53 protein-coding genes (2 of these 53 cut by a window edge) are annotated in these 57035 nt (G+C 70.3%); 39 read left to right on the top strand and 14 right to left on the bottom strand.

The window, feature by feature from the left end; genetic code table 11:
- The 4 genes in view from mraY to AC1Q49_RS01090 are tightly spaced (at most 27 nt apart) and all read left to right on the top strand, a layout consistent with a single transcriptional unit that may run on beyond the window.
- Positions 1-655: the 3' portion of a phospho-N-acetylmuramoyl-pentapeptide-transferase gene (gene mraY, locus AC1Q49_RS01105; RefSeq protein ID WP_191008701.1), read on the top strand. It extends 455 nt beyond the left edge of the window; the window shows 655 of its 1110 coding nt (coding positions 456-1110); the start codon falls outside the window, past its left edge; its stop codon occupies positions 653-655.
- The gene (gene murD / locus AC1Q49_RS01100; protein ID WP_492490691.1) at positions 637-2241 is read left to right on the top strand and encodes a UDP-N-acetylmuramoyl-L-alanine--D-glutamate ligase; all 1605 of its coding nucleotides are present in this window, start codon (positions 637-639) and stop codon (positions 2239-2241) included. The genes mraY and murD overlap by 19 nt, the downstream gene beginning before the upstream one ends.
- Positions 2204-3454 carry a putative lipid II flippase FtsW gene (gene ftsW, locus AC1Q49_RS01095; protein WP_101306482.1) on the top strand — a complete coding sequence of 417 codons (1251 nt, stop codon included), beginning with the start codon at positions 2204-2206 and terminating at the stop codon, positions 3452-3454. Before murD ends, ftsW begins: the two co-directional genes overlap by 38 nt.
- A gap of 27 nt (positions 3455-3481) precedes the next feature.
- Complete coding sequence (locus AC1Q49_RS01090) at positions 3482-4576, top strand: UDP-N-acetylglucosamine--N-acetylmuramyl-(pentapeptide) pyrophosphoryl-undecaprenol N-acetylglucosamine transferase (protein WP_492490689.1); 1095 nt, start codon at positions 3482-3484, stop codon at positions 4574-4576.
- Positions 4577-4647: 71 nt separating this feature from the next.
- Here the strand turns inward: AC1Q49_RS01090 and AC1Q49_RS01085 are convergent, their stop codons facing one another.
- The gene (locus tag AC1Q49_RS01085; protein WP_060958750.1) at positions 4648-5019 is read right to left on the bottom strand and encodes a GntR family transcriptional regulator; all 372 of its coding nucleotides are present in this window, start codon (positions 5017-5019) and stop codon (positions 4648-4650) included.
- 103 nt (positions 5020-5122) lie between these two features.
- Between AC1Q49_RS01085 and murC the strand changes: the two genes are divergently transcribed.
- The 10 genes from murC to AC1Q49_RS01035 all read left to right on the top strand — a co-directional run bounded on the left by murC (position 5123) and on the right by AC1Q49_RS01035 (position 14367).
- Positions 5123-6529, top strand: a complete 1407-nt coding sequence (gene murC / locus AC1Q49_RS01080; protein WP_492490688.1) for a UDP-N-acetylmuramate--L-alanine ligase — start codon at positions 5123-5125, stop codon at positions 6527-6529.
- A gap of 3 nt (positions 6530-6532) precedes the next feature.
- A complete protein-coding gene (locus AC1Q49_RS01075) occupies positions 6533-7564 on the top strand; it encodes an FtsQ-type POTRA domain-containing protein (RefSeq protein WP_101306479.1) in 1032 nt (343 codons plus the stop codon).
- Between the two features lie 165 nt (positions 7565-7729).
- Positions 7730-8881: a cell division protein FtsZ gene (gene ftsZ, locus AC1Q49_RS01070; RefSeq protein WP_060958862.1), complete on the top strand. Its 1152-nt coding sequence runs from the start codon at positions 7730-7732 to the stop codon at positions 8879-8881.
- Positions 8878-9570 carry a YggS family pyridoxal phosphate-dependent enzyme gene (locus tag AC1Q49_RS01065; RefSeq protein ID WP_492490687.1) on the top strand — a complete coding sequence of 231 codons (693 nt, stop codon included), beginning with the start codon at positions 8878-8880 and terminating at the stop codon, positions 9568-9570. Before ftsZ ends, AC1Q49_RS01065 begins: the two co-directional genes overlap by 4 nt.
- Positions 9571-9602: 32 nt before the next feature.
- Positions 9603-10070 carry a cell division protein SepF gene (locus AC1Q49_RS01060; RefSeq protein ID WP_060958746.1) on the top strand — a complete coding sequence of 156 codons (468 nt, stop codon included), beginning with the start codon at positions 9603-9605 and terminating at the stop codon, positions 10068-10070.
- A gap of 2 nt (positions 10071-10072) precedes the next feature.
- The gene (locus AC1Q49_RS01055; protein WP_060958745.1) at positions 10073-10375 is read left to right on the top strand and encodes a YggT family protein; all 303 of its coding nucleotides are present in this window, start codon (positions 10073-10075) and stop codon (positions 10373-10375) included.
- A 108-nt stretch (positions 10376-10483) separates the two neighbouring features.
- Positions 10484-11080, top strand: coding sequence for a DivIVA domain-containing protein (locus AC1Q49_RS01050; protein WP_492490686.1), 597 nt, complete (start codon positions 10484-10486; stop codon positions 11078-11080).
- 5 nt (positions 11081-11085) lie between these two features.
- The gene (locus AC1Q49_RS01045; protein ID WP_198553623.1) at positions 11086-11691 is read left to right on the top strand and encodes a signal peptidase II; all 606 of its coding nucleotides are present in this window, start codon (positions 11086-11088) and stop codon (positions 11689-11691) included.
- The gene (locus tag AC1Q49_RS01040) at positions 11691-12608 is read left to right on the top strand and encodes an RluA family pseudouridine synthase (protein WP_061781712.1); all 918 of its coding nucleotides are present in this window, start codon (positions 11691-11693) and stop codon (positions 12606-12608) included. Before AC1Q49_RS01045 ends, AC1Q49_RS01040 begins: the two co-directional genes overlap by 1 nt.
- Before the next feature lie 61 nt (positions 12609-12669).
- On the top strand, positions 12670-14367 hold the full coding sequence (locus AC1Q49_RS01035) for a long-chain-fatty-acid--CoA ligase (protein WP_061781713.1): 1698 nt from the start codon (positions 12670-12672) through the stop codon (positions 14365-14367).
- A gap of 3 nt (positions 14368-14370) precedes the next feature.
- On the opposite strand, the gene AC1Q49_RS01030 is transcribed toward AC1Q49_RS01035, so the two are convergent.
- Positions 14371-14844, bottom strand: a complete 474-nt coding sequence (locus AC1Q49_RS01030; protein ID WP_060958740.1) for an NUDIX hydrolase — start codon at positions 14842-14844, stop codon at positions 14371-14373.
- A 152-nt stretch (positions 14845-14996) separates the two neighbouring features.
- Between AC1Q49_RS01030 and dnaE the strand changes: the two genes are divergently transcribed.
- From dnaE to AC1Q49_RS01005, 5 genes are read left to right on the top strand one after another with little or no spacing between them, the layout of a single operon-like run.
- A complete protein-coding gene (dnaE, locus tag AC1Q49_RS01025) occupies positions 14997-18467 on the top strand; it encodes a DNA polymerase III subunit alpha (RefSeq protein WP_231734929.1) in 3471 nt (1156 codons plus the stop codon).
- Positions 18468-18524: 57 nt separating this feature from the next.
- Positions 18525-19640: a hypothetical protein gene (locus AC1Q49_RS01020; RefSeq protein WP_492490685.1), complete on the top strand. Its 1116-nt coding sequence runs from the start codon at positions 18525-18527 to the stop codon at positions 19638-19640.
- Positions 19641-19649: 9 nt separating this feature from the next.
- Positions 19650-20966 (top strand): histidinol dehydrogenase, encoded by a 1317-nt coding sequence (hisD, locus tag AC1Q49_RS01015; RefSeq protein ID WP_060958738.1) that lies wholly within the window; start codon positions 19650-19652, stop codon positions 20964-20966.
- A 3-nt stretch (positions 20967-20969) separates the two neighbouring features.
- Positions 20970-21434, top strand: coding sequence for a transcriptional regulator NrdR (gene nrdR / locus AC1Q49_RS01010; RefSeq protein ID WP_101306475.1), 465 nt, complete (start codon positions 20970-20972; stop codon positions 21432-21434).
- 52 nt (positions 21435-21486) lie between these two features.
- Positions 21487-22518 (top strand): quinone-dependent dihydroorotate dehydrogenase, encoded by a 1032-nt coding sequence (locus AC1Q49_RS01005; protein ID WP_492490684.1) that lies wholly within the window; start codon positions 21487-21489, stop codon positions 22516-22518.
- On the opposite strand, the gene AC1Q49_RS01000 is transcribed toward AC1Q49_RS01005, so the two are convergent.
- Both AC1Q49_RS01000 and AC1Q49_RS00995 read right to left on the bottom strand, forming a co-directional pair.
- Positions 22484-23509, bottom strand: a complete 1026-nt coding sequence (locus tag AC1Q49_RS01000; RefSeq protein ID WP_492490683.1) for a hypothetical protein — start codon at positions 23507-23509, stop codon at positions 22484-22486. The two genes, AC1Q49_RS01005 and AC1Q49_RS01000, sit on opposite strands and share 35 nt — an antisense overlap.
- A gap of 1 nt (position 23510) precedes the next feature.
- Complete coding sequence (locus AC1Q49_RS00995) at positions 23511-24071, bottom strand: DUF3043 domain-containing protein (RefSeq protein ID WP_060958735.1); 561 nt, start codon at positions 24069-24071, stop codon at positions 23511-23513.
- 77 nt (positions 24072-24148) lie between these two features.
- Between AC1Q49_RS00995 and AC1Q49_RS00990 the strand changes: the two genes are divergently transcribed.
- The 6 genes from AC1Q49_RS00990 to AC1Q49_RS00965 all read left to right on the top strand — a co-directional run bounded on the left by AC1Q49_RS00990 (position 24149) and on the right by AC1Q49_RS00965 (position 30075).
- On the top strand, positions 24149-25552 hold the full coding sequence (locus AC1Q49_RS00990) for a dipeptidase (protein ID WP_492490682.1): 1404 nt from the start codon (positions 24149-24151) through the stop codon (positions 25550-25552).
- A gap of 93 nt (positions 25553-25645) precedes the next feature.
- On the top strand, positions 25646-26017 hold the full coding sequence (gene erpA, locus AC1Q49_RS00985; RefSeq protein ID WP_060958733.1) for an iron-sulfur cluster insertion protein ErpA: 372 nt from the start codon (positions 25646-25648) through the stop codon (positions 26015-26017).
- Between the two features lie 136 nt (positions 26018-26153).
- The gene (gene ctaC, locus AC1Q49_RS00980; protein ID WP_060958732.1) at positions 26154-27059 is read left to right on the top strand and encodes an aa3-type cytochrome oxidase subunit II; all 906 of its coding nucleotides are present in this window, start codon (positions 26154-26156) and stop codon (positions 27057-27059) included.
- The gene (gene ctaD, locus AC1Q49_RS00975; protein ID WP_060958731.1) at positions 27059-28822 is read left to right on the top strand and encodes an aa3-type cytochrome oxidase subunit I; all 1764 of its coding nucleotides are present in this window, start codon (positions 27059-27061) and stop codon (positions 28820-28822) included. Before ctaC ends, ctaD begins: the two co-directional genes overlap by 1 nt.
- Positions 28823-29257 (top strand): cytochrome c oxidase subunit 4, encoded by a 435-nt coding sequence (locus AC1Q49_RS00970; RefSeq protein WP_060958730.1) that lies wholly within the window; start codon positions 28823-28825, stop codon positions 29255-29257.
- Positions 29258-29277: 20 nt separating this feature from the next.
- Positions 29278-30075, top strand: coding sequence for a PP2C family protein-serine/threonine phosphatase (locus AC1Q49_RS00965; RefSeq protein ID WP_061781716.1), 798 nt, complete (start codon positions 29278-29280; stop codon positions 30073-30075).
- Between the two features lie 16 nt (positions 30076-30091).
- Here the strand turns inward: AC1Q49_RS00965 and AC1Q49_RS00960 are convergent, their stop codons facing one another.
- From AC1Q49_RS00960 to ctaE, 5 genes are all read right to left on the bottom strand, one after another.
- A complete protein-coding gene (locus AC1Q49_RS00960) occupies positions 30092-30511 on the bottom strand; it encodes a rhodanese-like domain-containing protein (RefSeq protein ID WP_191008688.1) in 420 nt (139 codons plus the stop codon).
- A gap of 86 nt (positions 30512-30597) precedes the next feature.
- On the bottom strand, positions 30598-32421 hold the full coding sequence (qcrB, locus tag AC1Q49_RS00955) for a cytochrome bc1 complex cytochrome b subunit (RefSeq protein ID WP_101306471.1): 1824 nt from the start codon (positions 32419-32421) through the stop codon (positions 30598-30600).
- Entirely contained in the window at positions 32418-33497 is a 1080-nt protein-coding gene (gene qcrA / locus AC1Q49_RS00950; protein ID WP_060958726.1) for a cytochrome bc1 complex Rieske iron-sulfur subunit, read from the bottom strand. Before qcrA ends, qcrB begins: the two co-directional genes overlap by 4 nt.
- 46 nt (positions 33498-33543) lie before the next feature.
- Positions 33544-34344 (bottom strand): cytochrome bc1 complex diheme cytochrome c subunit, encoded by an 801-nt coding sequence (gene qcrC / locus AC1Q49_RS00945; RefSeq protein WP_060958725.1) that lies wholly within the window; start codon positions 34342-34344, stop codon positions 33544-33546.
- Positions 34345-34364: 20 nt separating this feature from the next.
- Complete coding sequence (gene ctaE / locus AC1Q49_RS00940) at positions 34365-35009, bottom strand: aa3-type cytochrome oxidase subunit III (RefSeq protein WP_060958724.1); 645 nt, start codon at positions 35007-35009, stop codon at positions 34365-34367.
- A gap of 121 nt (positions 35010-35130) precedes the next feature.
- Here ctaE and trpD point away from each other — a divergent pair, with 121 nt between their 5' ends.
- From trpD to AC1Q49_RS00925, 3 genes are all read left to right on the top strand, one after another.
- Positions 35131-36192: an anthranilate phosphoribosyltransferase gene (gene trpD, locus AC1Q49_RS00935; RefSeq protein WP_101306469.1), complete on the top strand. Its 1062-nt coding sequence runs from the start codon at positions 35131-35133 to the stop codon at positions 36190-36192.
- A gap of 95 nt (positions 36193-36287) precedes the next feature.
- The gene (locus AC1Q49_RS00930) at positions 36288-36779 is read left to right on the top strand and encodes a hypothetical protein (RefSeq protein WP_060958722.1); all 492 of its coding nucleotides are present in this window, start codon (positions 36288-36290) and stop codon (positions 36777-36779) included.
- Between the two features lie 71 nt (positions 36780-36850).
- The gene (locus AC1Q49_RS00925) at positions 36851-37837 is read left to right on the top strand and encodes a PHP domain-containing protein (RefSeq protein ID WP_492490681.1); all 987 of its coding nucleotides are present in this window, start codon (positions 36851-36853) and stop codon (positions 37835-37837) included.
- A 400-nt stretch (positions 37838-38237) separates the two neighbouring features.
- Here the strand turns inward: AC1Q49_RS00925 and AC1Q49_RS00920 are convergent, their stop codons facing one another.
- From AC1Q49_RS00920 to AC1Q49_RS00910, 3 genes are all read right to left on the bottom strand, one after another.
- A complete protein-coding gene (locus AC1Q49_RS00920; protein ID WP_492490680.1) occupies positions 38238-39155 on the bottom strand; it encodes a 5'-3' exonuclease in 918 nt (305 codons plus the stop codon).
- A gap of 37 nt (positions 39156-39192) precedes the next feature.
- A complete protein-coding gene (locus AC1Q49_RS00915) occupies positions 39193-39855 on the bottom strand; it encodes a hypothetical protein (protein ID WP_492490678.1) in 663 nt (220 codons plus the stop codon).
- Positions 39856-39920: 65 nt separating this feature from the next.
- A complete protein-coding gene (locus AC1Q49_RS00910) occupies positions 39921-40442 on the bottom strand; it encodes a hypothetical protein (protein WP_492490677.1) in 522 nt (173 codons plus the stop codon).
- A gap of 68 nt (positions 40443-40510) precedes the next feature.
- Here AC1Q49_RS00910 and AC1Q49_RS00905 point away from each other — a divergent pair, with 68 nt between their 5' ends.
- The 6 genes from AC1Q49_RS00905 (at position 40511) to coaE (ending at position 47216) form a co-directional block, all read left to right on the top strand.
- Positions 40511-40951, top strand: coding sequence for a YchJ family protein (locus AC1Q49_RS00905; RefSeq protein WP_492490676.1), 441 nt, complete (start codon positions 40511-40513; stop codon positions 40949-40951).
- Positions 40952-40953: 2 nt separating this feature from the next.
- Positions 40954-41967 (top strand): cation diffusion facilitator family transporter, encoded by a 1014-nt coding sequence (locus AC1Q49_RS00900; protein WP_492490675.1) that lies wholly within the window; start codon positions 40954-40956, stop codon positions 41965-41967.
- Positions 41968-42161: 194 nt separating this feature from the next.
- Positions 42162-43613 (top strand): 30S ribosomal protein S1, encoded by a 1452-nt coding sequence (rpsA, locus tag AC1Q49_RS00895; protein WP_060958718.1) that lies wholly within the window; start codon positions 42162-42164, stop codon positions 43611-43613.
- A 104-nt stretch (positions 43614-43717) separates the two neighbouring features.
- Positions 43718-45403 (top strand): sensor histidine kinase, encoded by a 1686-nt coding sequence (locus AC1Q49_RS00890; RefSeq protein WP_492490674.1) that lies wholly within the window; start codon positions 43718-43720, stop codon positions 45401-45403.
- Positions 45400-46599, top strand: coding sequence for a diguanylate cyclase (locus AC1Q49_RS00885; RefSeq protein ID WP_205283061.1), 1200 nt, complete (start codon positions 45400-45402; stop codon positions 46597-46599). Before AC1Q49_RS00890 ends, AC1Q49_RS00885 begins: the two co-directional genes overlap by 4 nt.
- Positions 46600-46601: 2 nt before the next feature.
- Positions 46602-47216, top strand: a complete 615-nt coding sequence (gene coaE, locus AC1Q49_RS00880) for a dephospho-CoA kinase (protein ID WP_492490673.1) — start codon at positions 46602-46604, stop codon at positions 47214-47216.
- A gap of 10 nt (positions 47217-47226) precedes the next feature.
- Here coaE and AC1Q49_RS00875 read toward each other — a convergent pair whose 3' ends face one another.
- Entirely contained in the window at positions 47227-47841 is a 615-nt protein-coding gene (locus AC1Q49_RS00875; RefSeq protein ID WP_492490672.1) for a DUF4126 domain-containing protein, read from the bottom strand.
- Between the two features lie 85 nt (positions 47842-47926).
- On the opposite strand from AC1Q49_RS00875, the gene uvrB reads away from it, so the two are divergent.
- Both uvrB and AC1Q49_RS00865 read left to right on the top strand, forming a co-directional pair.
- A complete protein-coding gene (uvrB, locus tag AC1Q49_RS00870) occupies positions 47927-49996 on the top strand; it encodes an excinuclease ABC subunit UvrB (protein WP_060958714.1) in 2070 nt (689 codons plus the stop codon).
- A 67-nt stretch (positions 49997-50063) separates the two neighbouring features.
- The gene (locus AC1Q49_RS00865) at positions 50064-51674 is read left to right on the top strand and encodes a UDP-N-acetylmuramoyl-L-alanyl-D-glutamate--2,6-diaminopimelate ligase (RefSeq protein WP_492490671.1); all 1611 of its coding nucleotides are present in this window, start codon (positions 50064-50066) and stop codon (positions 51672-51674) included.
- Between the two features lie 34 nt (positions 51675-51708).
- Here AC1Q49_RS00865 and AC1Q49_RS00860 read toward each other — a convergent pair whose 3' ends face one another.
- On the bottom strand, positions 51709-51945 hold the full coding sequence (locus tag AC1Q49_RS00860; protein WP_060958713.1) for a hypothetical protein: 237 nt from the start codon (positions 51943-51945) through the stop codon (positions 51709-51711).
- A 38-nt stretch (positions 51946-51983) separates the two neighbouring features.
- Here AC1Q49_RS00860 and AC1Q49_RS00855 point away from each other — a divergent pair, with 38 nt between their 5' ends.
- The 3 genes from AC1Q49_RS00855 to uvrC all read left to right on the top strand — a co-directional run.
- Positions 51984-52421 carry a MarR family winged helix-turn-helix transcriptional regulator gene (locus AC1Q49_RS00855; RefSeq protein WP_101306459.1) on the top strand — a complete coding sequence of 146 codons (438 nt, stop codon included), beginning with the start codon at positions 51984-51986 and terminating at the stop codon, positions 52419-52421.
- Between the two features lie 61 nt (positions 52422-52482).
- Positions 52483-55401, top strand: coding sequence for an excinuclease ABC subunit UvrA (gene uvrA / locus AC1Q49_RS00850; RefSeq protein WP_101306458.1), 2919 nt, complete (start codon positions 52483-52485; stop codon positions 55399-55401).
- A 1-nt stretch (position 55402) separates the two neighbouring features.
- Positions 55403-57035 carry the 5' portion of an excinuclease ABC subunit UvrC gene (gene uvrC, locus AC1Q49_RS00845; RefSeq protein ID WP_492490670.1) on the top strand. Its footprint extends 287 nt past the window's final position, so only the first 1633 of its 1920 coding nucleotides appear in the window; its start codon is at positions 55403-55405; the stop codon falls past the right edge of the window.

The following is a 57035-nucleotide window of genomic DNA, read 5'->3' as shown; positions in this document are numbered from 1 at the left end:
CCGCGACATCCCGATGCTGTCCTTCCTCGCGCTCGGCGCCGTCGTCGGATGGATCGCCTACCTCGTGTGGATCACCTTCATCTCGGTGGCCTGGTCGAACTCGACCAACCTGACCGACGGCCTGGACGGCCTCGCGACCGGATCCGGGATCTTCACGGTGTCGGCCCTCAGCCTCGTCACGTTCTGGCAGTTCCAGCAGCGGTGCGCGAGCGGGGCGCTCGTCACGGCGTATGTCAACGGCTGCTACCCGACGCCCGACCCGATGGATCTCACGATCATCGCGGCATCCTTCGTGGGCGCTCTCGTGGGCTTCCTGTGGTGGAACGCACCGAAGGCCAAGATCTTCATGGGTGACGTGGGCTCGATGGCGATCGGCGGCGTGATCGCCGCGATGGCGATCCTCTCGCGCACCGAGCTGCTGTCGGTCATCATCGCCGGCGTCTTCATCATCGGCCCGGGCTCGGTCATCCTGCAGCGCATGTACTTCAAGGCCACGGGCGGCAAACGCCTCTTCCTGATGAGTCCGTTCCACCACCACCTCGAGATGCGCGGCTGGCCCGAGATCACGATCGTCGTGCGGATGTGGATCATCGCCGGCATGCTCGCCGTCACCGGCGTCGCGCTCTTCTACGTCGAATGGCTCTCGGCGCTGTGAGCGGGGTGCGCGACCTGGATGCGCTGCGCAGCTGGCACGCGGACTGGCGCGGGCTGCGCATCGCCGTGCTCGGCCTTTCGGTGACCGGTTTCTCCGTCGCCGACACGCTCGCCGAGCTCGGCGCCGACGTGCTCGTGCTGAGCGAGACCGCCGCGGAGGAGTACGCACGGCTGCTGCCCGTCATCGGCGCACGCCTGCACCTCGGATCGCTGGGCTCCGTGCCGGATGCCCTCGTCGAGTTCGCACCCGAGGTCGTCATCGCCTCGCCCGGCTTCGCGCCCCACCACCCGATCGTCGCGTGGACCCGCGCGAACGGCATCGCGCTGTGGGGCGACATCGAGCTGGCCTGGCGCGTGCGCGACAAGGTCGTGCGGCCCGACGGCACCCCCGCCGAGTGGCTGCTCATCACGGGGACCAACGGCAAGACGACGACCACGCAGCTCACGGCATCGATGCTCATCGCGGGAGGGCTGCGCGCCGCCCCGTGCGGCAACATCGGCGTCCCGATCCTCGATGCGGTGCGCGATCCCGGCGGGTTCGACACGCTGGTCGTCGAGCTGTCGAGCCATCAGCTCTGGTACCTCTCGCTGCAGGAGGGCACGCAGCCCGTCTCCCCGCACGCGAGCGTGTGCCTCAACCTCGCCGACGACCACCTGCAGTGGCACGGGTCGTTCGCCGCGTACCGCGACGCGAAGGCGGTCGTCTACCAGCACACGCGCGTGGCCTGCGTCTACAACAAGTCCGACGTCGCGACGCGCGTCATGGTCGAGGAGGCCGACGTCGTCGACGGATGCCGCGCCATCGGTTTCGACCTCGGTGTGCCCGGCCCGAGCGATCTGGGCATCGTCGACGGCATCCTGGTCGACCGCGCGTTCCTCGACGACCGTCGCACGAGCGCGCTGGAGCTGACCACGGTCGGCGAACTCGCCGCGCACGGGCTGGCGGCGCCGCACGTCGTCGCCAACATCCTGGCCGCGGCGGCGCTGGCACGGTCGCTCGACGTCGCCCCCGCAGACATCGCCTCCGCACTGCGCGCCTTCCGCCTGGACGCGCACCGCATCGAAGTGGTCGCGACGATCGGCGGCATCACCTGGATCGACGACTCGAAGGCGACCAACCCCCACGCCGCCGCGTCGTCGCTCGCGGCGTTCCCCGGCGCCGTGTGGATCGTCGGCGGCGACATGAAGGGCGTCGACATCGGCGAGCTGATCGCGGCGCACGGCCCGGGCGTCAAGGCGGTCATCGTGATCGGGGTCGAGCGGTCGCCGATCACCGAGGCGTTCGCGCGACACGCGCCGACCATTCCCGTCTTCGAAGTGGACCACGCACAGACTGAAGACGTCATGGCGGACGTCGTCGCAGCGGCGGCGGAGATCGCCCGTGACGGAGACGTGGTCCTCCTCGCCCCCGCCGCGGCATCCTTCGACCAATTCGACTCGTACGCCGACCGTGGACACCGGTTCGCCCGCGCCGTACAGGCCTGGACGCCACCCGACGCGGCGACGCAGACACCGACCGAGACCGGCACGACAGACGCAGGGGGAGCCGATGACCACGACGACCCCGCCGACCCGTCCGGCCGCTGACGGCGCCGACGACGCGGCCTCCACCGGGTTCGCCGCGCGCGTCTCGTTGGGGAGGGTCTTCGCGCCCGTCCCCAGCGAGTTCCTGCTGATCGCCTCGACGGCGCTGCTGCTGACCGGATTCGGCCTGACGATGGTCCTCTCCGCGACGATGGCGACCGCCTTGGCCGGCGGCCAGAGCCCGTTCGAGGTCGTGATGAAGCAGGCGGTGTTCGCCGTCATCGGCATCCCGCTGATGTTCGTCGCGAGCCGGCTGCCGGTGACCTTCTGGAAACGGGTCGCCTGGCCGGGGCTCATCCTCGCGACGCTGTTCCAGCTGCTCGTGTTCGTTCCGGGACTCGGCGTGGCCAACGACGGAAACCAGAACTGGATCCAGATCGCGGGCTTCCAGGCGCAGCCGTCCGAGTTCCTCAAGGTGACCCTCGCGCTGTGGCTGGGGTACGTCCTCTATCGCAAGCAGACGCTCCTGGGTCTGTGGCGGCACGTCTTCATCCCGGTGGTGCCGGTGGGCGCTCTCGTGATCGGGACGGTCATGGCCGGCCACGACCTCGGCACGGCGATGATCCTCATGGTGATCCTGCTCGCGTGTCTGTTCTTCTCCGGCGTCAAGCTCCGGATCTTCCTGATCCCGCTGATCCTCGTCGTCGGGGCGGCCGGCGTGTTCGCCGTGACCAGCCCGAACCGCATGGCGCGGATCATGAGCTTCCTCGACGTCGACACGCTCTCCTGCTACGACACCACGTGCTACCAGCCGCTGCACGGCGTGTGGGGCCTCGCCAACGGGGGGATCTTCGGGCTCGGACTGGGCAACTCCCGCGAGAAGTACGGGTGGCTGCCGGCCCAGTCCAACGACTACATCTTCGCGATCCTCGGCGAAGAGCTGGGGCTCATCGGATGCCTCGTCGTGCTCGCCCTGTTCACCCTCTTCGCCGTCGGCGCGTTCCACATCATCCGCAAGACGCACGATCCGTTCATCCGCATCGTCGCCGGCGGCATCACGGTCTGGATCGTCGGCCAGGCGCTGCTGAACATCGCGGTGGTGCTGCGGCTGGCGCCCGTGCTCGGCGTGCCGCTTCCGTTCATGTCGCAGGGCGGAACGTCGCTGCTGTCCGTCCTGATCGGATGCGGCGTGCTGCTCTCGTTCGCCCGGACGCTCCCGGTCGCTCCGGCGCCCTCGGTCGCGCTGCCCGCCGAGCGCCGTCCCGGCCGCCGCTGACAGGGGCTCGACGGTAGGCTCGATCGGGTGACGACCGCCCCGGAATCGACGACGTACCTGCTCGCCGGCGGGGGCACCGCCGGCCACGTCAACCCGCTCCTGGCCGTCGCCGACGGCCTGCGCGAGCGCGACCCCGCGGCCCGTGTCCTCGTCCTCGGCACGAGGGAGGGGCTGGAGGCCCGCCTCGTGCCCCAGCGCGGCTACGAGCTGCTGTTCGTCGACAAGGTGCCCTTCCCGCGCCGTCCCGACCTCGCCGCCGTGCGCTTCCCCGCCGCGTGGACGCGCGCCGTCCGCCAGGTGCGCGCGCACCTGCGGACGCGACGGGTCGATGTCGTCGCGGGCTTCGGCGGGTACGCGTCGGCGCCGGCGTACGTGGCGGCGCGGCGGGAGGGCATCCCGTACGTGGTCCACGAGGCGAACGCCCGCCCCGGCCTCGCCAACATCCTCGGCGCCCGGCGCGCCGCCGCGGTGGGCGCCGTCTTCCCCGGGACGCCGCTGCGCGGCGCGCAGACGGTGGGGATGCCGTTGCGGCGCGAGATCGTCGAGCTCGATCGTGCCGCGGCACGGGCGGAGGCCGCCGCGGCCTTCGGGCTCGACCCGGCGCGGCCCGTGCTCCTCGTCTTCGGCGGCTCGCTCGGCGCCCGCCGACTCAACCAGGCCTTCGCCCAGGCGTGGTCCTCGATCGTCGACGCGGGCTGGCAGCTGCTGCACGCGGCGGGGGAGCGCGACGAGATCGTCGACCCGCAGCATCCCGACTACCGCGTCGTCCCGTACCTGGACCGGATGGATCTGGCGCTCGCGCTGGCCGATCTCGTCGTGTCGCGCGCCGGTGCCGCGACGGTCAGCGAGCTGTCGGCGCTCGGCGTTCCTGCCGTGTACGTGCCCTACGCGGTCGGCAACGGCGAGCAGGCGCTCAACGCCGCCGACGCGGTGGCAGCGGGCGCCGCACGGATCATCCCGGATGCCGAGTTCACCGCCGACCGGGTGCGCACCGAGATCGTGCCCCTGCTGGGCGACGCGGCCGCGCTCGGCGCGATGCGCGCGGCGGCCGCCTCACGCTCCGCGGCGGCGCGGGCGGGCACGGCCAACGTCATGGCCATGCTCGACGGCGCGCTGCGCTGACCCCCGCTCATCCGTCCCCTCGTGCCGGTATCGCGTCGGCGATGCGGCAGGACGGGACGGACGAACGCGTGTCAGGAGGTCGACGGCGCGTCGCGGAGGGCGGCGCGGGCGAGGGCGAGGGCCTGCTCGGGATCGAGGCGGAGCGCGCGGATCTGCGCGGCGAACGCGGATGCCGCGCGTTGCGCCTCCTTCAGCGCCGCATCGCCCTGCGGAGCGACGAACGTGCCGTTGCGCCCCCGGGTCTCGATCACATCGGCGGCCTCCAGCTCACGGTAGGCGCGTGCCACGGTGCCGGGCGCCAGGCCGAGGTCCTCCGCCAGCCGTCGCACCGTGGGCAGTCGGGCCCCGGGAGCGAGCTCGCCGGTGTCGATCGCGTCGATGAGCCGGCGGCGCAGCTGCTCGAAGGGCGGGACGGGGGATGCCGGGTCGATGACCATCTGCATCCCGCTTTTGTATCATGCAATGTATCAAGAAGTCAAGACCCCGGACCGCCGCGCAGCGCGCCGCAGCATCCCCCCAGGAGAGCCGACCTAGACTTGTCGAGCCATGATTCGACCCGATCTCAGCCTGCCCATTCCCGAGGACATCTCCGCCGCGCACTTCATCGGCATCGGCGGATCGGGCATGTCCGGGCTCGCCGGCATGTTCCTCGACCGCGGCATCCGCGTGTCGGGCTCGGACCGCGCCGACGGCGCCGCCCTGCGCGCCCTCGCGGAGCGCGGTGCCGACGTGCACGTCGGCCACGACGCGGCGCACCTGCCCGACGACGCCGACACCGTCATCCACACCGGGGCGATCTGGCCCGAGAACCCGGAGTTCCTGCTCGCGAAGGAGCGCGGCCTCCACGTCATCCACCGCTCGCAGGCCCTGCACTGGCTCATCGGCGGCCGCCGCCTCGTGAGCGTCGCGGGCGCGCACGGGAAGACGACGTCCACGGGCATGATCGTCACCGCGCTGCGTGCGCTCGGCACGGCGCCGACGTTCGTCAACGGGGGAGTGATCGCCGACCTCGGCGTGTCCAGTGCGACGGGATCCGACGAGCTGTTCGTCATCGAGGCCGACGAGTCGGACGGCACGTTCCTCCTCTACGACACCTCCGTCGCCCTCATCACCAACGTCGACCCCGATCACCTCGACCACTGGGAGTCGCGCGACGCGTTCTACGACGGCTTCGTGCGCTTCGGCGACGCGGCCCGCGAGGCGGTCGTCATCTCCGCCGACGACGCCGGCGCCCGCCGCGTGACGGCCGCGCTCGATCACCCCACGGTGGTGACGTTCGGCGAGGATGCCGCGGCCCACGTGCGCGTCAGCGACATCGTGACCGACGGCCCCGTCTCGTTCACCCTCACGCACGACGGCGTCAGCGTTCCGGGCCGGCTGGCGGTGCCGGGCGCCCACAACGCCATCAACGCGGCGGGCGCGGTCGCCGTGCTCCTCACGCTCGGATACGCCCTCGAGCCGGCGCTGCGCGCGGTGGAGGGATTCGGCGGTACCGTCCGGAGGTTCGAGCTGCACGGCGTGGAGCGCGGGGTGAGCGTCTACGACGACTACGCCCACCATCCGACCGAGGTCGCCGCGGCGCTCGCGGCCGCGCGCACCGTCGTCGGCGAGGGGCGCATCATCGCGATCCAGCAGCCGCACACGTATTCGCGCACGCAGGAGATGTATCGCGAGTTCGCCGAGGTCCTCGAGCAGTACGCCGATCACACGGTCATGCTCGATGTGTACGGTGCCCGTGAGGACCCCGTGCCCGGCGTGACCGGCGAGCTCGTCAGCGGCGCGTTCCGCGACCCCGCGAAGGTGCACTTCGTCCCCGACTGGCAGGCGGCGGCCGACTACACCGCGACGGTGGCGCGCGCCGGCGACTACGTCATCACCCTCGGCTGCGGCAACGTGTACCAGATCATCCCTCAGGTGCTCGGGGCGCTGTCCGCGACGAAGGCCGAGGCATAGCCGATGCGCCGGCCGACGCCGCTGCCGGCGCCGGAGCAGGACCCGGCCGCCGCGAAGGCGACCGCGGATGAGGTCGACGCGTCGACCGTGCGCCGTGTCGATCCGCCGCGTCGGGGCGAGGACGCCGGTGCCGCTGCCGACCCCGTGGAGGACGCCGATGCGACGGCCCCGCTGACCCCGCTGTGGGTGGGATCGTCCGAGCGTGCGCCGATGTCGACGGTGACCGAGGCGACGCCCGGGTCGACACCCGAGGCCGCCGAGGATGCCGATGCGATCGGCGTCCGCGACGTGTGGTCGGCGGCACGCGCCCGGCGGCGCGCCCTGCGCGCGGAGGTGCGGCGCTTCACGGCGCGTCAGCGCCGCCGTCGGATGATCTGGCTCGGGGTCGGCGCCGCCGTCCTCCTGCTGGTGCTCGGCACGCTGGGCGCCGCATACAGCCCGCTCTTCGCGGTCGAGAAGGTGAGCGTCGTGGGCGCCTCGACCCTCGACGCCGGAGCCGTCGAGCAGGCGCTGGCCGGCCAGATCGGCACGCCTCTGCCCCTCGTCGACTCCTCGGCCGTCAAAGCGGCGCTCGTGACCTTCCCCCTCGTCGAGTCCTACACGCTCGAGGCCCGGCCGCCGCACGAGCTCGTCGTCCGCATCGTCGAGCGCACGCCGATCGGCTCGATCCCGTCGTCGGCCGGCTACACCCTCGTCGACGCCGCCGGGGTGGCGCTCTCCACGACCCCGCAACCTGCCGCCGGTCATCCCGTGCTCTCGGTGGAGGGAGGGCTCTCCTCGCCCGCCTTCACCGCCGTGGGGACCGTCTTCCGCACGCTGCCCACCGACATCCGCGACCAGGTCACCGCGATGAGCGCGACCTCGGCGAACGACGTCACGCTCACCCTGGGCGGCACCGGCACGACCGTCGTCTGGGGCAACGCCGACGATTCCGTGCTGAAGGCCAAGAGCCTCGCGGCGATCATGGCCGCCCGGCCGCCGTCCGAGGTGTCGAGCTACGACGTCTCGTCGGCCACGGCCGTCGTCGTGCGCTGACACGCGGTCACGACGCGTTTCTGCGCGACACGCCCCGTGCCTGGCGGGCGCGGGCCTCGCTGCCGCATACCTTCAATCAAGGAATTGCATACTGAGCAATTCTTTAAACCTCAACTAGAGGTTCAAGGTTTAGCAGTCAGGGTTCGGGACACAATGGAGGCCGGCATGAGCCAGAACCAGAACTACCTCGCGGTGATCAAGGTCGTGGGTGTGGGCGGCGGCGGCGTGAACGCCGTCAATCGGATGATCGAGCTCGGGCTGCGGGGTGTCGAGTTCATCGCGGTGAACACCGACGCCCAGGCGCTGCTGATGAGTGACGCCGACGTCAAGCTCGACGTGGGCCGCGAGCTCACGCGCGGGCTCGGCGCCGGGGCCGACCCCGAGGTCGGCCGCCGCGCCGCCGAGGATCACGCCGAGGAGATCGAGGAGGCTCTCGCGGGAGCCGACATGGTCTTCGTGACGGCCGGCGAGGGCGGTGGGACGGGAACCGGCGGTGCCCCCGTGGTCGCCCGCATCGCCAAGTCGATCGGCGCGCTGACGATCGGTGTCGTCACCAAGCCGTTCAGCTTCGAGGGTCGGCGCCGCCAGAGCCAGGCCGAGGCCGGCGTCGCGAAGCTCAAGGAAGAGGTCGACACCCTCATCGTCGTGCCGAACGACCGTCTGCTGGAGATCAGCGACCGCGGCATCTCGATGATCGAGGCGTTCGCCACCGCCGACCAGGTGCTCCTCGCCGGTGTGCAGGGCATCACCGACCTCATCACCACGCCGGGTCTGATCAACCTCGACTTCGCCGACGTGAAGAGCGTCATGCAGGGCGCCGGCTCCGCTCTCATGGGCATCGGCTCCGCGCGCGGAGCCGACCGTGCGATCAAGGCCGCCGAGCTGGCCGTCGAATCGCCTCTGCTGGAGGCGTCGATCGAGGGTGCGCACGGTGTGCTGCTCTCGATCCAGGGTGGATCGAACCTCGGCATCTTCGAGATCAACGACGCGGCCCAGCTGGTCAAGGAAGCCGCCCACCCCGAGGCGAACATCATCTTCGGCACGGTCATCGACGACACGCTCGGCGACGAGGTCCGTGTCACGGTCATCGCCGCCGGTTTCGACGGGGGCGAACCGCAGACGCGCATCGAGCCGATCACGGCGGCGCGCCCGGCGGCCGCGGCGCCCGTGCTGCCGTCCGTGCCCGCGGAGGATGCCGCGCGCGAGATCGCCGCCGTCGAGGAGAAGCAGCCGGTCACGGTGTCGGCACCGGTCGCCGAGTCGTACGACTCGGTCTACGGCGACGACGACCTGGACATCCCCGACTTCCTGAAGTGACCTCTCTCGCCGAACGCCTGACCGCCCTGGACGCCCGCCTCGCGGGCGCGGCCAGGGCGGTCGGGCGCGACCCCAGCGAGATCACGCGGATCGTCGTCACGAAGTTCCACCCGGCGCGCCTCGTGACCGATCTCGCCGCGCTCGGCGTGCGCGACGTGGGGGAGAACCGCCAGCAGGAGCTCACCGCGAAGCGCGCAGAACTCGAGGGCTCCGCGCTGGACGGGCTGCGCTGGCATTTCATCGGGCAGCTGCAGACCAAGAAGGCCCGCGCGGTGCGCGTGGCCTCCGACTGCGTCCACTCCGTCGACCGCGACCGCGTCGCCGACGCGCTGCACGCCGCCGATCCCGAGGGGGCGCCGCTCGACGTGTTCCTCCAGGTCAACCTCACCGCCGACCCCGGCCGCGGAGGCGTGTCGCCGTCGGAGGTCGAGGCCCTCGCCGCGCACACCGCCGATCGCTGTCCGTCGCTGCGCGTGCGCGGCGTCATGGGCGTCGCACCCCTCGACGAGGCGCCGGGCGCGGCGTTCGCGCGTCTCGCGGCGGCGGGCGAGACCGTACGGCGCGTCGTCCCGGACGCGTCGTGGATGTCCGCCGGGATGTCGGGCGACTTCGCCGAGGCGATCGCTGCCGGCGCGACACACCTGCGGATCGGCACGGCAATCACGGGACCGCGACCGGACCGCGGCTAGCCTCAGACCAGACGAGCAAACGGAGGAATGCGATGTCGAACCCGCTCAAGAAGACCATGGTGTACCTGGGCCTCGCCGACGAGGAAGAGGTCTACGAAGAGCCCGCCGCCGAGACGCCTGCGCGCCGTGAGCGCACGAGCGACCGCCCGATCGAGAAGGCGGCTCCCGTGACGCCCCTGCACCGTCCCGCCGTCGTCCGCCAGCCGACCGCCGGCACCGTCAGCGAGATCCTCACGGTGCACCCCAAGCAGTACCGCGACGCGCAGATCATCGCGGAGAACTTCCGCGACGGCATCCCGGTGATCATCAACCTGTCGCAGATGAGCGACGCCGACGCGCGTCGACTGATCGACTTCGCGAGCGGACTCTCCCTCGGCCTGTACGGGCGTATCGAGCGCGTGACCAGCAAGGTCTTCCTGCTGTCGCCCGAGAACGTCGCGATCTCCGGTGACGGGTCGGTGGCCAACGCCGACCCCGAGTCCGCACCCTTCTCGCAGTAGTCGTGGAGATCGTGCGCCTGGCGGCCTTCGTCGTCGACGTCCTTCTCCTCATCTACATCCTCGTGCTGTTGGCGAGGCTGGTTCTCGAGTACATCCCGATGTTCAACCGTCAGTGGCGGCCGCGGGGCTTCGGGCTCGTTCTCGCCGAGGCCGTCTTCACGCTGACCGATCCGCCGCTGCGGTTCTTCCGTCGGCTGATCCCTCCGTTGCGGCTCGGACCCATCGCTCTCGACCTCGGATTCCCGGTGACGATGCTCAGCTGCTTCGTGCTGCTCACGATCGTCCGGGTGATCGAGCGCCTGTAGCCCCCCGTCGCACGCCCCACGAGCGCCGACTATGCTTGATCAGTACGGTTCGCCGATGGCGGGCCGACCGAATCGGCCCGCGTCGTGAGCCCCGAAAGAGGAAACACCATGGCTTTGACCCCGGAAGACGTCGTCACCAAGCAGTTCCAGCACGTGCGGTTCAAGGAGGGCTTCGACCCCGACGAGGTGGATGACTTCCTCGACGAGATCGTCGTCGAGTGGCGCAAGACCATCGCCGAGAACGAAGAGCTGAAGACCAAGCTCGCCGCGTACGAGTCCGGTGAAGCCGCTCCCGCCGAGGTCGTCGAGGCTGCGGTCGTCGAGGAGCCGGCTCCCGCCGTCGTGGAGGCCGTGCCCGCTTCGGAGGCTCCCGCCGCCGGTGGCGTCGCGGCATCCGCCGGCATCATCGAGCTCGCTCAGCGCCTGCACGACGAGCACGTCGCCGAAGGCCAGGCCCAGCGCGACAAGCTCATCTCCGAGGCCCAGTCCAAGGCCGCGTCCATCCTGGCCGAGGCCGAGGCCAAGGGTCGCGACGAGATGGCCCGCCTCGAGGCGGAGCGCGTCACGCTGGAGAGCCGCATCAGCGAGCTGCGCCAGTTCGAGCGCGACTACCGCTCGCAGCTGCGCGGCTTCATCGAGGACAAGCTGCGCGACCTCGACGTCGCCGGCACCACCTCGGGCGCCTCGCCGGTCTCGGCTTCCTGAGCCCGGTGACGGACCCGTCCCCTCAGCACAAGACCCTGAACAGGGCGGCGGCCGGTGCCCTCGTCGCGATCCTCGCGGCGCTGGTGCTGGCCGCCGACCAGTTCACCAAGCATCTGGCTCTCACGTCGCTGCCGTATCAGGAACCGGTGGCGGTGTGGGGCGATGTCCTGCAGTTCTATCTGACAAGGAATCCGGGCGCGGCGTTCTCGCTCCTCGAGGGTCAGACGTGGATCTTCACCGTCGTGATGACCGTCGCCGCGCTGGTCATCGTCTCGCTCACGGTGATGCGCGTGCGCTCCCGTGTCTGGGCGATCGTCCTCGGCCTGCTGCTCGGCGGCATCCTGGGCAACCTCACCGATCGCGTGCTGCGCGACCCGGGGTTCCTGGTCGGTCACGTCGTCGACTTCATCAACACGCCCTGGATGTGGCTCGGCATGAACCCGGCCATCTACAACGTGGCCGACATGTTCATCGTGACGATGATGATCGGTGTCGCCCTGCTCGTGGTCGTCGGCGTGCGCCTCGACGGCACGCGTGAGCGCCGCGGCGACGCGACCGCGCCAGCGGCGTCCGACGCGGATGACGCGCCCACCGGGCTGCGCGAGGACTGATGCCGTCACGCACCCTTCCCATCCCCGACGGTCTCGACGGCGTCCGGGTGGATGCCGCCCTCGCCAAGATGCTGGGGTTCTCGCGCACCTTCGCGGCCGAGGTCGCCGAAGCCGGCGGCGTGCGGATGGACGGGCGCCCGCTCGGTAAATCGGATCGTCTGCGCGCCGGGGGATGGCTCGAGCTCGAGTGGGAAGACCGCCGCGAGCCGGAGATCGTCCCCCTCGCGGTGCCCGACCTCGGGATCGTCTACGACGACGACGAGATCGTGGTCGTCGACAAGCCCGCCGGTGTCGCGGCGCATCCGTCGCTCGGCTGGGAGGGGCCCACGGTCCTGGGCGCGCTGGCCGCGGCGGGCTTCCGGGTCGCCACGACGGGCGCCGCCGAACGCCAGGGCGTGGTGCATCGCCTCGACGTCGGTACGAGCGGCCTCATGGTCGTCGCCAAGACGGAGCGCGCGTACACCGCGCTCAAGCGGGCCTTCAAGGAGCGCGAGGTCGACAAGATCTACCACGCCGTCGTCCAGGGCCACCCCGACCCCCTCGCGGGCACGATCGATGCGCCGATCGGCCGCCATCCCTCCCACTCGTGGAAGTTCGCCGTGACCCCCGACGGCAAGGACTCGATCACCCACTACGAGACGCTCGAGGCGTTCCCGTCGGCCGCGCTGCTGGAGATCCACCTCGAGACGGGACGCACCCACCAGATCCGCGTGCACATGGCGGCGCACCGGCATCCCTGCGTCGGCGATCCGCTGTACGGGGCCGACCCCACCCTCTCGGCGCGGCTCGGCCTGTCGCGGCAGTGGCTGCACGCGCACGAGCTGTCGTTCTCGCACCCCGCCACGACGGAGTGGGTCACGTTCTCGAGCGACTACCCGGCCGACCTGGCCCACGCGCTCGACGTGCTGCGCGGCTGACGCGGGGTCGGACGCCGGTCCCATGCCGACCGGCGTACATGCCGGTGCCTAGCCTGGAGGAGTGACTCTCTCCGAACGTCCCTGGTTGTCCTCCTATGCGCCGGGGGTGCCGTCGGAGATCGAGCCCGTCACGCAGACCCTTCCGGACATGCTCGACGAGGCGGTCCGCACGCATCCGAGCCGGCCCGCGCTCGAGTTCTTCGGGGCCGTGACGACGTACCGCGACCTGGGGCGTGAGGTCGCGCGTGCGGCGGAGGGCCTGCGCAGACTCGGCGTGGTCGCCGGCGACCGCGTGGCGCTGATCCTGCCCAACTGCCCTCAGCACATCGTCGCGTTCTACGCGGTGCAGCGCCTCGGGGCGATCGTCGTCGAGCACAATCCGCGCTACACGGCACCGGAGCTGCGGCACCAGTTCGAGGTGCACCACGCGCGCGTGGCGGTCGTGTGGGATGCCGTGGCGGACACCGTCGCCGACTTCCCCGCGGACATCCGTCCGAACCACATCGTCGCCGTGCGCATGATCGACGCGATGCCGCGCCGCACCCGCCTGGCGCTGCGGCTGCCGGTGAAGAAGGCGCGCGACGCGCGGAACGCACTCTCGGCGCGTCCCCGGGCGAAGGGGGTGCGCACGTGGGCGGAGCTCGCCTCGTCGCGTCCGCTCGCGCGGCGACACCCCCGTCCCGCCGTGGACGACGTCGCCGCGCTCCAGTTCACCAGCGGCACCACGGGGACTCCGAAGGCCGCGATCCTCACCCACCGCAATCTGCGCTCGAACGCGGCGCAGTCCGCCGCGTGGGTGCCCGACCTCGTGCCGGGGCGCGAGGTGTTCTACGCGGTCCTCCCGCTCTTCCACGCCTACGGGCTCACGCTGTGCCTCACGACGGCGCTGTCGGTCGGCGCCCGCATCGTGCTGTTCCCGACCTTCGATGTGGGGATGACGCTGGACGCGATCCGACGGACGCCGCCGACCTTCCTCGCCGCCGTCCCGCCGATCTACGACGCCCTCGCCCGGGCGACGGCGCGCGAGGGCGTCGACCTCTCGAGCCTGCGCAACGCGATCTCGGGGGCGATGTCGCTGCCGCCGTCCACGGTGCTGCGGTGGGAGGAGGCCACGGGCGGTCTCATCGTCGAGGGCTACGGGATGACGGAGTCGTCGCCGATCAGTCTCGGCAACCCGATGGGGCCGCGGCGTCGGCCCGGAACGGTCGGCGTCCCGTTCCCGAGCACCGAGATCCGCGTGGTCGACCCCGCCGATCCGGCACGCGACCTCCAGGTCGGTGAGGAGGGGGAGCTGCTCGTGCGCGGTCCGCAGGTGTTCCAGGGGTACTGGAACCAGCCCGGCGAGACGGCGACCGCGCTCCTGGCGGGCGGATGGCTGCGCACCGGTGACATCGTGGCCGTGGATGCCGACGGATTCGTGACCGTCGTCGACCGGCTCAAGGAGCTGATCATCAGCGGTGGCTTCAACATCAGCCCGAGCGAGGTGGAGAACGCGCTGCTGCTGCATCCGGATGTGGCGGACGCGGCCGCCGTGGGGATCCCCCGTTCGGACGGCTCGGAGACGGTCACGGCGGCCGTCGTGATGCGGGAGGGGTCGGTGTTCGACGCCGACGAGATCCGCGCGTTCACGCGGGCGCATCTGGCGGCGTACAAGGTGCCGCGGGCGGTCGTGGAGTTCGACGCACTGCCGCGCTCGCTCGTCGGCAAGGTGATCCGCCGCGAGGTGCGCGAGGAGGTCCTCCGGCGCCGGCGGCCGTGACGGTCAGCGGCCGCCCGCGAAGGCGGCCGGATCGTCCTCGGCCAGGGCGAGGGCGATCTTGCGGACGTGGGCCTGCTCCACGTCGGTGAGCTCGCCCAGCCCGTACCATCCGACCTCGGTGAGCTCCCCGTCGGCGGGATGGGGCTCGCCCGAGACCCAGTCGCAGCGGAACACGAGGTCGAGGTAGTCGACCTGGTCGCCGTTGGCGTACGTGATGCGGGGCAGCTGCTGCACGAGCGCGAGCCGCGTCGCGCGCACCGTGACACCGGCCTCTTCGCGGCACTCCCGGACGGCGGCGTCCGCGGGCTCCTCGCCGGGGTCGACGATGCCCGAGACGCTCTGCCAGGCACCGTTGTCGGCGCGTCTTCCGAGCAGCACCTTCTCGTCCTTGAAGACGACCGCCGTCACTCCCACCAGCGGCAGCGGGGCGCCGCCGATCTTCTCGCGGAGGGACAGGACGAACTCGGGGGTGGCCATACGCTCAGCCTAGGTCTCTCACCCTCAGGTTGAGGGTGAGGTGAGCTGACGCGCAGCCCCGAGCGTCCCGCCGGCGATGTCGGCGGTGTTCGTAGACTCGATGGGTGGCCACCGACTCCTTCGTTCATCTGCACGTGCACAGCGAATACTCGATGCTCGACGGGGCGGCGAAGATCGGCGCCATGACCCAGGCGGCGGCCGAGTACGGGATGCCGGCGATCGCGGTGACCGACCACGGCAACACCTTCGCCGCGTTCGAGTTCTACAACGCCGCCAAGGCGGCGGGGGTCAAGCCCATCATCGGCCTGGAGGCCTACGTCACGCCCGGCACCCACCGCAGCGACAAGTCGCGCGTCGCGTGGGGCTCGCCCGACCAGAAGAGCGATGACGTGTCGGGCTCGGGCGCCTACACGCACATGACGATGTGGAGCCAGAGCACGGAGGGCATGCACAACCTCTTCCGGCTCAGCTCGCTCTCGAGCATGGAGGGCTACTACTTCAAGCCGCGGATGGACCGCGAGCTGCTCCAGACCTACGGCAAGGGGCTCATCGCCACGACGGGGTGCCCCTCCGGCGAGGTGCAGACCCGGCTGCGACTCGGGCAGTACGACGCCGCGCGCGCGGCGGCGGCGGAGTTCCAGGACATCTTCGGCAAGGAGAACTACTTCGCCGAGATCATGGACCACGGCCTCTCGATCGAGCGCCGCGTGATGACCGACCTCATCCGGCTGGCGAAGGACCTCGACATCCCGCTCGTCGCGACGAACGACTCGCACTACACACACCAGCACGAGGCCGACGCGCACGAGGCCCTGCTCTGCGTCCAGTCCGGCTCGACGCTCGACGACCCGAACCGGTTCAAGTTCGACGGCGACGGCTACTACATCAAGACCGCCGCCGAGATGCGACAGCTGTTCCGCGATCACCCCGAGGCGTGCGACAACACGCTCCTGATCGCCGAGCGCTGCGAGGTCGAGTTCAACACCTCTGCCAACTACATGCCGCGCTTCCCGGTCCCCGCCGGCGAGACCGAGGACAGCTGGCTCATCAAGGAGGTCGAGGCGGGGCTGCACTACCGCTATCCCGGCGGCATTCCCGACAAGGTGCGCAAACAGGCCGAGTACGAGACCGGCATCATCCTGCAGATGGGCTTCCCGGGCTACTTCCTCGTCGTCGCCGACTTCATCAACTGGGCCAAGGACAACGGCATCCGCGTGGGTCCGGGGCGCGGCTCGGGCGCCGGGTCGATGGTCGCGTACGCCATGCGCATCACCGACCTCGACCCGCTCGAGCACGGCCTCATCTTCGAGCGCTTCCTCAACCCCGACCGCGTCTCCATGCCCGACTTCGACGTCGACTTCGATGACCGTCGCCGCGGCGAGGTGATCGACTACGTGACCGCGAAGTACGGCTCCGAACGCGTCGCGCAGATCGTCACCTACGGCACCATCAAGTCGAAGCAGGCCCTCAAGGATGCCGGCCGCGTGCTCGGCTTCCCGTTCAGCATGGGGGAGCGGCTGACCAAGGCCATGCCTCCGGCGGTGATGGGCAAGGACATGCCGCTGTCGGGCATGTACGACAGCGCCCACCCGCGTTTCAAGGAGGCGAGCGAGTTCCGCTCGCTCATCGACACCGACCCCGAGGCCAAGACGGTGTTCGATCGCGCGCTGGGTCTGGAGGGTCTGAAACGTCAGTGGGGCGTGCACGCCGCGGGCGTCATCATGTCCAGCGAGCCGCTGCTGGACATCATCCCGATCATGCGCCGCGAGCAGGACGGCCAGATCGTCACCCAGTTCGACTATCCGTCGTGCGAGGCCCTCGGGCTGATCAAGATGGACTTCCTGGGCCTTCGCAACCTGACGATCATCTCCGACGCGCTCGACAACATCCGCCTGAACCGCGGGGAGGAGCTCGACCTCGAGCACCTGACCCTGGACGACCGCGACGCCTACGATCTGCTCACCCGCGGTGACACGCTCGGCGTCTTCCAGCTCGACGGCGGACCGATGCGGGCGCTGCTGCGGCTGATGAAGCCCGACAACTTCGAGGACATCTCGGCCGTCATCGCGCTGTACCGCCCCGGTCCCATGGGCGCGAACTCGCACACCAACTACGCGCTGCGCAAGAACGGCCAGCAGCCCATCACTCCGATCCACCCGGAGCTCGAGGAGCCGCTGCGCGACATCCTCGACACCACCTACGGCCTGATCATCTATCAGGAGCAGGTCATGGCGATCGCGCAGAAGGTGGCGGGGTTCTCGCTCGGACAGGCCGACATCCTGCGTCGCGCCATGGGCAAGAAGAAGAAGTCCGAGCTCGACAAGCAGTACGAGGGCTTCTCCGGAGGCATGAAGGAGCGCGGGTACGGCGAGGCGGCCGTCCAGGCGCTGTGGGACATCCTCCTGCCGTTCTCCGACTACGCGTTCAACAAGGCGCACTCCGCGGCCTACGGACTCGTCTCGTACTGGACGGCGTATCTCAAGGCCCACTACCCGGCCGAGTACATGGCCGCCCTGCTGACCAGCGTCGGCGACTCCAAGGACAAGATGGCGGTGTACCTCAACGAGTGCCGCCGCATGGGCATCCGGGTGCTCCCGCCCGACGTGAGCGAGTCGATCCGCTACTTCGCGGCCGTCGGCGAGGACATCCGCTTCGGCCTCGGTGCCGTCCGCAACGTCGGCGCCAACGTCGTCGACGGCATCGTCGAGGCGCGCGGTGAGGAGGGCTTCTCGAGCTTCCACCACTTCCTCGACACGGTGCCGATGCACGTCGCCAACAAGCGCACCGTCGAGTCGCTCATCAAGGCGGGCGCCTTCGACTCGATGGGCGACACGCGTCGCGCGCTGCTCGAGGTGCACGAGGATGCCGTCGAGGCCGCCGTCGACCGCAAACGCAACGAGGCCCAGGGCGCCATCGGGTTCGACTTCGACAGTCTCTACGACGCCGCCGAGGAAGTCGTCCCGCCGAAGGTGCCGCCGCGGCCCGAGTGGACGAAGAAGGACAAGCTGGCCTTCGAGCGCGAGATGCTCGGCCTGTACGTCTCCGATCACCCGCTGGCCGGCCTGGAGATCCCGCTCGCGAAGCACGCGTCGCTCTCGATCCACGATCTGCTCTCCTCCGACGACATCAACGACGGCGACATCGTGACGGTGGCCGGGCTCGTGACGAGCGTGCAGCACCGCGTCGCGAAGCAGAGCGGCAACCCGTACGGCATGATCACCGTCGAAGACTTCGACGGTGAGGTCACCGTGATGTTCATGGGGAAGACCTACACGGAGTTCCAGTCGATGCTCGTGGCGGACAGCATCCTCGTCGTGCGGGGGCGCGTGTCGCGGCGCGACGACGGCCTCAACCTGCACGGTCAGTCCGCGTTCTCGCCCGATCTCGGCTCCGTGGACGCCACCGGCTCGCTCGTGCTCCTCATGCCGGAACATCGCGCCACCGAGCGGATCGTCACCGAACTGGCCCAGGTGTTCTCGCGGCATCCGGGCGACACCGAGGTGACGCTCAAGCTCCACAAGAGCGGCGTGGCGAAGGTGTTCGAGGTGCCCGCCCAGGTGCGCGTGACCGTCGATCTCTACGGTGAGCTGAAGGGCCTTCTCGGACCGCAATGTCTCGGCTGACGCCGCGACGGTCCGAGTAGGATCGCAGTCGAGTTCTGATCCGGAAGGATGCGTCACGTGACCGACGAGAAGCCCACCCCCGACCCCGCCGACGACAGCGCGACGGAGGACGCCACCGTCTCCGTCCCTGCGGCGGCCGGCCCGGACGACGAGCCGACGGCCGCGCACGCGGAGCAGCCGGCCACGGAGCCCGCAGAGCAGCCCGCCGCGCAGTCCGACGAGCAGCCCGCTGCCCGGCCCGCGGCGTCGGACGACGACCCCGACGTGTCTTACGCGACCTTCTCCGAGGCGTTCCAGGCGATCACCGACGGGCCCGACGGCGTCGACGAGGCCGCGTCGCCGCAGTACGGCGTCGGTCCCTTCTCGGTGCGGGAGGTCTCGCTGGGCGCGATCTGGCTGGTGGCGTTCGTCGTCTCGTTCTTCCCGATCTACAGCTACGGCAACCGCGGCTGGGGCCCCTCGGTCTGGACGGGCATCGACTGGGTGCTGACGATCGGCGTGCCCACCGTGGCCGTCTTCCTGATCGGTCTGCGCCGGCTCTCGCCGCAGGGCATCCGTCGCGTCGGCTCGCTCGGCATCGACCAGTTCGCCTCGGTGGCCTTCACCGTCTCGTCCGTCGTCTGGCTCGGCATCCTGTGGAGCTCGTTCGTCTCGCTCGGCGGCGGAAGCGTCTTCCTGGCCACCTGGGTCGTCTGGGTGGAGTTCATCCTCATGCTCGCCGGGGTCGTACTCACCGTGTTCGCGCCGTTGCTGCCCACGGTCGGGGAGGACTTCCGTTACCGGACCGAGGTTCCGGCCCACCGCTACGCGCGCCCGGCGCGTCCCGTCGTCGCGCGGCCCGCGGCCGCCCGTCCCGCCTTCGCCGCCGCACCGACCACCGCCGCGGAGACCGGCGCCGACGCGGCGGCGGGCACCGCCACCGGTGTCGTCGAGCCCGTCACCGAGACGACCGTCCTCGACGAGACCGTCGTCGCCCCCGCCGCGTCGCAGGCGTTCTGGGCTCTCGCCCCCGTCGAGCGCGACGTCGTCGATGAGAACGGCGCCCCGCTGTTCCGCATCGGACCGACGGCGTGGGCGCTCGTCATCGAGGATCGCGGCGACACGTACGTCGTGCGCCACGAAGACGGACGCATCGGCTACCTCACCGACGTCTCCGGCGTCACACGCGGGTAGCCTGGACGGATGCTCCGCACCATCGATCTGCGCGGTCGTGACCTGACCACCGCGCAGCTGCTCTCGGCCGTGCCGCGTGCACAGGCCGCCCGCGCCGAGGCGCTGCAGGCCGCCTCCGACATCGTCGCGGACGTGCGCGAGCGCGGGGAGGCGTCGCTGCGCGACCAGGCTGCCCGCTTCGACCGCGTCACCGACCACGACATCCGGGTGCCCGCCGCGCACCTCGACGAGGCGCTCGAGCACCTCGACCCGACCGTCCGGCGTGCGCTCGAGGAGGCGATCCGCCGCGTGCGCATCGCCTCCGCCGCGCAGGTGCCGCCCCCCACGACGACGGATCTGGGGCCGGGAGCACGCGTCGAGCAGCGCTGGCAACCGGTGCGGCGCGCCGGCGTGTACGTGCCCGGCGGGAAGGCGGTCTACCCGTCGAGCGTCGTGATGAACGTCGTCCCGGCGCAGGTGGCCGGCGTCGGCGAGGTGGCGCTGGCGTCGCCGCCGCAGGCCGAGTTCGGCGGGCGGGTGCACCCCGACATCCTGGCGGCGGCACGGCTGCTGGGCGTCACGGAGGTGTACGCGATCGGCGGTGCCGGGGCCGTCGGGGCCTACGCGTACGGCGTGGAGAGCATCGGACTCGATCCCGTGGATGTCGTGACGGGCCCGGGCAACAACTTCGTCGCCGCCGCGAAGCGCGCCGTCGGCGGCCTGGTCGGCACCGACTCCGAGGCCGGCGCGACGGAGATCCTCATCGTCGCGGACGAGTCGGCGGATGCCGCGCTCGTCGCCGTCGACCTGATCAGCCAGGCCGAGCACGACGAGCAGGCGTCCGCGGTGCTCGTGACCTGGTCGCCCGAGCTCGCCGAGAGCGTGCGGGCGCAGGTCGCCGAGCGCGTCGAGCGCACGCGCAACGGAGCCCGCGCGCGCGTGGCGCTGAACGGCCCCCAGTCCGCCGTCGTCCTCGTCGACGACCTCGCGGTGGCGACCGCGTTCAGCAACGCCTACGCCCCCGAGCACCTCGAGCTGCACCTGCGCGCCCCGCGGCCCGAGGACTTCGTCAACGCGGGAGCGGTCTTCGTCGGCGAGAACTCGCCGGTGAGCCTCGGCGACTATCTCGCGGGCAGTAACCACGTGCTTCCCACCGGTGGTCAGGCGCGGTACGCCGCCGGGCTGTCGGCATCCACGTTCCTGCGGCCGCAGCAGGTGATCGCGTACGACCGTGAGGCCCTGCGCGCCGTGCACGACGGGATCGTGGCCCTCGCAGTCGCCGAGGAGCTGCCGGCGCACGGCGAAGCCGTGACGGCCCGATTCGCCGACGTGCGGGCGGGGGAGTAGCTCGTGCACTGTCCCTTCTGCCGACACGCCGACTCGCGCGTCATCGACTCCCGCACGAGCGACGACGGACTCAGCATCCGCCGCCGCCGGCAGTGCCCGCAATGCGGCGGTCGGTTCACGACCATCGAGACCGCGAGCCTCAACGTCATCAAGCGCTCCGGGGTCATCGAGCCGTTCAGTCGTGAGAAGGTCATGTCGGGCGTGCGCAAGGCCTGCCAGGGTCGCCCCGTGACCGAGGCCGACCTCGCGGTGCTCGCTCAGGCGGTCGAGGAGGCGGTTCGCCAGACCGGCGCGTCGCAGATCGACACGAACGAGATCGGGCTGACCATCCTCGGTCCCCTCCGCGATCTCGACGAGGTCGCCTACCTGCGATTCGCCAGCGTCTACCAGGCGTTCGACTCGCTGGAGGACTTCGAAGCCTCGATCGCCCAGCTGCGCGCCGACCACGCGCGCGACGCCGCCGACTAGACACGGCGCCCGCGCGCGGCACGCCGGGACGCGAGCCCTAGGCTGGGAGCCGATGTACCCCTTCATCTTCCGCACCGTGTTCGCCCACATGGATCCCGAGCGTGCCCACCACCTCGTGATCCCCGTCATCCGCGCGTTCGGCGTGTGGCCGTTGCGGCCGATCGTCCGGGCGCTGACGGCGCCCGACCCCGTGCTGCGGACGCCCGCGCTGGGGCGCGTCTTCGATTCGCCGTTCGGTGTCGCGGCCGGCTTCGACAAGAACGCCGTCATGAGCGAGGGGCTCTACGCGCTCGGCTTCGGGCACGTCGAGGTGGGCACCGTCACGACGGTCCCGCAGGCCGGCAACCCGCGCCCGCGACTGTTCCGCCTCATCCCCGACCGCGCGCTGATCAACCGCATGGGCTTCAACAACGCCGGGGCCGCGGCGGCCGCCGCGCGTCTGGAGCGTTCGCGGCGCCGGGCTCGGCGCACCGTCCTCGGCGCCAACATCGGCAAGAGCCGCATCGTCGACGTCGAGCACGCCACCGCCGACTACGTCACCAGCACGAAGCTCGTCGCGGGGGAGGCGGACTACCTCGTGGTCAACGTGTCGTCGCCGAACACGCCGGGTCTGCGCGGCCTACAGGCCGTCGAGACGCTCCGCCCGCTGCTCGAGGCGGTGCGGGATGCCGCGGGCTCCACGCCGCTGCTGGTGAAGATCGCGCCCGACCTCGAGGACGACGAGGTCGCCGCGGTGGCCCGTCTCGCGGTCGATCTCGGCCTGGCGGGACTGGTCGCCACGAACACGACCATCTCGCGGGACGGACTGACCGTGGATGCCCGCACCGTCGCGGCGATGGGCGCCGGAGGACTGTCCGGGGCCCCGCTGCGCCGCCGATCCCTCGAGGTGCTGCGGATCGTCCGTGCCGCGGTTCCCGACGATTTCTGCATCATCGCGGCGGGCGGCGTCGAGACCGCGGACGACGTGCAGGAGCGGCTGGATGCCGGTGCGAACCTCGTGCAGGGCTACACGGGCTTCATCTATCGCGGGCCGCTCTGGGCGCGTCAGATCAACCGGGGGTTGGCCGCGCGTCGGCGGCGCTGACGCTCGGCCGGCCTTCGGGCGCCCGATCGAAGCGCACCGTCTCCCGCCGGGTACGCGGGCGCAGTCCCGCCTGCTCGAGCGCACGGGTCATGCGGTGCTGCAACGGCGGCAGCTCGGACGCCGCACCGGCATCCTGGCGCACCATCCCGACGAGGAAGGTCTCGCTCCGGCTCGCCGTGTGGATCTCGAGCCGCGCCATGTCGCCGCGTGGGCACCATACGAGCCGTCGGATCATCGCGAACGGGACCACCCAGGGCGGTCCGGCGGCCGTGTGCACCTCGATCGCGCCCGTGCTCCAGCGGACGGTCAGGCGTGAGCGGCGGCGGTTGACGAGGGCGCGCACCGCGGCGTAGAGGGGGAGGGCGATGAGCCCGCCGAACAGGACGACCAGCATCAGCGGCGGCAGGCGCAGCACCCACCGCTCGGCGAGGATCACGATCGTCAGCGCGAGTGCGCCGCCCAGCGCGACAGCCCCCACGATGAGGGCGGTCAGCCGCCGCGGGGAGAGGCGGGATGCCGTGACCGTGAGCTCCGGACGGCTGTCGGCTCCGCCCCAGGCGGGCGTCGCCATCGCCCGCGCCCGACGGGATGCGCTGCGGTCGATCTGACTCGACACCCGTCCCAGCAGCGTCACGAGCACCCAGCCGGCGGCCGGGGGGACGCCGAGCGCCGCCTGGAAGATTGGACGACGCCACGGCTCGGGAAGGCCTCGGATCGCGTCGAGCACGGCCATGCTCGTGGGCAGCAGCGCGATCGCGCACACGGCCAGGATCACGTGAAGCGTCCACTGCCGGCGAGGGGGGAGTGCGCTCAGGGAGTTGACGGCGGCGAAGGCGAGCGCCCATCCGCCGACGATGACGCTGAGGTAGGCCGGGAAGCCGTCGACATCCCGCGCGGCCAGCGTCATGCCGACGATGACGAGCGCGAGCCCGGCCAGCGCCGGAGCGACGACGAACCAGCGACGCCAGCTGCGGTCCGGGCGCACCGCCACGTCAGGCGGGACGGCCGCCGCGCTTGACCTGCGGCTTCGGCAGACGCATGAAGCGCATCTGGATGGTGCGCATCGCCGCGTACCAGCCGAGGCCCTTCTCGATGCGGTCGCCGAACTTCGCGCGCGCGAGCTTCTTCACCCGGATGCTGGTGATCACCATGTCGATGACGACGAAGAGGATGTAGAGCCACAGGGCCGCGAACCCGTAGTACACGATCGCCGTGTTCGGGATGAGACTGAGCAGGATCACGATGAGCATCAGGGGCATCAGCAGCTCGCCCGCGTGCCAGCCGCCGTCCACGACGTCGCGGACGAACCGGCGCTGCGGGCCCTTGTCGCGGGCCGGGAGATAGCGGTCCTCCCCGTTGGCCATGCCGATCCGCGCCTTCTCCCGCTGCGTGGCGAGCTCGGCCTTCGCACGGGCGCGCGCTTCCTTCGTGTCGGCGACGAGAGGGCGCTTGCGGGCCGCCTCCCGCTCGGCGCGCGACGGCGTCGGGCGGTTCTTGCCGGGACCGGTGGGGACGTCTGCGGCGGCGTCGGGGGCGGCGGGGTTCTTGGCCACGATGTGGATCCTCGTTGTCTTCACGGGTGGTGCGCACGCACGTGGATGCGCGAGAGCTGCCCCCTAAGATTACCCGCATGAGTTCGGACCTGTCCCGCCGTCACGCCGTCCGCGACGCCGCCGAAGCGGCCGTCCCCGCCGCCCTCGCCGATCTGGGGCGCCTCGTGCGGATCCCCTCCGTCGCCTTCCCGGGTTTCGATCGTGCGGAGGTGGCGCGCAGCGCGGAGGCCGTCAAGGAGCTCCTCGACGACCTGGGCATCTTCGACCGCGTCGAGGTCAAGACCGCCGTGGTCCCCGAGACGGGCATCGAGGGGATGCCGGCCGTGCTCGCCTCCCGCGCGGCGCGCAACGGCCGCCCCACGATCCTGCTCTACGCCCACCACGACGTGCAGCCCGTGGGCGACGAGACGCTGTGGGAGACGGCGCCGTTCGAGCCGACGGTGCGCGGCGGACGCCTTTACGGGCGCGGCGCCGCCGACGACAAGGCCGGGATCATGGCCCACGTCGGTGCGCTCCGCGCGCTCGTGGAGGTCCTGGGCGATGACGTCGACCTCGGCGTCAACCTGTTCATCGAAGGCGAGGAGGAGGCCGGCTCCGCGTCGTTCGCGGCGTTCCTCCGCGAGAACGCCGACGCGCTGCGCGCCGACGTCATCGTCGTCGCCGATTCCGGCAACTGGGACGCCGTCACACCGGCGCTCACCGTCTCGTTGCGCGGCAACGCCCGCTTCACCCTCACGGTGCGTGCCCTCGAGCACGCCTCGCACTCGGGCATGTTCGGCGGAGCCGTGCCCGATGCGATGCTCGCGACGATCACGCTGCTGTCGACCCTCTGGGACGGGGACGGCGCCGTCGCCGTGGCGGGCCTGGCGGAGAGGGATGCCGCGACGCCGGAGTACACGGAGGAGACGCTCCGCGACGAGGCCGGCCTGCCCGACGGCGTGAGCCCGATCGGGCGGGGGACGATCCTCAGCCGGATCTGGAACAAGCCGTCCATCACGGTGACCGGCATCGACGCGCCGAGCGTGAAGAACGCGTCGAACACGCTGGCGCCGGAGGTCTCGGTGGTCATCAGCATGCGCGTCGCCCCCGGCCAGCCCGCGCGGGAGGCGTACGCCGCGCTGGAGGCCCATCTGCGCGCGCACGCGCCGTTCGGCGCGGAGCTCACGTTCCGCGACGTCGACTGCGGCGACGCCTTCCTCGTCGACACGAGCGGCTCCGCGGTCACCGCGGCGCGCACCGCCCTGCGCGAGGGCTACGGCGTCGAGCCGGTCGACATCGGTATCGGCGGGTCGATCCCGTTCATCGCCGACCTGGTGCGCGAGTTCCCCGGCGCCGAGATCCTGGTGACCGGCGTCGAGGACCCCCACGCGCGTGCGCACAGCCCCAACGAGTCGTTGCACCTGGACACGTTCCGCCACGCGCTCGTGTCGGAGGCGCTGCTGCTGGAGGAACTGGACGGCCGGACGGCGGCGAAGGGCTGAGCCGGACCGGGCCCCGGTCGGCTCCCGCGGCGTAGAATCGAGCAGACCCGCCGTCTCATCACGGCTTCGATCACCGAGGTTCCGGAGAGTGCCATGACCGACATCGCCACGAACGCCCCCGCCACCGCCACCGAGGCCGCCCACGGCGTGCTGCTCACGGATGCCGCGGCCGACAAGGTCAAGAGCCTCCTGCAGCAGGAGGGCCGCGACGACCTGCGTCTGCGCGTCGCCGTGCAGCCCGGCGGCTGCTCCGGCCTCATCTACCAGCTCTACTTCGACGAGCGCTTCCTCGACGGCGACCAGGCCGTCGACTTCGACGGTGTCGAGGTCATCGTCGACGACATGTCGGTGCCGTATCTCGACGGCGCGACGATCGACTTCAAGGACACCATCTCGGAGCAGGGTTTCACGATCGACAACCCCAACGCGGCCGGCAGCTGCGCGTGCGGTGACAGCTTCCACTGAGTCCTGACGTCGGCGCAGATCAGGCCGGGAAAACCCCTCCGATAGTGGCAGACATCCTGGGCGGATGGCCTGAATCGTGTGGGAGGTTGCCCTAGACTGAACGGTGTTCGACCTTCATGACCCCGAAAGGTGCACCGTGCGCGTCAAACGCCGACTCCGGCTCGCCGTCATCCCGATCGGGATCGCCTCGGCGATCGCCCTCGCGGGATGCACTCCCACCGAGCTGAACGGCTTCCTGCCGGGTTTCACCGACGATGGAACGCAGGCCACGAACCACACCGAGATGGTGTCGGGGCTGTGGGTCAACTCGTGGATCGTCCTCCTCGCCGTCGGTGTGATCACCTGGGCCCTCATGGGATGGGCGGCCATCGCGTACCGTCGCCGTCGCGGCCAGCGGGGTCTGCCGGTGCAGCTGCGCTACAACATGCCGGTCGAGATCTTCTACACGGTCGTCCCGCTGATCCTCGTGCTCGGCTTCTTCGCCTTCACCGCCCGTGACCAGGCGATCCTGGAGACCCAGTACGACAACCCCGACGTGTGCGTCACCGCGATCGGCAAGCAGTGGGCGTGGGACTTCCAGTACAACGACGACACGGCCGACTGCCAGGCCGGCGACGACGCCGTCTGGACCATGGGCGTCCAGGCGCAGACCGACGCCAAGGGTGACATCACCAGCGAACTGCCGACCCTCGTCCTCCCGGTCAACGAGACGGTCAAGCTCAAGCTGACCTCGCGCGACGTGATCCACTCGTTCTGGATCATCGACTTCCTGTACAAGAAGGACATGTACATCGGGAAGGACAACTACTGGTCCTTCACGCCGACGCGTGTCGGCGAGTACGACGGCAAGTGCGCCGAGCTCTGCGGCCAGTACCACTCGATGATGCTCTTCAAGGTGAAGGTCGTCGAGCCGGCCGAGTACCAGGAGTACCTGGCGGGTCTGCGCGCTGCCGGCCAGACCGGTGACATCAACAAGGCCTACGACCGGCTCCAGAACTTCCCGGGTACGGGCGCCTCCACCGAAGCCGAGGGAGAACACTGATGGCGACGACGCTTCCTCTCCAGGGTGAGACCTCCTCTCGCCCGACCACTCTGCCCCCGCGTCAGGCCGCGCTGATGAGCTCGACCCGCGTGGAGCAGAAGGGCAACATCATCGTCAAGTGGATCACCTCCACTGACCACAAGACGATCGGGTACATGTACCTCATCGCCTCGGTGATCTTCTTCCTCCTCGGCGGCGTGATGGCCCTCATCATCCGCGCGGAGCTGTTCGAGCCGGGCATGCAGATCCTTCCCACGAAGGAGCAGTACAACCAGCTCTTCACGATGCACGGCACGATCATGCTGCTGATGTTCGCGACGCCCCTGTTCGCGGGCTTCGCCAACGCGATCCTGCCGCTGCAGATCGGTGCCCCCGACGTGGCGTTCCCGCGTCTGAACGCGTTCGCGCTGTGGCTGTTCATCTTCGGCTCGGTCATCGCCGTCGCGGGGTTCCTCACGCCGCAGGGCGCCGCCGCCTTCGGGTGGTTCGCCTACCAGCCGCTCGCCGGCGCGACGTTCTCTCCGGGTGCCGGAGGAAACCTCTGGATGCTGGGGCTCGGCATGTCCGGCTTCGGCACGATCCTCGGCGCCGTGAACTTCATCACGACGATCATCACGATGCGCGCGCCCGGCATGACGATGTGGCGTCTGCCGATCTTCTCGTGGAACACGCTGGTCACCAGCATCCTGATCCTGATGGCCTTCCCGGTGCTCGCCGCGGCGATCCTGGCGGCCGCGGCCGACCGCGTGCTCGGTGCGCACATCTACGACCCGGCCAACGGCGGCGTGCTCCTGTGGCAGCACCTCTTCTGGTTCTTCGGCCACCCCGAGGTGTACATCATCGCCCTGCCGTTCTTCGGCATCGTCTCCGAGATCTTCCCGGTGTTCAGCCGCAAGCCGATCTTCGGATACAAGACCCTGGTCTACGCGACGATCGCGATCGCGGCCCTGTCGGTGTCGGTGTGGGCTCACCACATGTACGTCACGGGTTCCGTGCTCCTGCCCTTCTTCGCGCTGATGACGATGCTGATCGCGGTTCCCACCGGCGTGAAGATCTTCAACTGGATCGGCACGCTCTGGCGCGGCTCGGTCACGTTCGAGACGCCCATGGTGTTCTCGCTCGGCTTCCTCGTCTCGTTCGTCTTCGGTGGCCTCACCGGCGTCATCCTCGCCTCGCCGCCGCTGGACTTCCACCTCTCCGACTCGTACTTCGTCGTCGCCCACTTCCACTACGTCGTCTTCGGCACGGTCGTGTTCGCGATGTTCGCCGGCTTCTACTTCTGGTGGCCGAAGTGGACGGGACGCATGCTCAACGAGCGGCTCGGCATGGTGCACTTCTGGATGCTGTTCATCGGCTTCCACATGACCTTCCTCATCCAGCACTGGCTGGGCGTCGACGGCATGGTCCGCCGCTACGCCGACTACTCGGCCGCCGACGGCTGGACGTGGCAGAACCAGGTGTCCACCATCGGCGCCATGATCCTCGGTGCGTCGATGATCCCGTTCTTCCTCAACGTGTGGCTGACCTCCCGCAAGGCGCCGCGCGTGACCGTGAACGACCCGTGGGGCTACGGCGGCTCGCTCGAGTGGGCCACCAGCTGCCCGCCGCCGCGTCACAACTTCACGTCGATCCCGCGGATCCGCAGCGAGCGTCCCGCGTTCGACCTCAACCACCCCGAGGCCGCGTTGCCCGTGGGCGTGGGACCGGCGAAGGACGCGCCCGATGCGCCCGTCGTCGACGTGGCCGAGGGGAAGGTCAAGTAAGTGAAGACCAACGTCAACCTCTGGTGGATCCTCTCCGGGTTCTTCCTGCTCTGCTTCGCCCTCTACACGGGGTGGAACATCATCGAGCACTCCGATCGTCCGTGGTTCCACGCGATCGAGTGGGTCGGCAGCGTCGCGCTGCTGTTCACGGTCTTCATGGCGGCGATGATCGGCTTCTACGTCGATCGGGTGCACCGCGCCCAGGGCGGCGAGCTCCCCGAGGACTCGCTGACGGCCGACATCGACGACGGCGACCCCGAGATGGGTGAGTTCAGCCCGTGGTCGTGGTGGCCGCTCGTGCTCGCCTTCTCGGCAGCCCTCGGCATCCTCGGCCTCGCGGTGGGCACGTTCCTCCTTCCCATCGGTCTCGGTGTCTTCGTCATCGCGATCGTGGGCTGGGTGTTCGAGTACTACCGCGGGTACTTCGCGCGCTGAGCGGCGACGCCACGTCGGCCGTGACGGCTCTCTCCCTGCGGGCCGGCGTCTCCAGCGACGTCGGCGGATACCGCGACGCCAATCAGGACGCCGCCTTCGTCGCCTCCTGGGGCGTGGGCGTCGCGGACGGCGTGGGCGGGGGCCCGGCGGGCGATCTCGCCTCCGCCGCGTTCTTGCACCGGCTCGTGGCGGGCGGGGCGATCCTCGAGGATGCCGACGAGCTCACGGCTCGCGTGCGGATCGCGAACTGGGACCTCGGTGCACATGTGCGGCGCGATCCCTCGCTGGCCGGGATGGCGACCACCTTCACGGGTCTGTGGTTCGGCCGCGGCGGGGCGCTGCTGCTCGCGCACACGGGCGACTCCCGCGGCTACCTGCTCCGCGAGGGGCACCTCATCCGTCAGACACGCGACGACTCCTTCGTCCAGGTGCTGGTGGACCAGGGGATCGTGCGCGAAGAGGATGCGATGACGCACCCGCGCCGCAACATCATCACGGCATCCCTGCGCGGTGAGCCCTCCGATCTCGTCCGCGTCAGTGAGCGCATCGCCGTGCGAGGAGATCGCTGGCTGCTGTGCAGCGACGGCGTCAGCGACTATCTCCCGGACGATGCGATCGCCGACATCCTCCGCACCGTGACGCGTCCTCAGACGGCCGCCGAGACGGTGGTCGCGGCATCCCTTCAGGCCGGCTCCCGCGACAACGTCACGGCCGTCGTCGCCGACGTCGCGAACGGCGCACCCCGCGGCGAGCGTCCGAGCTTCGCGGGCGCCGCCGCCGATCGGTTCGCGGAGGGCATCGACACCCTCGCCGGGTGAGCGCCGTCGTCCCGGGTCAGTCGGAGGCGGGGCGCACCACCATGACCTGGGCGTCGAACACGCGGGGGAGCGGGCCCTGGGCGCCCTGGGCGGGCAGTCCTTCGCGCACCCAGTACTCGTAGCCGCCGATCATCTCGCGCACCTGGTATCCGAGGCGCGCGAACGCGACCGCGCCTTTGGCGCCGGCGTTGCACCCCGGGCTCCAGCAATAGACCACGACGGGGGTGTCGAGCGGGATCTCGCGGGGTGCACGCGCCTCGATGTCCCGGTAGGGCATGTGCAGCGCGCCGACCGCGTGACCCTGCTCCCAGGCTTCTGCTCCGCGCACGTCGACGAGCACGAACTGCTCGCCGGCCTTCTGCGCGGCGTAGACGTCGGAGGGGTCGGTCTCGTGGGCGAGCTTCGCCGAGAAGTAGGCGAGGGTGTCATCGGTCATGGCGTCGACGCTACGGCAACGACGAAGCGGCGAGGAGGACCGGAACGGTCACTCCTCGCCGCTTGACTGCCAGCGTGCGGCGGACGTCAGTCCTTCGCGTCCTTCGCCTCGTCATCGGGGACGATCACGTTCGACGGGCGCACGGCCGTCTCGCTGTTGTGGCCGTCGTCGATCGGGTGGTGCGGCGCGTCGGGCACTCCGGCACGCTCGTGCATGCCCTGGATCTCCGCGTCCTCTTCGGTGGCGATGTGGTCCAGCGTGTGGTGCTGGTGCGCGCGCGCCGCCTCGAGCTCACTCTGGGTGACGGGGGAGAGGCGGTCCTCGAAGAACCACCGCGACAGCGAGGCGCGGAAGTTCTCGTGCCACGGGATGCGTCCCTGGTCATTGGGACGCACGACGAGCGGCTCGTTCGTCTCGAAGTCGACGAGCTTGACGACCTCGTACTGGTCGACGGGCTGGTGCACCTCGATGTACTCGCCGCCCGGAAGGCGCACGATGCGTCCGGACTCGTACCCGTGGAGCGCGATCTCGCGGTCCTTCTTCTGCAGCGCGATGCAGATGCGCTTGGTGATGAAGTATGCGAGGACGGGCCCGACGAACAGCAGCGCCTGGAGGGTGTGGATGACGCCCTCCATCGTGAGCCAGAAGTGGGTCGCGATGATGTCCGAGGATGCCGCGGCCCACAGCACCGCGTAGAAGGTCACGCCGGCGGCGCCGATCGCCGTGCGGGTGGCCGCGTTGCGCGGACGCTGTGCGATGTGGTGCTCGCGCTTGTCGCCCGTGATCCACGCCTCGATGAAGGGGTAGATCGCGACGAGCACGATGAACAGGCCGAGGGTGACCAGCGGGATCAGGATGTTGAACGACCAGGTGCGGTCCCAGAACACGGCCTCGAGGTGCGGGGGCACCAGACGCAGCGCGCCGTCGGCGAAGCCGATGTACCAGTCGGGCTGGGTGCCGGCGGAGACCGGTGACGGGTCGTACGGGCCGTAGTTCCAGATCGGGTTGATCGTGAACAGCGACGCGATCAGGACGATCACACCGAACGTGATGAAGAAGAAGCCGCCCATCTTGGACATGTACACCGGCATCATCGGGTAGCCGACGACGTTGCTGTTCGTGCGGCCGGGGCCGGCGAACTGGGTGTGCTTGTTCACGATCATCAGCATGAGGTGCACCGCCAGCAGGGCGACCAGGATGGCCGGCAGGAGCAGGATGTGCAGCGTGTACAGGCGGCCGACGATCTGCGTGCCGGGGAACTCGCCGCCGAAGAGCAGGAACGAGGTCCATGTGCCGATGACGGGGATGCCCTTGACCATGCCGTCGATGATGCGCAGGCCGTTGCCCGAGAGCAGGTCGTCCGGCAGCGAGTACCCGGTGAAGCCCTCGGCCATCGCGAGGATGAAGAGGACGAAACCGATGAGCCAGTTCAGCTCGCGCGGCTTGCGGAAGGCGCCGGTGAAGAACACGCGCAGCATGTGCACGCCGATGCCCGCCACGAACACCAGGGCCGCCCAGTGGTGGATCTGGCGCACCAGCAGGCCACCGCGGATGTCGAACGACAGGCGCAGCGTCGAATCCAGCGCCGCCGACATCTCGACGCCGCGCAGCGGCAGGAAGGCGCCGTTGTAGTGGGTCTCGACCATCGAGGCCTGGAAGAAGAACGTCAGGAACGTGCCGGACAGCAGCACGACGACGAAGCTCCACAGCGCGATCTCGCCGAGCATGAACGACCAGTGGTCGGGGAAGATCTTGCGGCCGAGCTCCTTGACGAGACCCGAGATGCTCGTGCGCTCGTCGATGTAGTTCGCCGCACCGGCCACGAAACGGCCGCCCAGCGGCTTCTCGTCGCGGGTCGCCTGGGGCTGGCTGGTGTCAGGGCCTGTCTCGGTGACAGTCGCGGTGCTCAATGGCGCTCCCAGAAGCTCGGGCCGACGGGTTCGGTGAAGTCGCTCTGCGCGACGAGGTAGCCCTCCGCATCCACGGCGATGGGCAGCTGCGGCAGCGGGCGGGCCGCCGGGCCGAAGATGACCGCCGCACCGTGCGTCACATCGAACTGCGACTGGTGGCACGGGCAGAGGAGGTGGTGGGTCTGCTGCTCGTAGAGGGCCACGGGGCAGCCGACGTGCGTGCAGACCTTGGAGTACGCGACGATGCCGTTGTACGACCAGTCCTTGCGGTCCTCGGCCTCGACGAGCTGCTCGGGCAGCAGACGCATGAGCAGGACGATCGCCTTGGCCTTCTGCTCGAGGTAGCCGTCGTGGTGGCTCAGGTCTGCGAGCGACTGCGGGATCACGTGCACGGCGGATCCCAGCGTCAGGTCGGCGGCGCGGATCGGCTCACCCGTCGGGTCGTGGGCGAGGCGCTCGCCCTTCTTCCACATGGTGTGGCTCAGCAGGGCCACCGGGTCACCGGCATCCGGGTGCGCCGTGCTGGACTCGGGAGCGAGGCCGCGGAAGAGCGTGATGCCGGGGAGCACGGAGGCCACGAGGGCGGCGATCAGCGAACCGCGGATGGCGGTGCGACGCCCGAAGCCCGACTCCTCGTTCGCCTCGCGGAACGCCTGGACGGCGCCTTCGCGGGTGACGTCGCGGCCGCGCGTCGCGTGGCGAGGCTCGATGTACTCCTTGTCGCTCATCACGGCCTTGGACCAGTGGATCGCGCCGATGCCGATGGCCAGCAGCGCGAGCGCGATGCCCAGACCGATGAAGAGGTTGTTGTGGCGGATGTCGATGATCCGGCCGCTCTCGATCGGGAACAGCATGTAGGCGGCGACCGCCCAGATGCTCCCCGCGAGCGAGAGGTAGAACAGGGTGTAGACCGTGCGGACGGCGCGCTGCATCGCGGCCGGATCCTTGTCGGTGATGCGCTCCCGGTGAGGCGGGAGGCCCGGGTTCTGCACGGGGTCGGGGACGGCGACGGCGAGCCCGGGGGAGGGCTTCCATGAAGCCCTCTCGTGCTCGAGTGCGTCTTCCTCGTGTGCCATGTCTCGTCCGTTCCCTACGTCAGTGCCGTTGTCCACGTATGCCCGATCAGTTCGACTTCGCCGTGATCCACACGGTGATGCCGATGAGGGCGCCGATGCCGAAGATCCAGATGAACAGACCCTCCGAGACCGGGCCGAGCGAGCCGAGGTTGAAGCCGCCGGCCGACTCGTTCTCCTGCAGGTACATCAGCGAGGAGATGATGTCGCGCTTCTCGTCGTCGGTGATGGTCATGTTGTTGAAGACCGGCATGTTCTGCGGGCCGGTGACCATCGCGGCGTAGATGTGCAGCGGGCTGGTCTTGGTGAGGGCCGGGGCGTACTTGCCCTCGGTGAGCGCACCGCCGGCCGCGGCGACGTTGTGGCACATCGCGCAGTTGATGCGGAACAGCTCGGCGCCGTTGGCGACGTCGCCCTGACCGTCGAGGATCCGCTCGTCGGGATAGGTCGGGCCGGGAGCGACCGACTGGACCCACGCGGCGATCGCCCGGATCTGATCCTCGGTGAACTGGGCCGGCTTCTGCGGCGCCTGGGGGCCCTGCATCTGCAGGGGCATGCGACCGGTCGACATCTGGAACTCGACGGCGAGCTCACCGACGCCGTAGAGCGACGGGCCGTCGGCCGTCCCCTCCATGTTCAGGCCGTGGCACGTGGCGCAGTTGGCCTGGAACAGCTTCTTGCCGTCGTCGACCGTCAGCGTCGTGGATGCCGACGCCGGCTCGGTCGAGGCCATCGCCGCGGAGGCGCCGGCATAGACGCCGCCGGTGACGAGCAGGCCGATGCCGATGAGCGCGGCGGCAGCCCACTTGCTGCGACGACCGGTCTTCGGGCGGGTGGTCTTGGATGCCATGGAGGAACTCAGCTCCGCTCTCACTTGACGACGTAGATGACGAAGAACAGGACGATCCACACCACGTCGACGAAGTGCCAGTAGTAGGAGACGACGATCGCGGACGTCATCTCCTTGCGTCCGAAGTTCTTGACGGCGTAGGCGCGCCCGATGACGAGGAGGAAGGCCAGCAGACCGCCCGTCACGTGCAGCGCGTGGAAACCGGTGGTGATGTAGAAGGCCGACGCGTACGAGTTCGCGCTGATCGGCAGACCCTCGGCGACGAGCGTGGCGTACTCCCAGACCTGGCCGGAGACGAACACGGCTCCCATGAGGAAGGTGAGGAAGAACCACTCGACCATGCCCCACTGACGGAACTGCCAGAACGAGCCGCGGCGGTAGGGCTGGAAGCGCTCGGCGGCGAACACGCCGGCCTGGGCGGTGAACGACGACAGCACCAGGATCCCCGTGTTCACGGCCGCGAACGGCACGTTGAGGTCTCCGGTGCTCTCGGCCCACAGGTCGGGGGAGGCGTTGCGCAGCGTGAAGTAGATCGCGAACAGACCCGCGAAGAACATGACCTCGCTGCCGAGCCACACGATGGTGCCGACGGCGACCGGATCCGGCCGCTTGACGGAACGCAAGGCTTGGGAATAGGTCGCTGGAGTGGTCGTCACGCTCCCCATTATGGCTGATTCCGGGCCGGGTTTTCGCATCACTGAAGGTGCGTTCGACTTTCGGAGGGATCGGAGGGCGCTTCGCGCGCGCCGGGAGTTCCCTGACAGAGTGCCGATAGGATCGGGGCTCATGGTGGAGCTCTATTCCTGGCCCGAGATCCTCACGGCCGTTCTCGACCGGCGCGACCTCAGTGTGTCGGAATCGACGTGGGCCATGCGGCAGGTGATGCAGGGCTCCGCGACCCCCTCCCAGCTGGGCGGATTCCTCCTCGCGCTGCGGGCGAAGGGCGAGACGGTCGACGAGATCGTCGGGTTCCGCGACGCCATCCTCGAGGCGGCACTGCCGCTTCCGGTGCCGGCGGACGTCCTCGACATCGTGGGAACGGGCGGCGACCGATTCGGCACGGTGAACGTGTCGACGATGTCGGCCATCGTCGCCGCAGCCACCGGCATCCCCGTCGTGAAGCACGGCAATCGCGCCGCCAGCTCGGCATCCGGATCCTCCGATGTGCTGGCCGCGCTCGGGATCGACCTGACGCTGCCGCCGGAGCGGGTGGCGGACGTGCTGGCCGAGGCCGGCATCACGTTCGCGTTCGCGTCGGCCTTCCACCCGGGGTTCCGCCACGCGGGCCCGACGCGCGCCGAGCTCGGCGTCCCCACCGTGTTCAACTTCCTCGGGCCCCTCTGCAACCCCGCCCGCGCCGAGGCGAACGCCGTCGGCGTGGCGGCGCTGGACCGCGTGCCGCTCATCACTGGCGTGTTCCAGACGCGCGGCGCGACGGCTCTCGTCTTCCGCGGCGACGACGGGCTGGACGAGCTGACGACGACCGGGCACAGCCGGGTGTGGGAGATCAGCCGCGGCGACATCCACGAGCACGACCTCGACCCGCGCGACCTCGGCATCCCGCTCGCCGAGATCTCCGACCTCCTGGGCGGCGACGCGCACCACAACGCCGAGGTCGTCCGCCGTGTGCTCGACGGGCAGAAGGGTCCCGTGCGCGACATCGTCCTGCTGAACGCGGCCGCGGGCATCGTCTCGTACGAGCTGTTCCGCGACGCCACGCAGGTGCAGTACCCGATCGTCGAGCGTCTCGCCGCGGCGTGCGCGCGGGCCGCCGCCGCGATCGACGAGGGTGCCGCGGCCGGGGTCCTGGCACGGTGGGTCGAGGCGACCACGCGCACTGTGGACTGACCACAGGGTTTTCTCTGGCTCGTCCTCTGGTTGCCGCGCCGATGTGAGCGATACCGTGAGGCAACGGCCCGGCACCAAAGAGAGGACCCCCAACCATGTCAGAGAACACCGCCACCGCCGACACCCTCGAACCTCCGCAGAAGAAGGTCGGATTCGTCAAGATCGCCGGAATCCTCGGCATCCTCGGCGGAATCGCGCTGATCGTCGTCGGTCTCGTCGTGTGGGTCACGGTCTCGAGCCAGCTGCGCGCCGAGAACATCACCGTCCCCGATGACGCGATCGCCTTCCAGGGCCAGACCGTCCAGGGCCCGTTCACCGCGTACGTGCAGGCCGACATCATCCAGCACCACGCGCTGACGGCCTCCGGCGGCAAGACCTACGCCGAGCTCGACAAGGACGACCCGGTGCGCGCCACGATGATGAACGCGTCGTTCCTGCGGGCGTCGCTGTTCACGTCCGTCGTGTCCTTCGGCGTCGCCGCGTTCGCGATGGGAGTCGGCATCCTGTCGATCCTCTTCGGCGCCGCGCTCACGAGGCTGGCCTCCGTGCCCGTCGTCGTCCGCCGCTCGGCGGTCACGAGAGCCTGATCGATCGATGTCTCCCTCGGAACGGGCCCGCGCAGCGCGCGGGCCCGTTCCGCTGTCATGATGTCTTGCACATGGAGCCCATCGATGCCCTGAGGGAGATCGCGAGCCTGCTCGAGCGCGAGCGGGCCTCGCGCTACCGCTCCGCTGCCTTCCGTGCGGCGGCGGCGGCGATCTCCGATCTCAGCGCGGACGAGCTGGCCGACACCGCCGCCCTGCGCCGCCGGAAGGGGATCGGCGACTCGTCGTTCCGCGTCATCCAGCAGGCGCTGGCCGGGCAGGTGCCCGACTATCTCGCCGAACTGCGGGAGCGATTCGCCCCGGCGCGGTCAGCGCTGCGCGCGACACTCCGCGGCGACCTGCACTGCCACTCCCACTGGTCGGACGGCACGACGCCGATCGGCGACATGGTCGACGCGGCGCGGGCCCTCGGTCACGAATACCTCGCGCTGACGGACCACTCGCCACGGCTGCGGGTCGCGAACGGACTGACCGCCGAGCGCCTTCGTACGCAGCTGGCGCAGCTGCCGGCGTACAGCGACGACGACTTCACACTGCTCAGCGGCATCGAGGTCGACATCCTCGACGACGGGCGGCTCGACCAGGAGCGCATCCTGTTGCGCAGGCTCGACGTCGTCGTCGCATCGGTGCACTCCGCCCTGCGGATGGAGGCCCCGGCGATGACCCGACGGATGGTGAACGCCGTCTCCAGCGGTGACGTCCACGTGCTCGGTCACGTCACCGGGCGTCTGGTGCGCGGTGACCGCGGCACCCGTCCGCCGTCGGCGTTCGCCGCGCGCGCGGTGTTCGCCGCGTGCGCGGCGCACGACGTGGCGGTGGAGATCAACTCCCGGCCCGAGCGCGAGGATCCGCCGGACGGCCTCATCGCGCTCGCGCTGAGCGAGGGGTGCCTGTTCTCGATCGACTCCGACGCGCACGCTCCCGGCCAGCTCGGACTGCTGGACGAGGGCGCGGCGCGCGCCGAGCGTGCCGGCGTGCCGCCCGAGCGGATCGTCACGACCTGGCCCCTCGCGCGCCTGCGCGATTGGCTCGACCGCTGAGGGCGGCGCCGCCGGCGGTGCCCGCCGGAGGCGGCCGTGCCCGCCGGGGGCTGCCGTGCCCCTCCGGAGGCGTCCGTGACGACCGTCGGATTCGCCGATTGTCGTCGCGGGCTGTCAGTGCCCAGGGGTGGGACCTTCGCAGAAGGTCCGACGAACCTCACCGACGTGCGGGGGTGCGGTCGCGTCGCCGTGTGGTGGCGGCGGCTGCCAGGCCCTGCGGAGGCGGCCGTGACGACCGTCGGATTTCCCGGTCGTCACCGCGGGCTGTGGGTGCCCAGGGGTGGGACCGTTGCGGAAAGTCCGACGAACGTCACCGGCGTGCGGTCGTGCGGCGATGCGGCGGTGCGGTGGCGCGGTCGCGTCGTCGTGTCGTGGCGGCTGCTGCCACGCAGGGCCGGGGTCAGACGCGCGCGGCGACCGCGCTCACCGCGCGCGCGAGGGGCGTGCCCAGGTTCCACGCGGCATCCACACGCGCCACCTCCGCCGCATCGGGGGTGCGGAGCCGCGCGTCGACGTCGGGCAGGTCGAGCGTGCGCACCACCTCCACGACGCGCGGGGCGACGGCGACGTAGTCGGCCGCGGCGAGCAGCTTGGCGCGGATGCCCGCGGTGACGCCCTCGCCGGATGCGGCCGCCGCGAGGATGCCCGCGAGGTCGCCGTGGGTGGCGAGGAGGGTGGCGGCGGTCTTCTCCCCGATGCCGGCGACCCCGGGCAGGCCGTCCGAGGCGTCGCCGCGCAGCACCGCGAAGTCGGCGTACTGCTCGGCGAGCACCCCGTACTTCGCTGCCACGGCGGCGCCGTCGAGCACTTCGAGCTTGCTCATGCCGCGTCCGGTGTAGATGACCCGCACGTCCTCGTGGTCGTCGACGAGCTGGAAGAGGTCGCGGTCTCCGGTCACGACGTCGACGGGCCTCGTCGACTGGGTCGCGTAGCTCGCGATGACGTCGTCCGCTTCGTGATGGGCGTGACCGACGATCGGGATGCCCAGAGCGTCGAGCTCGTCGCGGATCGCGGGGATCTGGATCGTGAGGGGGTCGGGCACCTCCTCGACGTCCGTGCCGCTCTCGACGACCTCGGCGACGCGGTGCGTCTTGTAGGTCGGGATGAGGTCGACTCGCCACTGGGGGCGCCAGTCGTCGTCCCAGCAGGCGATGAGATGCGTGGGCTCGTAGGTCGTCACGAGCTTCGCGATCATGTCGAGGAGCCCGCGCGCGGCGTTGACGGGGCGGCCGTCCGGAGCCTTCACCGTGTCGGGCACGCCGTAGAACGCACGGAAGTAGAGGGACGCGGTGTCGAGGAGCATCAGGCGATCGGCCACGCGTTCATCCTGTCACGCGGTCGCGACGGCGTCGCGGTCAGCAGCCCGGGCCGGTGGGGTTCTCCCCGCAGGTCCGCTCGACCAGGGCGGTCCGCACCTCCACGATCTGCAGCGTCGTGGTGCCCGCCGGGATCTCGAGAAGGCCCGGGACATCCGTCCAGCCCCCGCCGAAGTCCACCTGGGCCGCGTACCGCACGGTCGCGGTGGCCGTATAGGTGCCGCGGGTCGAGTAGGCGTGGCTCGTGTCGGTGGCGCTGAACTGCGCGCGGCCCAGCTGCGCCCACGTGCGGCCGCCCGTGACGGTCTCGCGCACGGTGCCGTCGCCGTGGACGAAGACGTACGAGGTCGGTGTGAAGCGCACGGTGACGGGCAGGTCGAACAGCACCCCGGCCTGTTCGTGGGCGCCGGCCGAGACGACGAAGTTGACGGGCATGCCGACGATCCCGACGCCGTCGGGCTCGTCGACGAGGGGCGCGGATGCCGGGGCGAACGACGCCACGTCGGCGAGAGTCGGCCGCAGCACGGTGACGGAGTAGTTGCCGCGGCACAGGTTGTCGGTGCACGCCGGCGGGGGAGAGGCCGTGCCGCCGGAGTTCCCGCCGTCGCGCGAACCGTTGGGCGAGCCGTGAGAGCCCTCCGACCCGCCCGGACGAGTTGCGCCGACCTCGACGGAAGACCCCGTGTTCGAGATCGAGCACAAGCCCGCAGCCTGTGCGTTCGAATTGCACGCGCTGCTCGTGCTGAGGACGGCCAACACCAAGAGCGTCAACATGTGTTCGCGCTTGTCGTCGACTCGCTGATCGCCGGGGTAAAGCGATCGAGGCGCACTGTTACGTCAAGCGCCTGCACACTCACTCGGTCGTGCGGTGTCACATCTCGATCGGCTGCATCGACCACTCTTGTCGAGTGTGAGTCCAGGCACACTTCGAGTGTCGCTGACGTGGGGCTCACTGCAACTCGCCTTATGGAGGTAAGCAGTGTGTCGCCCACAATTCGCCATCCACGCTCATCGAGGGTCGAGTTCGTAGCACCTTCATCGGTGAGCGCCTGGCCGGTGAGGAAGTCCGTCGGGTCGGGTCGCGAGTCCGGGTCGAGCCTTCTCGCGTTGGTCGCGTCGACGTAGGCGCGATAGGTCGCCTCGGCGGCGGCGAAGGCCTCCTCGTCCGACGCGAAGCCCGTCGCGGAGGCGCTCGGCGCGGGCGCGGGCTGAGGCGTGCAGCCGCTCATCGTCAGGCCCCAGACGACGGCGAGGGCGATCGCCGCCCCCGCCTGCCGCCGCGTCACCATGCCACCACGCTAGTCACGGCACCGGCCGCCCATCCCGGTTATCCACAGCAGCGCCGTAGAGTCGAGGCATGTCGTTCGGCGCCGCCTCTCCGTCGCGCGGGCGCCGCCCGGCTCCGGGATCGCGGTGCGTGTGCGGCAGCGGAGACGCCTTCGCCGCGTGCTGCGGGCCCGTTCTCGATGGCGAGGCGGCGCCGACCGCCGAGGCGCTGATGCGTTCGCGCTACAGCGCGTTCGCGCTCGGCGACGCCGCGCACCTGCTGGCCTCCTGGCATCCGGCGACGGGGCCCGATCGGCTCGAGCTCGATGCGCAGACCGACTGGCGCGGGCTGGAGATCCTCTCCACGGAGCAGGGGCGTGCGGGCGACACCCGGGGGGTCGTGTCGTTCCGCGCCCGGTGGGCCGATCGGAGCAGCGGGGATCGCGGCGTCCTCGCCGAGACGAGCCGGTTCCGCCTCGTCGACGGACGCTGGACGTACCTCGACGGGGTGGTCGACCGGCGTAGCGTGTGAGCATGACCCCCGCCCGTCCGCCCGGCGCCCGCCCCGCATCGACGGACGCCGGCGCGCCGGAGGGACAGAGCGCGTCGCTGCTCACCGTGCTGATCGCCCTCGGCGCCAACCTCCTCATCGCGATCGCCAAGACCATCGCGGCGATGCTGACCGGCGCGGCGAGCATGCTCGCGGAGGCGGCGCACTCGTGGGCCGACACCGGCAACGAGATCTTCCTGTATGTCGCGGCGCGGAGGTCGGTGCGCCCGCGCGACGCGCGGCATCCCACGGGTTACGGACGCGAGGCGTACGTCTGGTCGCTGTTCGCCGCGTTCGGACTGTTCGCGGTCGGTGCGGGCGTGTCGATCATGCACGGCGTGCAGGAGCTGTTCTCCCCGGAGCCGGCCGGTCTGTTCGGTGTGTCGTACGCCGTGCTGGCCGTCGCCTTCGTCCTCGAGGGGATCTCGTTCCTGCAGTCGCTGCGTCAGTCGCGGCGGCATGCGAAGGAGAGCTCGCAGGACGTCCTCGACTACGTGATGGGAACGTCCGATCCCACGCTGCGGGCGGTGTTCTTCGAGGATGCCGCGGCGCTGATCGGTCTGGTGATCGCCTTCGGCGGCATCCTGCTGCATCAGCTCACCGGGTCGGCGGTCCCCGACGCGATCGGCTCGATCCTCGTCGGCGTCCTGCTGGCGGTCGTCGCGGTCGTGCTGATCCGCCAGAACCGTCGGTTCCTGGTCGGTGTCGCGGTCGACCCACGGGTGCGGGCGGCCGCTCTCCAGCGCCTGCTCGCCCAGCCGGAGATCGCCCAGATCACCTACCTCCACATCGAGTACGTCGGCCCCGGGCGCGTCTTCGTCGTCGCGGCGGTCGATCTCGTCGGCGACATCCCCGAGCACGTCGTGGCGGAGCAGCTCAACGCCATCGAAGACCGGCTCGCCGCCAGCCCGCGCGTCGCGTGGGCCGTGCTGACACTGTCGCGTCCCGGGGCGCCCGCCCTCGATCCCGACCACCCCGCTGACCCGCTGCGCGGCTGAGGCCCGCGACCCGGCGGGAACCCGGTGACTCTGATACCCTGGAGTGTCATTCGTGTGGCCCTGCCGCATGTTCCTGACACGCAATCCCTGACCGACCGCTCCGGCGGCGGCATCCGTTCGTCTTCGTACGGATGCCGCGATGCGATCTTCCGCGTCGGAGCCCGACATCCAACCCAACAAGGACAACCCACTACATGACTACCGCAACGACCGCCCCGGCCACCAAGCAGGTCGCCATCAACGACATCGGATCTGCTGAGGACTTCCTGGCCGCGGTCGAGAAGACCCTGAAGTTCTTCAACGACGGCGACCTCATCGAAGGCACCGTGGTGAAGATCGACCGCGACGAGGTCCTCCTCGACGTCGGGTACAAGACCGAGGGCGTCATCCCCTCGCGCGAGCTCTCGATCAAGCACGACGTCGACCCCAACGAGGTCGTCAAGGTCGGCGACGAGGTCGAAGCCCTCGTTCTCCAGAAGGAGGACAAGGAAGGCCGCCTCATCCTGTCCAAGAAGCGCGCGCAGTACGAGCGTGCGTGGGGCGACGTCGAGAAGATCAAGGAGAACGACGGTGTCGTCACCGGCTCCGTGATCGAGGTCGTCAAGGGTGGTCTGATCGTCGACATCGGCCTGCGCGGCTTCCTGCCCGCGTCGCTCATCGAGCTGCGCCGCGTCCGCGACCTCACGCCGTACCTCGGCCAGGAGATCGAGGCCAAGATCCTCGAGCTCGACAAGAACCGCAACAACGTCGTGCTCTCGCGCCGTGCCCTGCTCGAGCAGACGCAGTCCGAGTCGCGCACCACGTTCCTCAACAACCTGCACAAGGGTCAGGTCCGCAAGGGTGTCGTCTCGTCGATCGTCAACTTCGGTGCGTTCGTCGACCTCGGCGGCGTCGACGGTCTCGTCCACGTCTCCGAGCTGTCCTGGAAGCACATCGAGCACGCCTCCGAGGTCGTCGAGGTGGGCCAGGAGGTCACCGTCGAGATCCTCGAGGTCGACCTCGACCGCGAGCGCGTCTCGCTGTCGCTGAAGGCGACGCAGGAGGACCCGTGGCAGGTCTTCGCCCGTACCCACGCGATCGGTCAGGTCGCTCCGGGCAAGGTCACCAAGCTGGTCCCGTTCGGTGCGTTCGTCCGCGTCGCCGACGGCATCGAGGGCCTCGTGCACATCTCCGAGCTGTCGGGCAAGCACGTCGAGCTCGCCGAGCAGGTCGTCTCCGTCGGTGAAGAGGTCTTCGTCAAGATCATCGACATCGACCTGGAGCGTCGCCGCATCTCGCTGTCGCTCAAGCAGGCCAACGAGTCGGTCGACCCCAACGGCACCGAGTTCGACCCGGCGCTGTACGGCATGGCCACCGAGTACGACGAGAACGGCGAGTACAAGTACCCCGAGGGCTTCGACCCCGAGTCGGGTGCCTGGCTCGAGGGCTTCGACGCCCAGCGCGAGAAGTGGGAGCAGGAGTACGCCGCTGCCCAGGCTCGCTGGGAGGCGCACAAGCTCGCCGTCGCCAAGACGCTCGAGGCCGAGGCCGCCGCTCCCATCGAGTCCGGCTCGTCGTCGTTCTCGTCCGACTCCTCGAACGGCGGCGGCACGCTCGCCGACGACGAGGCTCTCGCGGCTCTCCGCGAGAAGCTGTCGGGTCGCTGAACCGCACCGCATCCGCACAGGGCCGTCGCACCGGAATCGTCCGGGCGGCGGCCCTGCGCCGTCCCCTCCCACCTGACCGCCTCGCTCGGCGGTAACGTCGTCCCATGGCGAACCCCCCTCGCTCCGCCGACGGCCGTATCGGCGGCGAACTGCGCGACCGCGTCGCAGCGAACAACCAGCTGGTGCTCTGCGCCGTCGTCGGTGTGCTGTTCGTCGTCGGCATCGCGACCGGATCCCTGGCCGACGGCGGTCTGTTCGGCGTCGCCGTGCTGCTCGTGGTGCTCGGAGGCGTCGCCGCGCTCGCGGTGCCCTGGTCCCGCCTCCCGCCCGCCGCGGTCGCCGTCATCCCCGTCGTCGACATCGTCGCGATCACGCTGCTGCGCATCTCCGACCCCGCGGCGGCGTTCGGGCTGCTCTGGGTCTTCCCGGCGATGTGGCTGTCGACCCTCGGCAGGCTCGGCTTCGCGGTCGCGGCCCTCGGCATCCCCGCCGTGTACTGGGTGGTGCTCGCGACCGGCTCCTCGTCCAGCGGCACGTACGCGGTCGTGCTCCTGCCGATCGTCGTCATCGCCGTCAGCGCGGCCAGCTACGCGTCTGCGCGCCGATACAGCGCGCAGCGGAGCCTGCTCGACCGCCAGGCCGTCCGCGTGTCCGCGGCCCACCGGGAGGCGCTTCGCCAGGAGCAGCTCGTCAGCGAAGTGCTCGACACCGTCGACTTCGGTGTGATCCGACTCGCGGAGAGCGGGGAGGTGGTGCTGGAGAACGATGCGCTCATCCGCTTCGGTCACATCCCCGGCTTCCTGCCCGCCGGCGCCGACGCTGCCGAGGTCCTGGACGAGAAGCTCGCCCCGCTCGTGGCGGAGCAGCATCCGCTGGTGCGACTGCAGCGCCGGGAGTCGTTCGACGACGTCGTGCTCTGGTTCGCCCTCGCCGACGGCAGCCGCCGCGCGATCGCGTTCTCCGGACGCCATCTGACCGACCACAACGGTGCGTCGGCGGGGGCCGTGCTGATCGCGCGCGACGTCACCGCCGAGCGCGACGCCCAGCGGGTGCGCGACGATCTCGTGGCGTCGATCTCGCACGAGCTGCGCACTCCGCTGACCTCGATCCTCGGCTACCTGGAGCTCGCGCTCGACGGCGGGGGACTGTCGGAGGAGGCGCGGCGGCAGGTGGAGACCGCGTACCGCAACAGCGAGCGCCTGCTCGGCATCGTCACCGACATCCTCTCGGCCTCGTCGCGCTCGGGCTCGTCGATCGACACACGGCTGCGTCCGCGCGCCCTCGACATGGCAGACGTCGTCCGCGCGGCGGCGGCCGGGCTGGAGCCCGTCGCGGCCGACCGGTTCGTCACGATCCGCGTCGATCAGGCCGGCTGGGCGGAGGCCTACGCGGATGCGGCCCGCATCCGCCAGGTGGTCGACAACCTCCTCGCCAACGCGATCAAGTTCAATCGCGACGGCGGCACGGTGACCGCGTCGACGTCAACCGACGGCGTGCACACCGTGATCCGTGTCGCCGACACCGGCATCGGCATGACTCCCGAGGCGACCTCCCGCGTCTTCGAGCGGTTCTTCCGCGCGACCCCGAGCGTGCCCGGCAACGGCCTCGGCCTCTCGATCACGCGCAATCTCGTCACGGCCCACGGCGGCACCATCACGGTCGAGTCGACGGCCGGCGAGGGCACCGTGTTCACCGTGGTGCTGCCGGCCACCCGGGACGTCTACGAGCGCGAGGTCGCGGCTCTCGGACTGACCGGTCAGGACGATTCCGCCGTGGGGGAGCCGCGATGAGCCTCGACCTGTTCAGCGTGACCGTGATGACCGCGATCGTCGCGTCGGTCGCGGGCCTGACCTTCATCCTCGACACCCTCCTGCGCCGTGACACGGGTCCCGGGCGCCTGTGGGCGGTCGCCTTCTTCTGCGGGCTCGCGACGACGGTCGCCTACATGGCGTGGTCCGCGGGGGTGGGCGCCGCGGTGTCGGTCGCCGTCGGCAACACGCTGTTCGTCTGCGTCCCGGGGTTCATGCTGCTCGGCAGCCGGCGGTTCAACGACCGTCCGCTGACCGCGGTGTCGGTGGCGGTCGGGGTGCTGGCGGCGGTGACGTTCGTCGCCGTGCTGATCGAGTACCCCAGCCGTGGCAGCTGGGGCGGCTGGTGGGCGATGGCCGCCGCGCTCGTCGTGCTGTTCGGATGCGGTGCGGCGGAGTCCCTGCGAACGCCCATGCGGGGTCTGCGCAGCGCGTGGGCCCTCTCGGTCGTCCTGGGCCTCGCGGGCGTGTTCTACGCCGTGCGGCTGGTGGTCTTCCTCGCGGCGGGGCCGTACAGCGAGATCTTCTCGCGCTGGCTCGGCTCCATCAGCGCGAACATCGTGACGGTCATCCTCACGATGGTGGCGGCGATCGTGACGTCGGTGCTGCGGTCGCATCGCACCACGCTGCAGCGCTACGAGTGGCTGACGTCGAACGGTGTCGCCGCCGACGGCGTGATGCTGCCACGCACCTTCGCGGGGGCTCTCGCCGACATCGTCGAGCGGGCGTCGTGGCGCCGCGAGGGCATCGCGGTGATCGTGATGCGCGCCGACGGGGTCGACGAGATCGGCGACGCGTTCGGCGGCGACGTCGTCGACACGATATCCGCCGCCTGCCGCCACGCGGCGCGCTCCTACGCGCCGGCCGCGGCCCTGGTCGGCGAGGACGGCGACGGGCAGCTCGTCATCTGCGCACTGGCCGAGTCGACCGCCGACGCGCGCCGCATCGGCGGCGCGCTTTTCCGCGGGCTGATCGACGAGCTCACGGCGCTCGACCACGGGCGCCTCGCGTCGGTCGGCGTCGGTGTCGCGCTGACCCAGGTGCTGGGGCACGATCCCGAGGTGCTCATGACCGCCGCGCGTGAGGCCGCCCTGCGCGCGGCGCAGATCGCCGAGGCGTCGGTGATCGTCGCGGGCGCCGCATCGCCGTCCGCGTCGGCCGGCATGGCATCCTCGTAGTCATGCCTCTCATCGCGCTCACCGGCGGCATCGCGTCGGGCAAATCGACGATCGCCCGTCGGCTCGCCGGCCGCGGCGCCGTCGTCGTGGACGCCGACGCCATCGTGCGCGAGGTGCAGCAGCCCGGATCGGCGGTCCTCGCCGACATCGCGGAGGCGTTCGGTGCGGGCGTGATCGCGGGCGACGGCACGCTGGATCGGCCCGCGCTCGGCGCGATCGTGTTCTCCGACCCCGCGGCGCGCGAGCGGCTGAACGCGATCGTCCACCCGGCCGTCAAGGCCGAGTCCGGCCGTCGCTTCGCCGCGGCCCTCGCCGCCGACCCGGCCGCCGTGGTCGTGTACGACGTGCCGCTTCTCGTCGAGGCCCGCGCGGACGATCCCTGGGACCTCGTCGTGGTGGCGCACGCCCCGGCGTCCCTGCGGGCGGAGCGCCTGGTGACCCTGCGCGAGCTCCGTCCCGACGAGGCGCGGTCGCGCATCGCGGCGCAGGTCGACGACGAGACACGTCTCGCGGTCGCGGACGTCGTCATCGACACGTCGGGGACACTCGAACAGACGCACGCGCAGACCGACGCGCTGTGGGATCGGCTGACCGACGGGGTCCGCACGGAGCGCTGACCCCGCGGCCTCACCCGGATGACGCGGGCGCCGCGGCGGCGTGCGGAGTGCGGTGTCGTCGTCGCCGGCGGAGCACGACGATCGCGGTCGCGACGATGCCCACGATCAGCGCCCCGGCGAGCAGCGGCGCGAAGATCGCCGCGAGGATGAGCCCCACCGCGGACACGTCCTCTCCGGCCGAGAGCGCCGGCGCGGCGAGGCCGAACGTCGCGGCGTTCGCGATCGGCCGTATCGAGGCTTTGAGCGCGTGGATCGCGAGGGCGATCACGACACCCACCACGACGGGCACCCAGGCCGTTCCGGCGAACAGCGCGGGGTCGTCCACGCGGACGGTCTCGGCGCTCGCGCCGGCTCCGAAGACGATCCCGCCGGATGCCGGGCGCACGACGGTCTGCAGCACGTCGTTGACGGAGTCGACCGCCGGCACCTTGTCGGCGACGATCTCGACGACCAGCAGGATGCCGGTGATCCAGAGCGCGACATCGCTCGACAGCCACGCCCACGCGGGCGGCAGCTGGAGGATCGACGGGAGGAACCGGTCGATCAGGCCCAGGGCGAACAGCGGCATCCACGCGTTCAGGCCCGCGGCCGCGGCGAGGCCCGATCCGACGAGGAACTCCAGCATGGGTCCAGGGTACGCGGCGGCACCGACGCCGACGCCGACGGCGAACGGCGGGCCCGATGTCGGAGGCCGACCGTACGCTGGAGGAATGCAGACCACGCGATCCGTCCGGCCGTTCGAGGTCGTCAGCGAGTACGCGCCCAGCGGCGATCAGCCTCAGGCCATCGCCGACCTGGCCGCGCGCATCAACGCGGGAGAGACCGACGTCGTGCTGCTCGGCGCGACGGGAACCGGCAAGTCGGCGACGACCGCCTGGCTCGTCGAACAGGTGCAGCGGCCGACGCTCGTGCTCGCCCACAACAAGACGCTCGCCGCGCAGCTGGCCAACGAGTTCCGTGAGCTCATGCCGCACAACGCGGTGGAGTACTTCGTCAGCTACTACGACTACTACCAGCCCGAGGCCTACGTCCCGCAGACGGACACCTTCATCGAGAAGGACTCGTCGGTCAACGCCGAGGTGGAGCGGCTGCGCCACTCGACGACGAACGCGCTGCTGAGCCGGCGCGACGTCATCGTCGTCAGCACGGTCTCGTGCATCTACGGCCTCGGGGCGCCCGAGGAGTATCTGCGCGCCATGGTGGCCCTGCAGGTGGGGGAGCGGTACGACCGCGACGCCCTCATCCGCAAGTTCATCGCGATGCAGTACAACCGCAACGACGTCGACTTCTCCCGCGGCAACTTCCGCGTGCGCGGCGACACGATCGAGATCATCCCCGTGTACGAGGAGTACGCCGTCCGCATCGAGCTCTTCGGAGACGAGATCGAGGCGCTGTACATGCTGCACCCGCTGACGGGCGATGTCGTGCAGAAGCTCGACAGCGTGCCGATCTTCCCCGCGTCGCACTACGTCGCCGGCACCGAGACCGTCCACCGGGCGATCGGCACCATCGAATCGGAGCTGGCCGAGCGGCTGGCCGAGCTGGAGGGGCAGGGGAAGCTGCTGGAGGCGCAGCGGCTGCGGATGCGGACCACCTTCGACCTCGAGATGCTGCAGCAGCTCGGCTTCTGCTCGGGCATCGAGAACTACTCGCGCCACATGGACGGTCGCGAGCCGGGCGAGCCGCCCCACACCCTCCTCGACTTCTTCCCCGACGACTTCCTGCTCGTCATCGACGAGTCGCACGTGACGGTGCCGCAGATCGGTGCGATGTACGAGGGGGATGCCTCGCGCAAGCGCACGCTCGTCGATCACGGCTTCCGTCTGCCGAGCGCCCTGGACAACCGGCCGTTGCGCTTCGACGAGTTCAAGAACCGTGTCGGACAGACGGTCTACCTCTCGGCGACTCCCGGGCGGTACGAGATGGGCATCGCGGACGGCGTGGTCGAGCAGATCATCCGCCCCACAGGTCTGGTCGATCCGCAGATCATCGTGAAGCCCTCCAAGGGACAGATCGACGACCTCCTGGAGGAGATCCGCCGGCGCGTCGAACGCGACGAGCGCGTCCTGGTCACGACGTTGACCAAGAAGATGGCGGAGGAGCTGACCGACTTCCTGGGTGAGCACGGGGTCCGCGTGCGGTACCTGCACTCCGACGTCGACACGTTGCGACGCGTCGAGCTGCTCACGGAGCTGCGGCAGGGCGTGTACGACGTGCTGGTCGGCATCAACCTGCTGCGCGAGGGCCTGGATCTGCCCGAGGTCTCGCTCGTCGCGATCCTCGACGCCGACAAGGAGGGCTTCCTTCGCAGCGGCACGTCGCTCATCCAGACGATCGGACGTGCGGCCCGCAACGTGTCGGGCGAGGTGCACATGTACGCGGACAACATGACCGACTCGATGCGGTTGGCGATCGACGAGACCGAGCGTCGGCGCGAGAAGCAGATCGCCTACAACACGGCGCACGGCATCGACCCGCAGCCGCTGCGCAAGAAGATCGCCGACATCACCGATGTGCTGGCCCGCGAGGCCTCCGACACGAGGGAGATGCTCGCTCGCAAGGGCGGTGGCGGTCGCGCCGGCTCTCCGACGCCGCGTCTGCGGCGCGAAGGCATCGCGGCGGAGGGGGCGATGCAGTTGGAGGCCACCATCGAGGATCTGTCCAACCAGATGCTGGCGGCCGCGGGCGAGCTGAAGTTCGAGCTCGCCGCCCGGTTGCGCGACGAGGTGCAGGACCTCAAGAAGGAGCTGCGCGCGATGGAGCGCGCCGGACACGCCTGAGCGGCACGCCCAGGAACGCACGGCGCGCGTTCATGGGAGGTGGCTATCGGTTTGCTATCGTCACCGAGTGAGTATCGAGCAGTCCTGCGCGCCGGAACCTTCGGACGCGGGAACGAGCAGTACGGCGGGGGCCGTCGCGGCCGTCGTCAACCGACCCGACCACGTGACGCCGCGCACCCTGGATGAGGTTGCGGCCCGGCTTCCGAGCGCACGTGTGACGGGGTCGGCGACCGTGACGGGGATCTCGCTGACGACCGCGTCGACCCGCGAGGGCGACCTCTTCCTCGCCCAGCCGGGAGCGCGCACCCACGGCGCACGCTTCGTGGCGGACGCGGTCGCCGCCGGCGCCGCCGCGGTGCTCACGGATGCCGAGGGAGCCGCGATCATCGCGGAGACACCCGGCCTGGACCAGCTCGCCCGCATCGTCGTCGACGAGCACCCGCGCCGGTTCCTCGGTGGGCTCGCCGCCTGGTTCTACGGGTACCCCGCGCAGGCGCTGAAGACCATCGGCATCACCGGCACGCAGGGGAAGACCTCGACGACCTATCTCGTGGACGCCGCGCGCGGCTCGGTCCGCAGCGGCGTGATCGGTTCGATGGGGACCCGCATCGACGGCGTCGCGGTGCCGTCCACGCTGACGACCCCGGAAGCTCCGCAGATGCAGGCCCTCTTGGCTCTCATGCGCGAGCGCGGGGTCGAGGTGGTGTCGTCGGAGGTGTCCAGCCACGCGATCACGATGAATCGGGTCGCCGGGCTCCACTTCGACGTCGGCGTGTTCCTCAACCTCGGTCACGACCACCGCGACTTCCACGGCACGCAGGAGGCCTACCTCCTGGCCAAGCGCGAGCTGCTGACGAGCGCGATGTCGGGTGTCGGCCTGGTGAACGTCGACGACCGCGCCGGCCGTCGCCTGCACGCCGATCCCGAGCTGCACACGCAGTCGTATTCGGTCACGGGCCGAGAGGCGGACTGGCGGGCGGTCGATGTCGAGCTCGGCCTGCACGGATCCTCCTTCACGGTCGTGGGGCCCGAGGGGCAGTCGGCCCGCTTCACGACGCCGATGGTCGGCGAGTTCAGCGTCAGCAACATCGTCGCCGCCGTAGCGGCGCTCGACATCGTCGGGCATCCGCTGTCGGCGTCGGTCGCGGGCATCGCGACGTTCACCGGCGTCGAGGGCCGCGTGCAGTTCGTGCCGGTCGACGCGCCCTTCCAGGTCGTCATCGACGCCGGTCACAAGCCCGAGGCGATCAACGCCCTCCTGCGCGCCATGCGCCCGCTCACTCCGGCGCGGATCATCACGGTGATCGGCTCCAACGGCAACCGCGACATGCACAAGCGGCCTCTCATGGGCCGGTTCGCGGCGATGGCCTCGGACATCGTGATCGTCACCGACGACAACCCGGCCGACGAGGATCCCGCGACGATCCGCCGCGCGGTGGTCGCGGGCACCCGGGGCTCGCGCGCACAGGTCTTCGACGTCGCGGGACGCGCCGAGGCGATCCACAAGGCGGTCGAGCTGGCGGAGGAGGGGGACCTGATCGCGATCGTCGGCAAGGGCGACGAGCGTCACCAGATCATGCGCGACGGCGTGATCGTCCCGCACAGCGACCCCGACGAGGTCGAGTGGGCCCTGCAGCGGCGGCGTGCCGCCGCGGCGGCCGCGGCATCCGAGGGCTGACCGTCCGGCGGTCGTCCGGCGTCGGGGGAGTGCCTCAGGGGCAGTGCATGAGGGGCTTCGGGCCGCTGCGGTCGAACGTGTGCTGCGACATCGGCGCTCCGCACAGCGGGCACGCGCGCTCGGCGCGGGCGGGCTCTGGCTCGACGTCGTAGGGGCCCACCGAGGCCGGTCCCGCGAAACGGATCAGGCGCGTGTTGAGGTACGTGTACCAGCCGCCGGCCTCGCGGACCCGCTCGCGCAGCGGAGGGCGATCCGGATCGTTTCGTGTCATGAAGATTAGTGTACTAACGATTCGACTAGACTGGCGGCGTGGATTCTCGCGACGACCTCCTGAAGCTGGAGAACCAGCTCTGCTTCGCGCTCGTGACGGCGGCCCGCAACGTCGTCTCGATCTATCGGCCCGTGCTCGAGCCCCTCGGCCTGACGCATCCCCAGTACCTCGTGATGCTCGCGCTGTGGGAGAGCTCACCGCGCTCGCTGAGCGCGCTGGCCGACGAGCTCGCGATGGAGCCCGCGACGCTCTCGCCGCTCGTCAAGCGTCTGGAGGCGCAGGGCAGGGTCTCGCGCACGCGCCGGGCGGATGACGAGCGCGTCCTCGAGATCGCGCTCACGGCCGAGGGGCGTGCCCTGCGCACCGAGGCCCTCGACGTTCCCGGGCAGATCATGGCACGGGTGGGGGTCGACGCCACCGAGCTCGCGGCGCTCCGCGACGGTCTCGCGCCGTTCGCGGGGCGTCGGATCGACTGAGCCGGCTACGCCGACAGCGCACGTCGGATCCGGTGTCGGAGGCCCCACCTAGACTTGTGCGGTGCCCATCGTCCCTGTCGCCTCGTCGAAACTCAGCGTCCGCGGAGCCCGCGTCCACAACCTCAAGAACGTCGATCTGGACATCCCTCGGGACGCCCTCGTCGTCTTCACCGGGCTGTCGGGTTCGGGCAAATCGAGCCTCGCGTTCGACACGATCTTCGCGGAGGGTCAGCGCCGCTACGTCGAGTCGCTCAGCGCGTACGCGCGACAGTTCCTCGGCCAGGTCGACCGTCCCGACGTCGATTTCATCGAGGGCTTGAGCCCCGCCGTCTCCATCGACCAGAAGTCGACCAACCGCAACCCCCGCTCCACCGTGGGCACGATCACGGAGATCCACGACTACATGCGCCTGCTCTGGGCGCGCATCGGCATCCCGCACTGTCCCGAGTGCGGCGCGCAGATCCAGCGGCAGACGGTGCAGCAGATCGCCGATCAGCTGATGGAGCTGCCGGAGCGCACGCGCTACCAGATCGTGGCGCCCGTCGTCTCGCAGAAGAAGGGCGAGTTCGTCGACCTCTTCAAGGAGTTGTCGGCCAAGGGCTACGCGCGCGCCGTCGTCGACGGCGACCTCATCCAGCTCGCCGAGCCGCCCACCCTCAAGAAGAGCTACAAGCACGACATCGCGGTCGTCGTCGACCGCCTCGTCGCGAGCCCCGACATCCTGGGCCGCATCACCGACTCGGTCGAGACGGCCCTCGGGCTGGCCGGCGGCATCGTCCAGGTCAACTTCGTCGACGAGGAGGGCGATGACGCCTGGGTGAGCTTCAGCGAGAAGCTCGCCTGTCCGAACGGCCACCCCCTGCAGCTCACGGAGATCGAACCGCGCACGTTCTCCTTCAACGCGCCCTTCGGCGCCTGCCCGGCGTGCTCCGGGCTCGGCACCCGGATGTCGGTCGACGTCGAGCTCATGCTCGGTGACGAGGACCTCTCGATCAACGAGGGCGTCATCATCCCGTGGACCACGCAGGGCAAGGGCCTCTACCAGTACTACGAGCGACTGCTCGTGGGTCTCGCCGACGACCTCGACTTCTCCCTCGACACCCCCTGGCGCGACCTCTCCACCGACGTGCAGGACGCGATCCTGCGCGGCGAGAACTACAAGGTCACCGTGAAGTGGCGCAACCGCTACGGCCGCGAGATGCGCTACTCCTCGGGCTTCGAGGGCGTGGTGCCGTACATCGAGCGGCAGTACACCCAGGCCGAGACCGACACGCAGCGTCAGCGGTGGGCGGAGTACCTGCGCGAGGTGCCCTGCCCCGTCTGCCACGGCGACCGGCTCAAGCCCGAGGTGCTCGCCGTGCTCGTGCACGACCGCTCGATCGCCGACGCCTCGCGGATGAGCCTCGCGGAGGCGCAGGACTACTTCGCGCAGCTCGAGCTGACCGATCGTGAGGCCAAGATCGCCGCGGCCGTGCTGCGGGAGATCCGCGCCCGGCTGGACTTCCTGGTCCAGGTCGGACTGAACTACCTGAGCCTGGGCCGATCGGCCGGGTCGCTGTCGGGCGGCGAGGCGCAGCGCATCCGTCTCGCCACCCAGATCGGGTCGGGGCTGACCGGCGTCCTGTACGTCCTCGACGAGCCGTCGATCGGTCTGCACCAGCGCGACAACCGGCGCCTGATCGAGACCCTGGTCCGCCTGAAAGACCTGGGCAACACGCTGATCGTCGTCGAGCACGACGAGGAGACGGTCCACGCCTCGGACTGGGTCGTCGACATCGGACCGCGCGCCGGTGTGGACGGCGGCGAGGTCGTGCACTCCGGCCCCCTGGCCTCCCTGCTCGAGGAGGAACGATCTCTCACCGGCGCCTACCTGAGCGGCCGTCGGGCGATCGCGACCCCCAAGAAGCGCCGCAAGATCGACAAGAAGCGGATGCTGACCGTCGTCGGCGCGCGCGAGAACAACCTCCAGAACGTGACCGCGGAGTTCCCGCTCGGCGTCCTCACGGCGGTCACGGGCGTCAGCGGCTCCGGCAAGTCGACGCTGGTCAACGGCATCCTCTACGAGGTGCTCGCCACCAAGCTCAACGGCGCGCGTCGCGTGGCGGGCAAGCACACCCGCGTGACCGGGCTCGACAACCTCGACAAGGTCGTGCACGTCGACCAGGCGCCGATCGGCCGCACCCCGCGCTCGAACCCGGCGACCTACACGGGCGTCTTCGACCGCATCCGGACGCTGTTCAGCGAGACCCCTGAGGCGAAGGCCCGGGGCTACCAGCCGGGCCGGTTCAGCTTCAACGTCAAGGGGGGACGCTGCGAGGCGTGCTCCGGCGACGGCACGATCAAGATCGAGATGAACTTCCTGCCCGACGTCTACGTCGACTGCGAGGTCTGCCACGGCAAGCGGTACAACCGCGACACGCTCGCGGTGCACTACAAGGGCAAGAACATCGCCGAGGTGCTGGAGATGCCCATCTCCGAGGCCGCGGAGTTCTTCGAACCCATCCAGGCCATCCACCGCTTCCTGAAGACCCTCGTCGACGTCGGCCTCGGATACGTACGGCTGGGGCAGTCGGCCACCACCCTCTCCGGCGGTGAGGCGCAGCGGGTCAAGCTCGCCACCGAGCTCCAGCGGCGCTCGAACGGCCGCAGCATCTACGTGCTCGACGAGCCCACGACCGGACTGCACTTCGAGGACGTGTCGCGCCTGCTGCAGGTGCTCGGCGGGCTCGTCGACAAGGGCAACACGGTCGTCGTCATCGAGCACAACCTCGACGTGATCAAGTCGGCCGACTGGATCATCGACCTGGGGCCCGAGGGCGGATCGGGCGGCGGTCGCATCGTCGCCACGGGCACGCCCGAGCAGGTGGCCGACGTCGAGGAGAGTCACACCGGCGCCTTCCTCGCGGAGATCCTGGCATCCGAGCGCGAGCGGGCCGGCGCCGCGGCGAAGGCTCGGGGGCCGGTGCGGAAGGCGGGCTGAGGTGGCGTCCGACCTGCCGTACAAGCCGCGGCCGGGAGAGATCCCGACCCAGCCCGGCGTGTACCGGTTCCGCGACGCCGACGGCCGCGTGCTGTACGTCGGCAAGGCGAAGAACCTCCGGGCGCGGCTGTCGAACTACTTCGCCCCGCTGCACACCCTCCACGAGCGCACGCGCCGGATGGTGCTGACCGCGGCATCCGTGGAGTGGACCGTCGTCGCCAGCGACGTCGAGTCGTTGCAGCTCGAGTACATGTGGATCCAGGAGTTCTCGCCTCCGTTCAACGTGCGCTACAAGGACGACAAGTCCTACCCGTACATGGCGATCACGCTGGCCGACGAGGCGCCCCGCGTCATCGTGACCCGCAATCGGCGCATCCCCGGAGCGCGCTACTTCGGGCCGTATCCGAAGGTGTGGGCGGTGCACGACACCATCGATCTGATGATCAAGGTGTTCCCGATCCGCACCTGCTCCGACGCCTCGTACAAGAAGGCGATGGCCACCGGGCGGCCGTGCTTCCCCGGGCAGATCGGTCGGTGCGGGGGCCCCTGCTCGATGAAGGTGACGATCGAGGAGCACCGGGCGATCGTCGACGACTTCGTCGCGTTCATGTCCGGCGGAGACCAGCGGTTCGCGCGCGAGCTGACCGCCCGCATGCGCGAGGCCTCGGCGGAGATGGACTACGAGTCCGCGGCGCTCTACCGCGATCGTCTCCAGGCGATCGACGCCGTCCTCAGCCGCAGCTCGCTCGTGCTCGCGGAGGACACGGACGCCGACCTGTTCGGCATCGCCGAAGACGAGTTGTCGGCCGCCGTGCAGCACTTCGTCGTGCGCGGCGGCCGGGTGCGGGGTGTGCGCGCCACGACGATCGACAAGGAGCTCGACATCTCGGGCGCCGACCTCGTCGACCAGGTGGTGCAGCGCACCTACGGCTCCGCGACGGCGGCGGACATCCCGCGGCAGGTGCTGGTGCCGACGCTGCCCGACGACGCCGCCGACCTCGAGCAGTGGCTGCAGGAGCGTCGGGGCAAGCGGGTCACCCTCCAGGTCGCGCAGCGCGGTCGCAAGGCCGATCTCATGCGCACGGCGACGCTCAACGCGCAGCAGGCGCTCCTGCTGCACAAGACCCGCCGCACGTCCGACTACACGGCGCGCACGAAGGCGCTCACCGATCTGCAGATCGCGCTCGGGATGGACGAGGCGCCGCTGCGCATCGAATGCTACGACGTGTCGCACCTGTCCGGCACGAACGTGGTCGCCTCCATGGTCGTCTTCGAGGACGGTCTGCCGAGGAAGGACCAGTACCGATCGTTCGGCGTTCCCGAGACCACGGACGACACCGACTCGCTCTACCAGGTGCTGACCCGTCGGCTCGCCCACATCGACCGCGACGAGGCGCTGCCGGATGCCGCCACGGTCGCCGTGGAGGGCGACCCGGACGCCGATCCGGACGCCCCCGTCGTCACGGAGCGCAAGCGTCCGCGCTTCGCCTACCGCCCGCAGCTGCTCGTGGTCGACGGCGGCGCGCCGCAGGTCGCGGCGGCGGCGCGGGCGCTCGAGGATGCCGGGCACACCGAGATCTCCCTGTGCGGCATCGCGAAGCGGCTCGAGGAGATCTGGCTGCCGGGGGAGGACT

The organism is Microbacterium sp. MPR-TSA4, assembly GCF_058792815.1.
Note: the sequence above shows the minus strand (reverse complement) of the source record. Positions and strands in the feature narration are given on the sequence as shown.

What these genes read in the sequence shown, in the direction of transcription:
- murD (WP_492490691.1), top strand. Translation starts at nt 637, where the DNA reads ATGGCTCTCGGCGCTGTGAGCGGGGTGCGCGACCTGGATGCGCTGCGC.
- ftsW (WP_101306482.1), top strand. Translation starts at nt 2,204, where the DNA reads ATGACCACGACGACCCCGCCGACCCGTCCGGCCGCTGACGGCGCCGAC.
- AC1Q49_RS01085 (WP_060958750.1), bottom strand. Translation starts at nt 5,019, where the DNA reads ATGCAGATGGTCATCGACCCGGCATCCCCCGTCCCGCCCTTCGAGCAG.
- murC (WP_492490688.1), top strand. Translation starts at nt 5,123, where the DNA reads ATGATTCGACCCGATCTCAGCCTGCCCATTCCCGAGGACATCTCCGCC.
- AC1Q49_RS01075 (WP_101306479.1), top strand. Translation starts at nt 6,533, where the DNA reads ATGCGCCGGCCGACGCCGCTGCCGGCGCCGGAGCAGGACCCGGCCGCC.
- ftsZ (WP_060958862.1), top strand. Translation starts at nt 7,730, where the DNA reads ATGAGCCAGAACCAGAACTACCTCGCGGTGATCAAGGTCGTGGGTGTG.
- AC1Q49_RS01060 (WP_060958746.1), top strand. Translation starts at nt 9,603, where the DNA reads ATGTCGAACCCGCTCAAGAAGACCATGGTGTACCTGGGCCTCGCCGAC.
- AC1Q49_RS01050 (WP_492490686.1), top strand. Translation starts at nt 10,484, where the DNA reads ATGGCTTTGACCCCGGAAGACGTCGTCACCAAGCAGTTCCAGCACGTG.
- AC1Q49_RS01040 (WP_061781712.1), top strand. Translation starts at nt 11,691, where the DNA reads ATGCCGTCACGCACCCTTCCCATCCCCGACGGTCTCGACGGCGTCCGG.
- AC1Q49_RS01030 (WP_060958740.1), bottom strand. Translation starts at nt 14,844, where the DNA reads ATGGCCACCCCCGAGTTCGTCCTGTCCCTCCGCGAGAAGATCGGCGGC.
- dnaE (WP_231734929.1), top strand. Translation starts at nt 14,997, where the DNA reads ATGCTCGACGGGGCGGCGAAGATCGGCGCCATGACCCAGGCGGCGGCC.
- hisD (WP_060958738.1), top strand. Translation starts at nt 19,650, where the DNA reads ATGCTCCGCACCATCGATCTGCGCGGTCGTGACCTGACCACCGCGCAG.
- AC1Q49_RS01005 (WP_492490684.1), top strand. Translation starts at nt 21,487, where the DNA reads ATGTACCCCTTCATCTTCCGCACCGTGTTCGCCCACATGGATCCCGAG.
- AC1Q49_RS00990 (WP_492490682.1), top strand. Translation starts at nt 24,149, where the DNA reads ATGAGTTCGGACCTGTCCCGCCGTCACGCCGTCCGCGACGCCGCCGAA.
- erpA (WP_060958733.1), top strand. Translation starts at nt 25,646, where the DNA reads ATGACCGACATCGCCACGAACGCCCCCGCCACCGCCACCGAGGCCGCC.
- ctaD (WP_060958731.1), top strand. Translation starts at nt 27,059, where the DNA reads ATGGCGACGACGCTTCCTCTCCAGGGTGAGACCTCCTCTCGCCCGACC.
- AC1Q49_RS00960 (WP_191008688.1), bottom strand. Translation starts at nt 30,511, where the DNA reads ATGACCGATGACACCCTCGCCTACTTCTCGGCGAAGCTCGCCCACGAG.
- qcrA (WP_060958726.1), bottom strand. Translation starts at nt 33,497, where the DNA reads ATGGCACACGAGGAAGACGCACTCGAGCACGAGAGGGCTTCATGGAAG.
- qcrC (WP_060958725.1), bottom strand. Translation starts at nt 34,344, where the DNA reads ATGGCATCCAAGACCACCCGCCCGAAGACCGGTCGTCGCAGCAAGTGG.
- ctaE (WP_060958724.1), bottom strand. Translation starts at nt 35,009, where the DNA reads ATGGGGAGCGTGACGACCACTCCAGCGACCTATTCCCAAGCCTTGCGT.
- trpD (WP_101306469.1), top strand. Translation starts at nt 35,131, where the DNA reads ATGGTGGAGCTCTATTCCTGGCCCGAGATCCTCACGGCCGTTCTCGAC.
- AC1Q49_RS00930 (WP_060958722.1), top strand. Translation starts at nt 36,288, where the DNA reads ATGTCAGAGAACACCGCCACCGCCGACACCCTCGAACCTCCGCAGAAG.
- AC1Q49_RS00925 (WP_492490681.1), top strand. Translation starts at nt 36,851, where the DNA reads ATGGAGCCCATCGATGCCCTGAGGGAGATCGCGAGCCTGCTCGAGCGC.
- AC1Q49_RS00910 (WP_492490677.1), bottom strand. Translation starts at nt 40,442, where the DNA reads ATGGTGACGCGGCGGCAGGCGGGGGCGGCGATCGCCCTCGCCGTCGTC.
- AC1Q49_RS00905 (WP_492490676.1), top strand. Translation starts at nt 40,511, where the DNA reads ATGTCGTTCGGCGCCGCCTCTCCGTCGCGCGGGCGCCGCCCGGCTCCG.
- AC1Q49_RS00900 (WP_492490675.1), top strand. Translation starts at nt 40,954, where the DNA reads ATGACCCCCGCCCGTCCGCCCGGCGCCCGCCCCGCATCGACGGACGCC.
- rpsA (WP_060958718.1), top strand. Translation starts at nt 42,162, where the DNA reads ATGACTACCGCAACGACCGCCCCGGCCACCAAGCAGGTCGCCATCAAC.
- AC1Q49_RS00890 (WP_492490674.1), top strand. Translation starts at nt 43,718, where the DNA reads ATGGCGAACCCCCCTCGCTCCGCCGACGGCCGTATCGGCGGCGAACTG.
- AC1Q49_RS00885 (WP_205283061.1), top strand. Translation starts at nt 45,400, where the DNA reads ATGAGCCTCGACCTGTTCAGCGTGACCGTGATGACCGCGATCGTCGCG.
- coaE (WP_492490673.1), top strand. Translation starts at nt 46,602, where the DNA reads ATGCCTCTCATCGCGCTCACCGGCGGCATCGCGTCGGGCAAATCGACG.
- AC1Q49_RS00875 (WP_492490672.1), bottom strand. Translation starts at nt 47,841, where the DNA reads ATGCTGGAGTTCCTCGTCGGATCGGGCCTCGCCGCGGCCGCGGGCCTG.
- uvrB (WP_060958714.1), top strand. Translation starts at nt 47,927, where the DNA reads ATGCAGACCACGCGATCCGTCCGGCCGTTCGAGGTCGTCAGCGAGTAC.
- AC1Q49_RS00860 (WP_060958713.1), bottom strand. Translation starts at nt 51,945, where the DNA reads ATGACACGAAACGATCCGGATCGCCCTCCGCTGCGCGAGCGGGTCCGC.